Annotated in this window: 53 protein-coding genes, 1 other RNA gene, 1 riboswitch and 1 other annotated feature (1 of these 56 running past the window's edge); of the genes, 15 read left to right on the top strand and 39 right to left on the bottom strand. The window is 45.2% G+C overall.

Annotated features, from left to right (window positions below; genetic code table 11):
- The 8 genes from Q1X33_RS10780 to Q1X33_RS10745 all read right to left on the bottom strand — a co-directional run.
- Positions 1-1,176 carry the 5' portion of an FtsX-like permease family protein gene (locus Q1X33_RS10780; protein ID WP_005227774.1) on the bottom strand. Its footprint begins 366 nt before the window's first position, so 1,176 of the gene's 1,542 nt are visible here — the first part of the coding sequence; it begins with the start codon at positions 1,174-1,176; its stop codon lies beyond the left edge, outside the window.
- A 312-nt stretch (positions 1,177-1,488) separates the two neighbouring features.
- Complete coding sequence (gene dtd / locus Q1X33_RS10775) at positions 1,489-1,935, bottom strand: D-aminoacyl-tRNA deacylase (protein ID WP_005227772.1); 447 nt, start codon at positions 1,933-1,935, stop codon at positions 1,489-1,491.
- A gap of 6 nt (positions 1,936-1,941) precedes the next feature.
- Entirely contained in the window at positions 1,942-4,152 is a 2,211-nt protein-coding gene (locus Q1X33_RS10770) for a bifunctional (p)ppGpp synthetase/guanosine-3',5'-bis(diphosphate) 3'-pyrophosphohydrolase (protein WP_005227770.1), read from the bottom strand.
- Between the two features lie 188 nt (positions 4,153-4,340).
- Positions 4,341-5,006: a hypothetical protein gene (locus Q1X33_RS10765; RefSeq protein ID WP_005227769.1), complete on the bottom strand. Its 666-nt coding sequence runs from the start codon at positions 5,004-5,006 to the stop codon at positions 4,341-4,343.
- A gap of 4 nt (positions 5,007-5,010) precedes the next feature.
- Positions 5,011-5,766: a 16S rRNA (uracil(1498)-N(3))-methyltransferase gene (locus tag Q1X33_RS10760; protein WP_005227767.1), complete on the bottom strand. Its 756-nt coding sequence runs from the start codon at positions 5,764-5,766 to the stop codon at positions 5,011-5,013.
- A gap of 1 nt (position 5,767) precedes the next feature.
- Entirely contained in the window at positions 5,768-6,715 is a 948-nt protein-coding gene (gene prmA, locus Q1X33_RS10755; protein ID WP_301969667.1) for a 50S ribosomal protein L11 methyltransferase, read from the bottom strand.
- A gap of 11 nt (positions 6,716-6,726) precedes the next feature.
- On the bottom strand, positions 6,727-7,215 hold the full coding sequence (locus Q1X33_RS10750; RefSeq protein ID WP_005227763.1) for a DUF3013 family protein: 489 nt from the start codon (positions 7,213-7,215) through the stop codon (positions 6,727-6,729).
- A gap of 16 nt (positions 7,216-7,231) precedes the next feature.
- Positions 7,232-7,852, bottom strand: a complete 621-nt coding sequence (locus Q1X33_RS10745; RefSeq protein WP_010749036.1) for a DNA-3-methyladenine glycosylase — start codon at positions 7,850-7,852, stop codon at positions 7,232-7,234.
- 216 nt (positions 7,853-8,068) lie between these two features.
- Between Q1X33_RS10745 and Q1X33_RS10740 the strand changes: the two genes are divergently transcribed.
- The 4 genes from Q1X33_RS10740 to Q1X33_RS10725 all read left to right on the top strand — a co-directional run bounded on the left by Q1X33_RS10740 (position 8,069) and on the right by Q1X33_RS10725 (position 10,628).
- Positions 8,069-9,346: a replication-associated recombination protein A gene (locus Q1X33_RS10740; protein WP_005227760.1), complete on the top strand. Its 1,278-nt coding sequence runs from the start codon at positions 8,069-8,071 to the stop codon at positions 9,344-9,346.
- A gap of 85 nt (positions 9,347-9,431) precedes the next feature.
- A non-coding RNA gene (ssrS, locus tag Q1X33_RS10735) (6S RNA) lies at positions 9,432-9,626 on the top strand.
- Positions 9,627-9,793: 167 nt separating this feature from the next.
- Positions 9,794-10,084, top strand: coding sequence for a hypothetical protein (locus Q1X33_RS10730; protein WP_005227757.1), 291 nt, complete (start codon positions 9,794-9,796; stop codon positions 10,082-10,084).
- Positions 10,085-10,148: 64 nt separating this feature from the next.
- Positions 10,149-10,628 (top strand): universal stress protein, encoded by a 480-nt coding sequence (locus tag Q1X33_RS10725; protein WP_005227755.1) that lies wholly within the window; start codon positions 10,149-10,151, stop codon positions 10,626-10,628.
- 284 nt (positions 10,629-10,912) lie between these two features.
- On the opposite strand, the gene Q1X33_RS10720 is transcribed toward Q1X33_RS10725, so the two are convergent.
- Together Q1X33_RS10720 and Q1X33_RS10715 are read right to left on the bottom strand one after the other, a co-directional pair.
- Positions 10,913-12,493: a hypothetical protein gene (locus tag Q1X33_RS10720; protein WP_005227752.1), complete on the bottom strand. Its 1,581-nt coding sequence runs from the start codon at positions 12,491-12,493 to the stop codon at positions 10,913-10,915.
- A complete protein-coding gene (locus tag Q1X33_RS10715) occupies positions 12,494-13,249 on the bottom strand; it encodes an ABC transporter ATP-binding protein (protein ID WP_005227750.1) in 756 nt (251 codons plus the stop codon).
- Between the two features lie 270 nt (positions 13,250-13,519).
- Here Q1X33_RS10715 and Q1X33_RS10710 point away from each other — a divergent pair, with 270 nt between their 5' ends.
- Together Q1X33_RS10710 and abc-f are read left to right on the top strand one after the other, a co-directional pair.
- Positions 13,520-15,520 carry a KUP/HAK/KT family potassium transporter gene (locus tag Q1X33_RS10710; RefSeq protein ID WP_005227748.1) on the top strand — a complete coding sequence of 667 codons (2,001 nt, stop codon included), beginning with the start codon at positions 13,520-13,522 and terminating at the stop codon, positions 15,518-15,520.
- Positions 15,521-15,833: 313 nt separating this feature from the next.
- Entirely contained in the window at positions 15,834-17,417 is a 1,584-nt protein-coding gene (gene abc-f / locus Q1X33_RS10705; protein WP_301969666.1) for a ribosomal protection-like ABC-F family protein, read from the top strand.
- Between the two features lie 95 nt (positions 17,418-17,512).
- Here the strand turns inward: abc-f and Q1X33_RS10700 are convergent, their stop codons facing one another.
- The 15 genes from Q1X33_RS10700 to Q1X33_RS10630 form a co-directional block, all read right to left on the bottom strand.
- Positions 17,513-18,973: a peptide MFS transporter gene (locus Q1X33_RS10700; protein ID WP_005227746.1), complete on the bottom strand. Its 1,461-nt coding sequence runs from the start codon at positions 18,971-18,973 to the stop codon at positions 17,513-17,515.
- A gap of 357 nt (positions 18,974-19,330) precedes the next feature.
- Positions 19,331-20,515, bottom strand: a complete 1,185-nt coding sequence (locus Q1X33_RS10695; protein ID WP_005227745.1) for an acetate/propionate family kinase — start codon at positions 20,513-20,515, stop codon at positions 19,331-19,333.
- Positions 20,516-20,539: 24 nt separating this feature from the next.
- The gene (locus Q1X33_RS10690) at positions 20,540-21,544 is read right to left on the bottom strand and encodes a class I SAM-dependent methyltransferase (protein ID WP_005227744.1); all 1,005 of its coding nucleotides are present in this window, start codon (positions 21,542-21,544) and stop codon (positions 20,540-20,542) included.
- 167 nt (positions 21,545-21,711) lie between these two features.
- The gene (gene comGG / locus Q1X33_RS10685; protein ID WP_015510479.1) at positions 21,712-22,083 is read right to left on the bottom strand and encodes a competence type IV pilus minor pilin ComGG; all 372 of its coding nucleotides are present in this window, start codon (positions 22,081-22,083) and stop codon (positions 21,712-21,714) included.
- Positions 22,046-22,471, bottom strand: a complete 426-nt coding sequence (gene comGF, locus Q1X33_RS10680) for a competence type IV pilus minor pilin ComGF (protein ID WP_005227741.1) — start codon at positions 22,469-22,471, stop codon at positions 22,046-22,048. The genes comGG and comGF overlap by 38 nt, the downstream gene beginning before the upstream one ends.
- Positions 22,461-22,775, bottom strand: coding sequence for a hypothetical protein (locus Q1X33_RS10675; RefSeq protein WP_015510481.1), 315 nt, complete (start codon positions 22,773-22,775; stop codon positions 22,461-22,463). Before Q1X33_RS10675 ends, comGF begins: the two co-directional genes overlap by 11 nt.
- Positions 22,756-23,229, bottom strand: a complete 474-nt coding sequence (comGD, locus tag Q1X33_RS10670) for a competence type IV pilus minor pilin ComGD (RefSeq protein ID WP_034869031.1) — start codon at positions 23,227-23,229, stop codon at positions 22,756-22,758. The genes Q1X33_RS10675 and comGD overlap by 20 nt, the downstream gene beginning before the upstream one ends.
- Positions 23,204-23,509, bottom strand: coding sequence for a competence type IV pilus major pilin ComGC (gene comGC / locus Q1X33_RS10665; protein ID WP_005227736.1), 306 nt, complete (start codon positions 23,507-23,509; stop codon positions 23,204-23,206). Before comGC ends, comGD begins: the two co-directional genes overlap by 26 nt.
- Positions 23,506-24,534, bottom strand: coding sequence for a competence type IV pilus assembly protein ComGB (comGB, locus tag Q1X33_RS10660; RefSeq protein WP_034869028.1), 1,029 nt, complete (start codon positions 24,532-24,534; stop codon positions 23,506-23,508). The genes comGC and comGB overlap by 4 nt, the downstream gene beginning before the upstream one ends.
- Positions 24,488-25,450 carry a competence type IV pilus ATPase ComGA gene (gene comGA, locus Q1X33_RS10655; RefSeq protein ID WP_005227732.1) on the bottom strand — a complete coding sequence of 321 codons (963 nt, stop codon included), beginning with the start codon at positions 25,448-25,450 and terminating at the stop codon, positions 24,488-24,490. Before comGA ends, comGB begins: the two co-directional genes overlap by 47 nt.
- Before the next feature lie 88 nt (positions 25,451-25,538).
- On the bottom strand, positions 25,539-26,195 hold the full coding sequence (gene trmB, locus Q1X33_RS10650) for a tRNA (guanosine(46)-N7)-methyltransferase TrmB (RefSeq protein ID WP_005227731.1): 657 nt from the start codon (positions 26,193-26,195) through the stop codon (positions 25,539-25,541).
- Between the two features lie 57 nt (positions 26,196-26,252).
- Positions 26,253-27,032 carry a phosphotransferase family protein gene (locus Q1X33_RS10645; RefSeq protein WP_005227730.1) on the bottom strand — a complete coding sequence of 260 codons (780 nt, stop codon included), beginning with the start codon at positions 27,030-27,032 and terminating at the stop codon, positions 26,253-26,255.
- Positions 27,033-27,136: 104 nt separating this feature from the next.
- A complete protein-coding gene (locus tag Q1X33_RS10640) occupies positions 27,137-28,348 on the bottom strand; it encodes an ABC transporter permease (protein WP_005227729.1) in 1,212 nt (403 codons plus the stop codon).
- Positions 28,345-29,079, bottom strand: a complete 735-nt coding sequence (locus Q1X33_RS10635; RefSeq protein ID WP_005227728.1) for an ABC transporter ATP-binding protein — start codon at positions 29,077-29,079, stop codon at positions 28,345-28,347. The genes Q1X33_RS10640 and Q1X33_RS10635 overlap by 4 nt, the downstream gene beginning before the upstream one ends.
- Before the next feature lie 77 nt (positions 29,080-29,156).
- Positions 29,157-29,636 carry a hypothetical protein gene (locus Q1X33_RS10630; protein WP_005227727.1) on the bottom strand — a complete coding sequence of 160 codons (480 nt, stop codon included), beginning with the start codon at positions 29,634-29,636 and terminating at the stop codon, positions 29,157-29,159.
- A 212-nt stretch (positions 29,637-29,848) separates the two neighbouring features.
- Here Q1X33_RS10630 and Q1X33_RS10625 point away from each other — a divergent pair, with 212 nt between their 5' ends.
- The 3 genes from Q1X33_RS10625 to Q1X33_RS10615 all read left to right on the top strand — a co-directional run bounded on the left by Q1X33_RS10625 (position 29,849) and on the right by Q1X33_RS10615 (position 31,799).
- The gene (locus tag Q1X33_RS10625; protein WP_005227719.1) at positions 29,849-30,274 is read left to right on the top strand and encodes an HIT family protein; all 426 of its coding nucleotides are present in this window, start codon (positions 29,849-29,851) and stop codon (positions 30,272-30,274) included.
- Complete coding sequence (locus Q1X33_RS10620) at positions 30,275-30,649, top strand: YtxH domain-containing protein (protein WP_005227717.1); 375 nt, start codon at positions 30,275-30,277, stop codon at positions 30,647-30,649.
- A gap of 115 nt (positions 30,650-30,764) precedes the next feature.
- The gene (locus Q1X33_RS10615; RefSeq protein WP_005227715.1) at positions 30,765-31,799 is read left to right on the top strand and encodes a peptidylprolyl isomerase; all 1,035 of its coding nucleotides are present in this window, start codon (positions 30,765-30,767) and stop codon (positions 31,797-31,799) included.
- 170 nt (positions 31,800-31,969) lie between these two features.
- Here the strand turns inward: Q1X33_RS10615 and Q1X33_RS10610 are convergent, their stop codons facing one another.
- The 5 genes from Q1X33_RS10610 to Q1X33_RS10590 all read right to left on the bottom strand — a co-directional run bounded on the left by Q1X33_RS10610 (position 31,970) and on the right by Q1X33_RS10590 (position 39,561).
- Positions 31,970-32,914 (bottom strand): 3'-5' exoribonuclease YhaM family protein, encoded by a 945-nt coding sequence (locus Q1X33_RS10610; protein ID WP_005227714.1) that lies wholly within the window; start codon positions 32,912-32,914, stop codon positions 31,970-31,972.
- Positions 32,915-32,930: 16 nt separating this feature from the next.
- Positions 32,931-35,606: an AAA family ATPase gene (locus tag Q1X33_RS10605; protein ID WP_301969665.1), complete on the bottom strand. Its 2,676-nt coding sequence runs from the start codon at positions 35,604-35,606 to the stop codon at positions 32,931-32,933.
- Entirely contained in the window at positions 35,603-36,793 is a 1,191-nt protein-coding gene (locus Q1X33_RS10600) for a DNA repair exonuclease (RefSeq protein WP_010749015.1), read from the bottom strand. The genes Q1X33_RS10605 and Q1X33_RS10600 overlap by 4 nt, the downstream gene beginning before the upstream one ends.
- Positions 36,794-36,986: 193 nt before the next feature.
- Entirely contained in the window at positions 36,987-37,328 is a 342-nt protein-coding gene (locus Q1X33_RS10595) for a YlbF family regulator (RefSeq protein ID WP_005227708.1), read from the bottom strand.
- Positions 37,329-37,398: 70 nt separating this feature from the next.
- On the bottom strand, positions 37,399-39,561 hold the full coding sequence (locus tag Q1X33_RS10590; RefSeq protein WP_005227705.1) for a PBP1A family penicillin-binding protein: 2,163 nt from the start codon (positions 39,559-39,561) through the stop codon (positions 37,399-37,401).
- A gap of 191 nt (positions 39,562-39,752) precedes the next feature.
- Between Q1X33_RS10590 and Q1X33_RS10585 the strand changes: the two genes are divergently transcribed.
- A complete protein-coding gene (locus tag Q1X33_RS10585; protein WP_005227703.1) occupies positions 39,753-40,607 on the top strand; it encodes an RluA family pseudouridine synthase in 855 nt (284 codons plus the stop codon).
- A 94-nt stretch (positions 40,608-40,701) separates the two neighbouring features.
- On the opposite strand, the gene Q1X33_RS10580 is transcribed toward Q1X33_RS10585, so the two are convergent.
- The 3 genes from Q1X33_RS10580 to Q1X33_RS10570 all read right to left on the bottom strand — a co-directional run bounded on the left by Q1X33_RS10580 (position 40,702) and on the right by Q1X33_RS10570 (position 44,355).
- Positions 40,702-41,778 (bottom strand): peptidoglycan DD-metalloendopeptidase family protein, encoded by a 1,077-nt coding sequence (locus tag Q1X33_RS10580; RefSeq protein WP_367652790.1) that lies wholly within the window; start codon positions 41,776-41,778, stop codon positions 40,702-40,704.
- Between the two features lie 141 nt (positions 41,779-41,919).
- On the bottom strand, positions 41,920-42,639 hold the full coding sequence (locus Q1X33_RS10575; RefSeq protein ID WP_301969663.1) for a pseudouridine synthase: 720 nt from the start codon (positions 42,637-42,639) through the stop codon (positions 41,920-41,922).
- A gap of 69 nt (positions 42,640-42,708) precedes the next feature.
- Positions 42,709-44,355, bottom strand: coding sequence for a polysaccharide biosynthesis protein (locus tag Q1X33_RS10570; protein WP_015510492.1), 1,647 nt, complete (start codon positions 44,353-44,355; stop codon positions 42,709-42,711).
- Positions 44,356-44,554: 199 nt separating this feature from the next.
- Between Q1X33_RS10570 and murE the strand changes: the two genes are divergently transcribed.
- Complete coding sequence (gene murE / locus Q1X33_RS10565) at positions 44,555-46,075, top strand: UDP-N-acetylmuramyl-tripeptide synthetase (protein ID WP_005227684.1); 1,521 nt, start codon at positions 44,555-44,557, stop codon at positions 46,073-46,075.
- Between the two features lie 72 nt (positions 46,076-46,147).
- Here murE and Q1X33_RS10560 read toward each other — a convergent pair whose 3' ends face one another.
- Positions 46,148-46,447: a DUF5960 family protein gene (locus Q1X33_RS10560; RefSeq protein ID WP_005227682.1), complete on the bottom strand. Its 300-nt coding sequence runs from the start codon at positions 46,445-46,447 to the stop codon at positions 46,148-46,150.
- Between the two features lie 220 nt (positions 46,448-46,667).
- On the opposite strand from Q1X33_RS10560, the gene Q1X33_RS10555 reads away from it, so the two are divergent.
- Entirely contained in the window at positions 46,668-46,898 is a 231-nt protein-coding gene (locus Q1X33_RS10555) for a hypothetical protein (protein WP_005227680.1), read from the top strand.
- A 105-nt stretch (positions 46,899-47,003) separates the two neighbouring features.
- Here Q1X33_RS10555 and leuS read toward each other — a convergent pair whose 3' ends face one another.
- A complete protein-coding gene (leuS, locus tag Q1X33_RS10550) occupies positions 47,004-49,418 on the bottom strand; it encodes a leucine--tRNA ligase (RefSeq protein WP_010749009.1) in 2,415 nt (804 codons plus the stop codon).
- A gap of 87 nt (positions 49,419-49,505) precedes the next feature.
- Positions 49,506-49,725 (bottom strand) — a binding site (T-box leader).
- A gap of 42 nt (positions 49,726-49,767) precedes the next feature.
- A complete protein-coding gene (locus Q1X33_RS10545) occupies positions 49,768-51,465 on the bottom strand; it encodes a LysM peptidoglycan-binding domain-containing protein (protein ID WP_301969662.1) in 1,698 nt (565 codons plus the stop codon).
- A gap of 300 nt (positions 51,466-51,765) precedes the next feature.
- Here Q1X33_RS10545 and Q1X33_RS10540 point away from each other — a divergent pair, with 300 nt between their 5' ends.
- From Q1X33_RS10540 to Q1X33_RS10530, 3 genes are read left to right on the top strand one after another with little or no spacing between them, the layout of a single operon-like run.
- On the top strand, positions 51,766-52,416 hold the full coding sequence (locus Q1X33_RS10540) for a phosphatase PAP2 family protein (protein ID WP_005227675.1): 651 nt from the start codon (positions 51,766-51,768) through the stop codon (positions 52,414-52,416).
- A gap of 14 nt (positions 52,417-52,430) precedes the next feature.
- Entirely contained in the window at positions 52,431-53,414 is a 984-nt protein-coding gene (locus Q1X33_RS10535) for a TIGR01212 family radical SAM protein (protein WP_005227674.1), read from the top strand.
- Positions 53,389-53,967 carry a class I SAM-dependent methyltransferase gene (locus Q1X33_RS10530; RefSeq protein ID WP_034869022.1) on the top strand — a complete coding sequence of 193 codons (579 nt, stop codon included), beginning with the start codon at positions 53,389-53,391 and terminating at the stop codon, positions 53,965-53,967. Before Q1X33_RS10535 ends, Q1X33_RS10530 begins: the two co-directional genes overlap by 26 nt.
- A 24-nt stretch (positions 53,968-53,991) precedes the next feature.
- On the opposite strand, the gene Q1X33_RS10525 is transcribed toward Q1X33_RS10530, so the two are convergent.
- The 3 genes from Q1X33_RS10525 to metK form a co-directional block, all read right to left on the bottom strand.
- Entirely contained in the window at positions 53,992-54,771 is a 780-nt protein-coding gene (locus Q1X33_RS10525; RefSeq protein ID WP_005227672.1) for an alpha/beta hydrolase family protein, read from the bottom strand.
- 22 nt (positions 54,772-54,793) lie between these two features.
- Positions 54,794-56,251, bottom strand: coding sequence for an MDR family MFS transporter (locus Q1X33_RS10520; RefSeq protein ID WP_005227670.1), 1,458 nt, complete (start codon positions 56,249-56,251; stop codon positions 54,794-54,796).
- Between the two features lie 66 nt (positions 56,252-56,317).
- Positions 56,318-57,502 (bottom strand): methionine adenosyltransferase, encoded by a 1,185-nt coding sequence (metK, locus tag Q1X33_RS10515; protein ID WP_086295768.1) that lies wholly within the window; start codon positions 57,500-57,502, stop codon positions 56,318-56,320.
- Positions 57,500-57,581, bottom strand: a riboswitch (SMK box riboswitch). (Overlaps the previous gene by 3 nt.)
- Between the last annotated feature and the right edge of the window lie 90 nt (positions 57,582-57,671).

The following is a 57,671-nucleotide window of genomic DNA, read 5'->3' as shown; positions in this document are numbered from 1 at the left end:
GCCTAATTCTTGTTTCCGATCTCGTAAGAAAAGCAAGACCACTAAGGAAATGATAAAGATGGTAGCGATCGATGCAATGATCACGATGTAATTTGCGATCACTCCTAAACGAGTAAAACCACCGGCGATCTGCTCGTATTGATCCGTATTGGCAACGACGCGGTAGTATTGGGGCAATAACGCACCAGCTTCTTGTTTAAAGGCTTCGACGTCATCCGTTGAATTTAGGACAAAGATCGGTTGATAAAAGTTATCTGCATCTTCATCGATTGTTTCACCCCAAACCTTCTCTGCTTGAATCTTAGTGTAATCGAGGACTAGATTATTACTAGCATAAAACGTATTGATTTGATCCATCACTTGCCATATCGTATCGGAGTTTTGACTACCACTTTGATCCGATGAATCATTTTGATTGCTCTGATCTTTTTTAACTACCGAAAAAATTCCAGCGATCGTCACAGGATAATCAAAGCTGGCACTGTTGCTGTCATCACTAGTTTCTTCTGTGCCATCGTTTTCTTCGTCATCCACGATCTCGCTTCCACCGCCCATCATGATATCTGTCCGGATATCCCAAACCAACTGATCCCCAACGCTCAAGTTATTCAGTTCAGCAACTTCTTTACTGATCAATACCGCATTCGTCAGTTCATTTAAATCTTTTTCCGTTAGGCCTTCGCCTTCATCGAGACGAATCAACCCTTCTTGCATATCTATTGGCTGTGTCAAATTGCCGCCTTTCAATGTGAAATATTGACCGCCCATCTGTATTGAACCATCTTCTGGTACATACGCTTTCAGTTCTTTCGTTTCTAAACTGCCCATCATTTGATAGTCATAATGTTTGACATAGCTTAACTGACCGATTTGCTTATAAACATCCAGCGCTGGTGGTTTCGGATAAAAATCCTCTTGAGACCGTTCTTCCTCCGAAACATCCGCATGGTCTTTATCAAAACCTTCCCAATCCATTTCCACCGTAGCTACGTTCCCCATTTTGCGTTTCGTCTCTCGCTCCACGTTGGCAGTGGATTGTTGAATTGCTACAGCACCAGCGATCACATTGCCTAGAATAAATAGAACTAAAAATAAAATAAATGATTTCCCTTTTCTTCTGGTGATACTTTTTAATGCACGCTGCCAAAAGTTCATTGTTATTTCCTCCAGTGACATTATTTTTTAACAATTATTCCATACTTCTCCCTTAAGAACAATCGCAATAAAGGGTCGTTTTTCGAATTTGAAATATAAAAAAACGAGCACAAACGATATTTTCATTTAAAAACCCTTATAAAAGAACAAGAAAAAGATGTTAAATAACAAATAAAAGAATGGGATTTTTACTAACAGTTTTGTAAGATTTCCCGATTTCAACTTAAATTTTACTTGGATTCCATCAAAAATGCTTGGCACTTTCGAGAGTATAAAAAAACGAAGGAATTCTCTCACTCTTTCCCAGCGAGAAAATCCTTCGTTTTGTATCCCTTATTTTTCTTTCGTATCGATCACGATCGTCACCGGGCCATCATTGACCAAGGCGACTTGCATATCTGCACCAAATTTTCCAGTAGCAACAGTGATCCCTTCTGCTTTTAAGCCTTCATTAAAAGCTTCGTAAAGCGGGATCGCAATACTTGGCGGTGCCGCTTGAATGAAGCTGGGACGATTGCCTTTCTTGGTCTCCCCATAGAGGGTGAACTGTGAAATACTCAAGACGGCGCCATTTATACTTTCCAGTGACCGATTCATTTTACCTTCTTCGTCTTCAAAAACCCGCAGATTTTTGATTTTTCTTACGAGATAAGCCACATCGTCGCCTGTATCCTCATGGGTGATCCCCAATAAAACCATAAACCCTTGTTGGATCGCACCGACGATATTCTCCTCAATCGACACACTTGCTTGACTGACTCGCTGGATCACTGCCCGCATTCTTTCTCATCCCTTCGTACGTCTGACGCTGTAAACATCTGGAATCTGCTTGATTTTATCAACGATCGATTTCAAATGGGTCAAATTCTGAATCGCCACCGTGATGCGGATCGTTGCCATTTTGTCTTTGTTGGTTTTGGCTTCGACACTCACTAAGCGCTTCGTGACAGTGTTGACTGTCTGTAAGACATCATTGAGCAACCCAGAACGATCATAGCCGTAGATCTCAAGATCGGCATCGTATTCTTTGTTGATGTCGGTGGCATCTTCCCACTCAACATCGATCAAACGGTTCGCGGCGTCTTTGTTTTGAACATTGGGACAATCGCTGCGGTGGATCGAGATTCCTCGGCCTTTGGTAATGTAGCCGACGATCGAATCTCCAGGGACTGGATTGCAGCAGCGGGAGATGCGGATCAACAAGTTATCGACCCCTTCAATGACAATGCCGCCTTCGTGACGAACCTTCATTTTTTCTGGTTCTTTTTTCGTCGGTTGATTGATCATCTCTTGGACTTGCTGCTTTTGCTTCTCGATTTGTTTCTCGCGCCGTTCTTCTTCGGTCAAACGGTTGGCTAAAGTCGTGGGACTAACTTCCCCATAGCCGACAGAGGCAAATAGATCATCTTCTGTTTGGTAGTTGAACCGTTCGCAAGCTTCCGCCATTTTGCTTTTCGTCAAAAATTCTTTCGGCACAAAGCCCATATCTTGTAAGGTACGAACCACTGCCTCATGCCCTTTGATGATGTTTTCATCACGATCTTGGGCTTTAAAAAATCGTTTGATTTTGTTCTTCGCTTTGCTGGTAGCCACTAGTTTGACCCAGTCGCGGCTTGGGCCAAAGGAATTTGGTGAGGTCAAGATCTCGATAATGTCCCCATTTTTTAGCTTGTAGTCCAATTGGACCATCTTGCCGTTGACCTTGGCGCCGGTGGTTTTGTTACCGATGTCGGTATGGATGCTATAGGCAAAATCCAGGGGACTGGAGCCTTGAGGCAACTCCGTCACATCACCTTTTGGCGTAAATACATAGACTTTGTCGCTGAAAATATCGCCTTTGACACCTTCCATAAATTCAGAAGCATCATAGCTTTCATCTTGTAGTTCCAAGATTTCTCGGAACCAGCCAACTTGTTGGGTCATCTTGTCGGCTCTGACTTTTTCGGTCTTGCCTTCTTTATAGGCCCAGTGCGCAGCAACCCCAAATTCAGCGATCTCATGCATTTCATGGGTCCGAATTTGGATCTCGACAGGATTGCCTTTGGGACCAATGACCGTCGTATGCAGCGATTGGTACATGTTGGCTTTTGGCATCGCGATATAATCCTTGAACCGCCCAGGCATTGGTTTCCATTTTGTATGGATCGTTCCCAAAACCGCATAACAATCTTTGATGGAGTCAACGATCACTCGGATCGCCAACAAATCATAGATTTCATTGAACTGTTTCTTTTGGTCTTTCATCTTGCGATAGATTGAGTAAATATGCTTTGGTCGGCCATAGATCTCAGCATAGATATCTAGTTCCTCGGTGGCGATTCGAATCTCTTCTACGGTTTCAGAAACGTAGGATTCCCGTTCTTCTCGCTTTGTCTGCATCAAATGCACGATTCGGTAATATTGCTGTGGATTCAAATAACGCAAAGAAATATCTTCTAATTCCCATTTGATGCGGCTGATCCCTAAACGATGAGCCAATGGGGCATAGATTTCCATCGTTTCTTGGGCGATGCGGCGTTGTTTGTCTTCCCGCAGATGTTTCAACGTACGCATATTATGTAAACGGTCAGCCAGTTTGACCATGATGACCCGTAAATCTTGCGCCATGGCGATCAACATTTTTCGATGATTTTCTGCTAATTGTTCTTCATGAGATTTGTACTTGATCTTACCCAGCTTGGTCACGCCATCCACTAGCATCGCTACATCGGCACCGAATTCTTCTTTCAGATCGGCTAACGTCACATCGGTATCTTCGACGACATCATGCAAAAAACCAGTTGCAACGGTATGAGGATCCATCTGCAATTCTGCCAAGATCCCCGCAACTTGGATTGGATGAATAATGTAAGGCTCGCCGGATTTACGGAATTGTTCTTTGTGGGCTTCTGTCGCGTAATCTAATGCTTTTTGGACAAAGGCAACATGCTCTTCACTCATATAATGAGCGACCAATTTGATGACATTGGGCCCGGTCAATATAACTTCTTTTGCCATTCATTCCGCCTCCTGCTTTTCTTTTTTGTGCTATCAAAAAGGCAGACAGAAGTCGCTGTTAACGTTTCGTCACGCACCCAAAGCCTTGCGGACAAACGTTCTAAGCATGGGACTCCTGTCTAACCTGCAGTTCTTATTTTAGTAGTATTATTATACAAATTTTTCAGCTATTTTTCAATCGCTGTTGTTCAAAGCACATCGGGCGACGGCTGGTCCTTAAGCAATTCTTCAAAAACATGATACGAGAGCCCGATTTTCTCAGCGCCAGCAGCCTGTAGTGATTGCAGCGCTTGTTCATCTACTGTGTCAGGATTGATCTGGATCGACAGTTGACTGCCGCCATCTAAGGAAAACAAGCTCACGTCATGCAATGCTTCTGCTAGTGGTTGTTTTTGCCCTAACACAATCTTTGGCCAAGCTTCTTCTTTCAAGCGTTGTGCTACTTGGATCTTCGTCAATTCATTCATGATCTCGGTTTGCACAGCTAAGCGGATCTCTCCTCCTGTCAAGGTCAAGGAGCGGATCGTTTCAGTCAGCTCCGCAAAGCCACGATCATTTTCCATGAAGGAAGAAGCTGGCAGCCAGACTTCCAAAAAATCGGCGCCTTCCATAAACGCCCGACCAATTTCAAACGCCACCTTTGCCAGTGTTCCTTGGGCAAGGGGGTAATCGATCACTGCGCCGATTTGTAGGGAAGAACCTTGTGCCAAGATTTTCGCTCGCCGAATGGCACTAGGCAAAACGACGACTTCCTTTAAGGTCGTCTTATATTGATTGATAAAATCCTTCAAGACCCAGTCGGTCAGATCGGCCGTCAACAAACGGACACTGATTGCTTCTTGGTTCTTATTCATCAACTCACATCCTCTTTAATTCCGTTAGCACACTGACAGCACTTAAAAAATAAAACGGTGCTGTTTCTGTTCGTAAAATTCGAGGGCCTAACCCGCATAATTTGGCGTTGTTTTGCTGGGCTTCTTCGATTTCGGAGGGGGTCAGACCGCCTTCTGGACCAAAGATCGCTAAAACTTTGCTACCAACAGGCAATGCGGTGATCACTTGCAGCAGCATCGCTGCTTCTCCTTGTTTGGCTGATTCTTCATAAGCCACTAGGACCGCATCATACTGACTGAGGCTTTGCCAAAATGCTTTGGCGTTATCCAGCAGCGTGATGGCTGGTACGATCTGCCGTTGGGATTGCTCCGCCGCTTCTTGGGCGATTTTTTGCAGCCGTTGCTGCTTTTTCTGTAATTTCTTTTGATCCCATTTCACGACCGAAGTTTGCGCTGGAAAACCGATAAAGGCTGCCGCCCCCAGTTCCGTTCCTTTTTGAACGATCAATTCCAGCTTGTCGCCTTTCGGGTAGCCGCTAGCGATCGTGACCTGCAGCGGCAATTCCTTGTCCTGCTGTTCTTTTTCGACTTCCTCTAAGTACACCGTTTCTTCATCGGCTTCTTTGATCTTGGCAATAATCGCCAAATGATCCTCAAAAACTAAACCGACTTTTGCCCCGGGAGTCATGCGCATCACTCGGATCATATGGTGGAAGGGTTCTCCCGAAACGGCAAACACCGCTTTTGCTTCATAAGGCTCCTGTAAAAAATATCGCTGCATCTTACTCTACCTCTGGTTTTTTAAAGGCGATCGCATACCAGTCTTTTTGATTGAACAACTGATCGATCTCAAAGCCTTGTGCGATCATGGCATCGATCACTAATTGTTTTTTCGTCTCAATGATCCCAGAAACGATCAAGGTCCCTTCTTGCTTCAATAGACGCCACGCATCAGGGATCATCAATAAAATGATGTCCGCTAAAATATTAGCAACGATAAGATCAGCAGGGACCGTCACTCCTTGCAAGAGATCATTGGCCTGCACGGTCACATCGTGAGCAATAGGGTTCATCGCCATATTTTCTTGGGCGGACCTCACAGCGACTTCATCTAGATCATATGCGAACACGTCTTTGGCACCTAAATATTTACTGGCGATACTCAACACGCCTGAGCCCATCCCGACATCTAAGACGGTTTCACCGCCTCGCAAGTAGACTTCTAGGGCTTGTAATGTCAAACGTGTCGTAGGATGTGTGCCTGTCCCAAAAGCCATCCCCGGATCAAGGATGATGATCTTTTCATCTTCTTGCAGCGGTTGATAGTTTTCCCAGCTCGGCACGATCGTCAGATAGCGGGAGATACGGACTGGATGGTAATATTTTTTCCAGGCCGTCGCCCATGCTTCTTCCACGACCTCGCTCGTTGTGATGGTGTTTTTGCCGATCGCCAAACCATACTCTGGCAGACGGTCGATGGCTGCTTTGATCGTCGGCAGCACTTCTGGTAAAAAGATCGTCTCTGGGAAATAGGCACTGACTTGGGCGCCTTCTTCTAAGGTCGTATAGGTTTCTTTATCCAAAATTTCGCCATACGCATCGCTTTTAAAATTTTCGATATCTAAAACGTCCTCGATCGCTACCCCACTTGCTCCGTGTTCCATTAAAATATTGGCGACTGCTTCCACTGCTTCGCTAGCTGTCGCTACGGTTACTTCATTCCATTTCATGTTCGTTCTCCTTAGTAACTAGGGTACGGGATCATGGTTTCCCCAGCTCCCGCTTGATAGTTCGTCATTTTCTCCACAAATTCTTCTTCGTTGAATCGCAATTCAAAGATCGCTTCTTCACTGTCATCGTTCAAGAAATCAAGCAGATCGCTTTGGCCTTCTTCTAAAATTTCTTGAATGTAATCAACCAATCCGTCTAACAAGGCTTTTTGGATCCCTTTTTTCCCTGCATAAGGGATCGTCGCTAAATAATCTTCTTCATCAAACGTTGATTTTTGTGGATCATACAGCAAAATCCCATCTTCAAATTCAATGATCGCTTCTTCTGATGCCACACCTTGTGCATCGTCGATCTGCACGTGGTGAGGATTTTCAGCAAACAAGCGCAGCACCAATTCGATCGTATGATTTTTGGCATCCCAATCGATCGCCACATCATAGTCGGTGATTTTTTTCGTTAATCGCTGATCTAAGTAAGTCAATATCGTTTCTTTCGCCATCACTATTCCTTCTTTCTTAACACCATCCATGGTCTTGCTGAACAGCGGTTTTTCGTATATTTGTCAAATACGGATTGCCAGCCACCGCAAAACGAAGCGGCATCTGGGTCCATTCCCCTTTATTTGGGATACCGATCCGAGGCAATGCCAAAATTTCTTTTGGGGTACGTCGGCGCTCAGGAACCAAATGCAGTGGGCTTGTAAAAATCGATTCTCCATAAAGCTCAGCGGGGATCTGCAGTGCCTGTACCAGTTTCCCGGGGCCGTTGGCTACATCCGGTCCTGTTTTTTGTCGTTGTTGTTCCATCAAGGCGATCCCATCCACCGGTTCTAGCCCGCGAATCATGATTCCTTGCGGGATGCCTTTTGGCTGCGTAATAAAGTTGACGATTCGATGCGTATGCATCGTATATAAATAAATCGTACCTGGTTCCTGATACATCGCCCGAACCCTTGGTGTGTTTCGCATGCCCACACTATGAGCCGCCAAATCATCGGGACCTAGATACGCTTCACAATCCACGATATACCCACCTACTGTTCCTTCTGGGGTCTCATGTTCCAAATACATTCCTAATAAGGCACGTGCGATGGTCGTTGTCGGCTGTGTCGCAAAAAGTGCCATTAATTCATCCATTCTCATCACCCTCTTTATTCTACACAATTCTCGGCGAACTTACTATCTTTGACTACAGAGTTACGACGATCTCAACGATTTCTTTTCAACGAACCTGATTTTTGCTGACTGAGTGGAAAATAAGCGCCCTGTTGTTTCTGTAAAGACGCAAATCAGCTTGTTTATGAGAATATACGTTCTTATGTTATACTTACAGGAAAAGGAGAGGATCGTTTTATGCAGCAGCCACTTGCTTATCGAATGCGGCCACGGAACTTAGATGAAGTCGTCGGACAGCAGCATTTGGTTGGCCCGGGGAAAATCATTCGCCGAATGGTCGAAGCCAAAATGCTTTCTTCGATGATCCTATACGGACCGCCGGGAACCGGAAAAACCAGCATTGCCAGTGCGATCGCCGGCTCGACACGCTATGCGTTTCGCATGCTGAACGCCGCCACGGATACAAAAAAAGACCTGCAGATCGTGGCAGAGGAAGCCAAAATGAGCGGTACTGTCATTTTATTGCTTGATGAAGTCCATCGACTAGACAAGACAAAACAAGACTTTTTACTGCCCCATTTAGAAAGCGGCAAGATCATTATGATCGGTGCCACGACGGAAAATCCCTACATTACGATCAATCCAGCGATTCGCAGTCGGACACAGATTTTTGAAGTCAAACCGCTCCAAGAAGAAGATATTTTGACCGCCATTGATCAAGCCTTAGCAGATGAAACTCGCGGACTTGGATCAGAAACCATCGTATTGACCGATGATGCCCGCTTGCATCTCTCGCGAGCGACCAACGGCGATTTACGAAGTGCGCTAAACGGCTTAGAGCTCGCTGCTCGTTCCACCCCAAAAGGACCAGACGGCATTATTCATTTGACCTTAGAAATCATCGAAGAGTGCGTGCAGCGCAAAGCATTGACCCATGATAAAGATGGGGATGCGCACTATGATGTGATCTCTGCTTTTCAAAAATCGATTCGCGGCAGCGATGTGGATGGTGCGCTGCATTACTTAGGTCGTTTAGTAGAGGCAGGCGATCTGGCGATCATTTGTCGGCGCTTGATGGTCATCGGCTATGAAGACATTGGTTTAGCTAACCCAGCAGCCGCTGCTCGAACCGTCAATGCTGTGTTAGCCGCTGAACGTTTGGGCTTGCCAGAAGCTCGGATTCCGCTAGCCGATACAGTGGTCGATCTATGTCTGTCACCAAAATCCAACTCTGCCTACATGGCATTGGATGCAGCGATCGCAGATATTCGCAGCGGTAAAGCTGGCGATGTCCCGGATCATTTACGAGACAGTCATTACAAGGGTGCCCAAAGCTTGAATCGGGGTGTCGGCTATCAATACCCGCATAATTTTGATGATGCCTGGGTCGATCAGCAATACTTACCTGATAAGCTGAAAAATACTCATTATTACCAACCAAAAGCCACCGGGAAATATGAGCAAGCATTAGGTCAACGGTACCAGCAGTTGCAGCAGCGAAAGAAAAAAAACTAGGTGCTTAGAAAAAATAGTGACTTTTTGGTATCGTTTTCAAACAACTTTATTGCACCTTCGTCATTCCTATGCTACTATAAGGGTGGGAATTCTGTGATGTACGAGTTGTCCCTTTTGTGTGTTGACCGAACATTTTTATTGATATCTTGGGATCCGTCTTGTGTCAATGCTGGTAACATGCCTTTTCCTTTGGTAGTTCGAAGCTTAGACCGTGGAACCCACCTGCTAGAATTTGCGGGATCAATACTATGGGAAAAAGAACGGCATCAACGGATATTACCCATTCTTTTTAGAATGTGCCATCTGTTTTTAACAGATGGCTTTTTTGCGTTCTCTAACTGATAGCAACAGTGAAACGTCCTTGCCTGACATCAGAGTAAGGGTGGCTTTTGCTATTCTTTCTAGGGTTCGCTATACTAAACCTATCAACTTAGGACAGGATGGCGTATGTTTATGATTCTTCTATTATTTACGATCGTGGCACTCGTATTATTCGGCACCAGTTATTTGCTTTATGCCAAACAAGCGATTTTTTTCACTTTGATCCCTACCACCGAGGCGAATAAGGTCTTCTTAAAAACCTATAGTCTCATTCATTTCCTTTTAGGCGTGGTGGCATTGGTTGTAGGCTTTGTCGATAAGGAGCTGATTGCCTTGTTTTATTTGGCTTTATTGCTGCTCTCTTCCGCATCTTTCAGCATCTTGCTGGCACAAAAAATGAAAAAAAAGGAAGATTAGGTTTTCTTTTTCCAGAAAAAAGCATTACAATAAAAGTAGAAGATAACAGATGGGAGTGTTTCTTATGTTACAACAATATCAACGAATCATGGTAGCCGTCGATGGGTCTAGCGAGTCAGAATTAGCCTTCAAAAAAGCCGTGAACGTGGCACAGCGGAATGATTCTGAATTGGTTTTAGCACATGTGATCGACACTCGTGCCTTTCAAACCGTTTCTTCTTTTGACGGCATGCTTGCTGAACAAGCAACCGAAATGGCCAAACAAACCTTGAAAGACTATGAGGATTATGCCCGCAAGCATCAAGTAACTGCGGTCAAAACTGTGATCGAATACGGCTCGCCAAAACCGATCATTGCCAAACAATTGCCCGAAGATCACGACATCGATTTGATTATGATCGGTGCCACTGGTTTAAATGCCGTGGAACGAATCTTTATCGGTTCCGTTTCTGAATATGTCATTCGCCATGCCGGCTGTGATGTGTTAGTTGTACGGACAGACCTAGAAAACAAAGTCCCAGAAAAAGACCACACGAAAGCTTAATAGTGAGACGACCTGCCGCTGCTTGGCAGGTTTTTTTGTACAAAAAAAACCGTGACAAAAGCAAAAGAGGCAACGAGCGCTCAGGTCTCATTGGTCTTTTTGACTTTGGTCACAGCTCTTTGACAAGTCGGTTATCCAAACTTGTACAGCAAAAAATGAAAGCAAAGTAATAGGTACTCCTATCTAACCATGTTTCCGCTTGATTGTAAATAGTTTTTCTGAATTTTCTGAATAAATAGTTAATTTACCCATCCTTAAATAAAAAAAGCAAAGCGTCGCTTCCCTTAGGAAAAACGACGCCAAAATCTATGGTGATAATGGGCTATCCAAAGGACGCTGGTCAAGAGGATCACAAAGAAAACCGGACCATTCAATAACCAAAAATCAACCGAAGTCGCAGCAAAGCCGTAAAGGATGATAACAATGATGGAAAGAAACAGCGTTGCGATCGTTCCAATGGCTAACCCAAGACTACCCGCCCCTCTCGTAAACAATTGACTGATGTTGGTCCAATCCAAAAGCAGCAGCCGATAATCACGAGCAAAATATTTCAAGCACAAAAGAAAACTGCTCCAAAGTGCCCCGATTAGAAAAGAGACAGCCAAAATCAGCGGCATTTTGAACAAAAGGACTGCTGCCAGCACGATGACTGCCGTTAAGCTCAGCTGAAAAACGACACCAAAGCGGAATTTTTCCCGCAAGTAGCGCTTCATCGATAGCGGCAAGGAGCGGACAAACAAGAAATTCTCCTGATCCAGTGAGATCAAATTACTGATAAAAGAAGTCGGGTTGACCATCAATGCTGCCAAGGCGATCCCAGCCACAAAAACGACACCGATAAACCGCTCATCCAATTCACTTAACTGAATCGCTCCTGTAAACACAAAGGACACTAAGAAAATGATGGGCATCAGCAACGAAGAAGAAAAGACTTGCATGATCAAATTCGGATCTCGGATCAACTGCGAATTGTAATTAAACAACAGCTGGCCCAAGCCTTGATTGGGTTTATGCTTCCGACGAACACTCCCTTGGTTGGGCGCCGCGGCTGCCACTTGCTCATAAAACTTCGGCAAGATCAACCGATAGAGGGCAAAAAGCAACACGCCTGCTGTGACGATGATCCCTAGCAAACTAAGCAAACCAGTCGTTTGAAACGGTGCCACCATCACATAATAAAAGGGCAATAAAAAGCTGATCGCTCCCCGATCTACCACGTCTGTCTCATAAGTATTCACCTGATTCATCATTAAGACCCCGATCACAACAACCAGCATCGTCACGCCTAGCAATAAACTAGTGACCAATTTTTTATGCTTCAAGAAAAACTTGGTGCGGGTCAGGCTGAAGACGATCAAGCTGCAAATGCTGAAGATCAAGACTAAAAACAAGCCGAACAGCAAGAACGCCCATAAGATCGTCAACAAGAAAAAGACGTTTGCCCGAATCCCTGTCAGGAGAAATAAGACCAACAGAGGAAAAATAAACGGCGCAACGGTGAGAAACACCACCACGATCTTTGCCAGAAAAATTTCACTCTGTCGAAAAGGCAGCGGCAAATACGCTGGCAGATCTTGACTCTCGAAAAAGACATTGTAAATGGACGAAATCCCTTGGGAAAAGCCTAAGATCCCGAACAAAGCGACATAATAGGTAAAAAAGCCTGGCATCTGACTAAAATCCAATGTAATCATCGTCAACCCATAGACTAGCAGAAATACTACCCCAGAAAACGCATATTGAAACAACAAATAACTGGTCAAAGTCGAACCAGCCTTGCCTTTTTTGCGGGCTTTATCTGTCAGTTGGGGATTGGCATACCGCAAATTAACGGAGGTCAGAGTCAGAAATTGTTGTTTTCGCATCTACGCTTCCTCCGCTTCTGCAAGAATCGCTTCTTCTTGACTTCTCCCAGTCATTTGCAGATAGATCGTTTCCAAAGAAAGCGACGGATGCTGTGCCAGCAAATCTGCCACTGAGCCATTGTACAGCAGCTCACCTTTTTTCAAAATCGCCAATTGATCGCACAACTGCTGGGCGGTGTCCAAGACGTGGGTGGAAAAAATCACGGTCTTGCCCTTGGCAGCGTGCTGTTTCATCATTTCTTTTAAATCATACGCCGCTTGGGGATCTAAGCCTTGTAATGGTTCATCCAAGATCCAAATGTCTGGATCGGGGATCAATGCCCCAATCAGCAGCGTTTTTTGCCGCATTCCATGGGAAAAGCTGGCGATGGTCTCTTCTTCATGAGACAGCATATCAAACAAGCGCCCTAATTTTTGCAAACGCTCGGCCTTTTCCGCTGCTGGCACCTCATACGCGGCGGCAATCAAGTCCCAATACTCCCCTGCCGTTAGCTGTAAAAACAAATCTGGCGTGTCCGGCACATAAGCAATTTGTTTTTTTATCGCTTCGCGATGTTCCACGAGGGATTGGCCATCAAAATAGATTTCCCCACTCGTCGGTTGCAAAATACTCACTAAGCTTTTGATCGTGGTCGACTTCCCTGCTCCGTTGTGTCCCAGAAAGCCAAAGATCTCCCCTTGACGGATCGTCAGGGAAAGATCAGACAACGCTTTTTTTGGTCCATACTGTTTCGTCAGATTCTTGATCTCAATCATTTTCCTGCCTCCTTATTCCATACCTATTGTTATCTTACGCTGAAAAGCAGGAAATGAAAAATGTTTATTGCCATTTTTAACAAATCAATTGACAGGAGCTGCAAAAACAAAGATAATAAGAGCACTTTAGGGGAGTAGCACATGGATCGTTCCATGATCTTAGATCAACAGCAAGCGGGAATCCGCTGGTTTAAGATGTTTCTTGCAAGACCTAAGTGGCAAGGGGCCGCTTAGGTCTTTTTGCAGTTTAAAATGGAGGGAAAACAGTCAATGAGTTCAAGTAAAATGAAAAAAGTGACCGCCGGCGGACTTTTAGTCGCCATGGGGGTGGTCTACGGTGATATCGGTACGAGCCCGCTTTACGTAATGAAAGCCCTGGTGGAGGACAATGGCGGACTACGCACCTTAACACCCGATTTTATCTTAGGCAGCGTCTCGCTCGTCTTTTGGACGCTAACGCTGTTAACGACGATCAAGTACGTCTTGATCGCATTAAACGCGGATAATCATGGAGAAGGCGGGATTTTCTCCCTTTATACTCTAGTTCGTAAAAACAGCCGCTATTTGATTATTCCAGCAATCATCGGGGGCGCAGCCCTGCTAGCAGATGGCGTGTTGACGCCAGCCGTGACGGTGACCACTGCCATCGAAGGATTACGGGGGATTCCAGTCTTTTTTGATCGCTTCGGCAATGACCAATCGATCATCGTCGGCATCACCTTAGCAATCTTATTGGTCCTCTTTGCCCTGCAGCGCTTTGGGACTGAGTTTGTCGGCAAAGCCTTCGGACCGATCATGCTAGGCTGGTTCACTTTCTTAGGGATCGTCGGGGTGATGAACTTTGCTGGTGACCTTTCGGTGATTCGCGCCCTTGATCCCCGTTATGCGATCAATTTGCTCTTTAGTCCCGATAACAGTGCCGGTCTCTTTATTCTCGGCAATATCTTTTTGGCAACGACTGGTGCGGAAGCCCTCTACTCAGACTTAGGTCACGTGGGCAAGAAAAACATTTATGCCAGCTGGCCCTATATCAAAATCTGCTTGATGCTAAATTACTTTGGTCAAGCGGCGTGGTTGCTGCAAGTCTATCAAAACCCGACTTATCAAGAAATCGAAAACTTGAATCCATTCTTCCAAGCGTTGCCGCAAGGGTGGACAGTCTTTGGTGTCAGCTTTGCCACCCTCGCTGCCATCATAGCTTCGCAAGCCCTGCTGTCTGGCTCCTTTACCCTGGTTTCTGAAGCCATCAAGTTGAAACTATTGCCGCGGATGCAAATCATCTATCCGGGGGCGTCTATCGGGCAAATGTATATTCCTGCCTTGAACACCTTGCTGTGGATCGCCTGTTCTGGCGTGGTCTTGTTCTTCCAGACCTCTACTCGGATGGAAGCTGCTTATGGATTGGCCATTACGGTAACGATGTTGATGACCACTATTTTGCTGTATTTCTACTTGCACCAAAACAAGAAGACCCGTTTCTTGGCACCGTTCATCACGCTCTTTTTTGCAGCGATCGAGGGGATTTTCTTTATCTCCAGTGCGACCAAATTTTTCCATGGCGGTTACGTTGCCATCTTATTAGCCAGCGTGATCATCGGCGTGATGCTGATTTGGGAATGGGGCAATCGTATTCAAGAAAATGCTGCCGAAGAAGTTGCGCTTTCTACCTACATCCCTCAATTGAAACAGTTGCGGGAAGATGATTCTTTGCCGTTATCTCAGACGAACGTCGTCTTCATGGTTCCTAAACTGCAAGACGATCAGATCGGTCAGCAGTTCATCTATTCCATTTTAGACAAACGGCCAAAACGTGCCAAAGTGTATTGGTTCGTCAATGTGGAAGTCACCGACGAACCCTATACGAAAAAATATGAAGTTTCGATGGCAGATACCGATTTTATCGTTAAACTAAAGCTTTATCTCGGCTTTCGGGTGCCGCAAGAAGTCAATCTCTACATTCGCCAAATCATTCAAGAATTGATGAAAGATGGTCGCTTGCCGCTGCAGCCGCAACGCTACTCCTTAACGCCTGGACGCAATGTGGGCGATTTCCAATTTGTGATGATCGAAGAAGAGCTGTCGAATGCAACTGCATTAAGCAAATGGCAGAAGCAAGTCATGCAGACGAAGCTTTTTATCAAACGCCATACCATTTCACCTGAACGCTGGTTCGGCTTAGAATACAGTGATGTGGTTCATGAGACCGTTCCATTAGTCATCGGTCAGATGAAAGAAAGCTCTCTGACAGAATTACGCATCGAGGAACGCTAAGAAACCGCCAGTACTGGTTGAACTTTCTGATACTTTCAGGTACACTGAAAAGACAAAGACACAAAGGAGGGGAAACTACCATGATGCGCATGACTAAAATAACAAGTAATGAAAATTACCAACGATACCATATCGCATTTAGCCATGCAATTGGTTTTACAGTTGCTGTTGACGGGACGAGTCTGTCCAAAACAGTTACATTTACGTAAAATCAATGGCCATCTCAAGGTATTTTTCTCAAGAAAATCTGAGTTTAAATAACACTGGCCATGGATATCCATGGCCTTTTTGAGTGGTCTCAAGGAGAGAGATCATGATTATACAAGCAATTGCTATTAAAAAAACCATCGGCGGGAATCCGTTATTTGAGGAGTTAGCCTGCCAAATCGAAGCTGGGGAAAAAATTGCCCTAGTCGGCATCAACGGAACGGGCAAATCAACCTTTTTACAAATCTTGACTGGCAGTGAAGGCGTCGATAGCGGCGTTATCAGCCGCCAAAAAGGCTTAAGGATCGGGACGGTCGAGCAAGAGCTGACAGTTTCTGAAGCAACCGTTACCCACTACCTGCTCCATTCTGCTGCTACCATTCAAGAACTCAAACAACAAATGAGCCATTACGAAGCCTTGATGGCAGAACCCGATACTGATTTAGAGAAGTGTCTGATCCGTTATGGCGAGCTGCAGCAGCGCTTTGAAGAGCTGGGCGGTTATGGATTGGAAGACCGAATTTCTACGATCTTACAAGGCTTAGGAATTCCCCATCGGCAGGACGCACGGTTAACAGAGCTTAGCGGCGGTGAACGGGTCAAAGTCGCTTTAGCCAAAGTGCTAGTTGCCGATGCTGACTTGCTGCTACTGGATGAACCAACCAATCACTTGGATCTTTCAAGTATCCGCTGGTTGGAAAATTATTTACAGAATACGAAAAAAGCGGTTCTAGTCGTTTCGCACGATCGGCACTTTCTCGATCAAGTCACCACCAAGACCTGGGAACTGGAAGAAGGCGCCTTGATTGAGTATCCTGGAAACTACAGCCGATTTCGTGTCTTGAAAGAAGCTCGCTTGGCGGAGCTGACCAAAAATTACGAACTGCAGCAAAAAGAAGTCCAGCGGCTGAAAGTCATGATTCGTCGGTTTCGCCAGTGGGCCCATGAAGGAGACAATGAATCCTTCTTCAAAAAAGCCAAAGAATTGGAACGCCGCCTAGCGAAACTAACGCTGGTCAAACCGCCAGCGCCCCCGAAAAATCGGCTGCAAGGCTTGACAAATGGCGGAAAATCAGGCAAAGAGGTGTTCATGGTTCGCGACTTGCACCAGCAATATACCGATCAGCTCCTATTCAAAGACAGCAGTTTTGCAATCTACCGTGGGGAGCATCTAGCCATCATCGGCGACAATGGTACCGGAAAATCAACCTTACTCAAATTACTTCTCGGTGAGGAGCTTCCTAGCGGCGGCACTATCAAGCGCGGCAGCAGCTTACAAATCGGTTATTTGCCCCAACAGCTACAGTTTGACGATCCTGAGAGCCGCTTGTTGGCCTACGTACAGACGTTGACAGGAAACGAAGAGGCTTCTCGTCGGCAATTGGCCAAAAGTGGATTTTATCAAAGTGATGTGGCCAAACGAATCAAAGATTTATCTGGTGGTGAAAAAATCCGTTTGGCGTTACTGAAACTCTTTTTAGAAAAAATCAACGTCCTGATTTTGGATGAACCAACCAATCACCTCGACAGCTATGCCCGAGAAGAAATTGAAGAAATGCTGCAAGATTATCAAGGGACCCTGCTGGCAGTCAGCCATGACCGCTACTTTTTACAGCAGCACTTCCAAGAGGCCCTGGTCATTGCACAGCAGCAAATCACGCGCCAGTCCCTGAGCCCCTTGATTGACTAAGACATTGATTCGCAACAAAAAAACTTGATTTTCCTACGATATGCATGGGTTGTTCAATCCATGCATACGCGGAAAATCAAGTTTTTATTTTTTGATCAATGAATGTTGCCGATCAAGTTGCGGATCGGTTTTCTAGCTAAATACAAGATGATACCGACAACAACGGCTACTCCGCCGACGATGCCATAGTACATCCCTTCTGTTTGCGGTGTGTAGAACCGAGCGATTTGCGCATTGATGGCTTGTGAAGAAGCGTCTGCTAACAACCAAATCGCCAAGGTTTGTGCTTCGAAGGCTTTCGGCGCTAGTTTGGTCGTCACCGACAAGCCCACCGGTGAAAGACACATTTCCCCTGCAATCATGATGAAGAAGCTCAATACCAACCATAATGGGCTGACCCGTTCTTCTACTCCAAACAAGAGGCTTGGCAGCATTAGCAGTAGAAAGGACAAACCGGCTAAAACTAAACCGATGGCAAACTTCACTTCTGTCCGTGGCTGACGAGAGCCTAGTTTGGTCCACAACCAGACAAAGACAGGTGTCAGTAAGACGACAAAAAGTGGATTTAAGGTTTGATACAAACTTGCTGGAATATTGATGCCGAATAACGTTGATTGCGTACGGTCAGCGGCAAACAATGCCAAGATCGATGAGCCTTGTTCTTCCAATGACCAAAATACGATCGCTGACAAAAAAAGCGGAATGTAGGCCAACACTTTTTTCTTTTCATCTGGTGTGACATCTTTCGAACGGAGCATTTTGGTAAAGTAGTAGATTGGTAAGAAAATACCTAGAACACTGATAAAGTTGATGAAGAAATCAACCGTCAGATGGCCAGTTGCAGCTGCTGCACCAAACAACACTGCCAATGCGAGAAGAACCAGAACGACTGCTCGGAAGAAGGTTTTCTTTTCGGCTGCCGATAAGGGATTCGTTGGCGCGATCGCTACGCTTTTCAACGTGGTTTTTCCTTGCACATAATACTGCACCAAACCGATGAACATCCCGATAGCAGCAATCGAAAAGCCTAAGTGGTAGTTGACCTCTTGTCCTAAGATCCCGACGATGATCGGTGCTAACAAGCCGCCAATATTGATCCCCATGTAGAAAATCGAGAAACCAGCATCCCGACGGATATCGTCTTTGCTGTATAAATGCCCCACCATACCCGACACGTTGGATTTCAAGAGTCCGGTTCCGATGACGATCAGCATCATGGACACAAACAACGCTGGAATCCCTAAAGGTGTTGCCAAAACGATGTGTCCTAACATGATCAAGATCCCACCATAAAAGACGGATTTATTTGATCCTAACAGACGGTCCGAGATCCAGCCGCCAACAATACTTGACATATACACTAAGGAACCGTAAATCGACATGATCGCCACAGCCGTTCCTTTTGGCAACCCTAAGCCGCCGTTGGCAACTGCATCGTACATGAAGTACACCAGAATCGCCCGCATACCATAATAACTGAATCGTTCCCACATTTCCGTGAAGAATAAAGTCGACAGCCCTCGCGGCTGACCTAAGAATGTTTTTTCTTTTTCCATATGTAATGGCCCCTTATAAAAATTAATGAAAATAAAATAGCGGAATTTTTCTGAAAATTCACAAATGCCAGTTTATTCCCATTTGGTAACTTTTACAAGGGTATTTCCCTGAGAACATCTTGTAAAAAAGGAGGGAAATTTAAATTCAAATGAAAGCAAAATGAGAAGCCCTCCACCTAGGTGCAGTATGAGCCAATTTTCATATGTATAATTATTAAATTTTCTGTTTAAAAAATTAGAAAATGGTCTTCACCAATTTTTCTCTCTAGCCCCATTTTGCGGACTTTCCTACAAAAAAACACATGCAAGCATCTCTCTTGCATGTGCTTCAGCTTCTATTCTAAGAAATGTTTTCGCTTAGCCGCGTAAACGTTCCACATCGCGAGCGATCATTAATTCTTCATCTGTTGGGATCAAAAGTACTTTGACTTTTGACTCTTCAGTTGAGATCACTAATTCTTCGCCGCGTTTTGCATTTTGATCGACATCTAATTCGCAACCAAACCAAGTCATGCCTTTGATAACTTCGCTGCGGACGTGGGCATCATTTTCACCGATACCGGCAGTAAAGACGATCGCATCAACACCGTTCATGGTCGTTACATAGCCACCAATGTATTTACGGATGCGGTCAGTAAAGACGTCATAAGCAACTTTGACTTCTTCTTTGTCGTAGTTTGCTTCTAGATCGCGCATGTCGCTGGAAATACCAGTTAAGCCTAATAAACCAGATTTTTTGTTTAAAACATCCACCATTTCATCGATATTCAAATCTAATTTTTCCATTAAGTAAGGCAAAACAGCAGGATCGATGTCACCTGAACGTGTGCCCATCGTTACACCAGCTAATGGCGTGAAGCCCATTGATGTATCTACTGATTTTCCGCCGTCAACCGCAGTGATCGACGCACCGTTCCCTAGATGGCAAGTGATGATTTTTAATTCTTCGATTGGTTTACCTAACATTTCTGCTGCACGCTCAGAAACATAACGGTGGCTTGTACCGTGGAAGCCGTATTTACGTACTTTAAATTCGTTATAGTACTCTAATGGCAAGCTGTATAGGTAATTGTGTTTTGGCATCGTTGCATGGAAAGAAGTATCAAAAACAGCGACACTGATGATTTCTGGCAAGATTTTTTTGAAAGCAGTGATCCCCATCAAGTTTGCTGGGTTGTGTAATGGCGCAAATTCAGCCAATGCTTGGATGCGTTCCATCACTTCGTCTGTGATCACAACTGAATCAGGGAAATCTTCTCCGCCGTGAACGACGCGGTGACCGACGCCAGTGATTTCATCATAGGCACCTAAAATGTTTAATTCGATCAGTTGATCCAATAACATTTTTACAGCTACTTCGTGATCGTTGATGTCGATGATTTGTTCGAATTTTTGATCTTCCCCATATTTGATGGTAAAGATAGAATCTTTCAAACCGATTCGTTCAACGATTCCTTTAGCGACAACTGTTTCCTCTGGCATTTGATATAATTGCCATTTTAAACTTGAACTTCCAGCATTGATTGCGATTGTTTTTGACATGATGATCTCCTTATCCGAATTATATTACAGATTTGCTGCTTTCCAAGCCGCAAATTGTTCAAAAAGTTTTGTGATGTTCTTTGGTTCTTTCAGTGAGGCTAGCTTGACCAGCAAGACTTCGTCTGCTTGTTTGCTTGTCCCTCCATGGTTTTGTAAAAGCAAAATACTTTTACGTGAATGTTCATTTTTAAAGAGTTCTTCAGGAAGCTGAATCATTCCTTGCAAATAAACCTTTTCTTTCAGCCATTTTTTCAAAAATTCACTCTGTTCCGTTTCCAAGAAGTTGCTTGGTACTAAGAACAAACCGTAACCGCCAGCTTTGACATAGTTCATCGCTTGTTCCATCAACAAATGATGGGCGTAACTGTGCCCTTCTAGAGCCGCCGTAATGAAGCTGCGGGCTTTGTCATCTTGTGGGTAATAGCCCACCGGTAGATCGCTGATCGCCAGATCCATCGGTTCGATCAAAAGCTCTTGCAAGCCATCTTGATGGAACAAATGCAAGGGCGCTTTGGTCCATTCGCCAGTCGCAGCTGCGATCGCCAACAAGGTTTCGTCAATATCCACACCGGTTCCTTCTACTGGACGCTTCGCTAATTGCAGATTCAGCAAGACTGTCAATAAGAGATTCCCCATGCCTACCGATAAATCAAGAAGTTTCACTGGTTGGTCGGCACTACTCAACTGCTCGATCAAATAGACGAATAAAAACCCAAGACTATCTGGTGTCAGTTGGTGATTGGCCTGCAGGCGCTCCGTTTGGCTGCCTTTCAACAAAACCAACTGCGCAAGCTTGCGTTTTTCTTCTGCCGATAGTTCCATTGCTCGAATTTCTTGATAGATGGTTTCTAAACGAGCAGCAGTTGCTTCATCTGGTACCCCATCGATCACGCGAACTTGGTATTGATCAACAAAATTTTCGATCGTCTCTACGTAAGCATCAAAAAAAGACGTTTCCAATGCGTTTTGAAGCAGTTGGATCGCTTCAACGGTCAAATGAAAAGACGTTTCCATTTTTTCTGCGGACATCTTGCACCTCTTTTCAAAACTATAACAACATATATACCTGTTTAATTTTAGCCGATTCATCCAAAATAATCAATCGCTTTCGTTTAGAATAATTTGTGAAGCTGTAAACATTCTTTTTCTATTTCTGTATGAAAAAGGATGGTCGAAACAACCATCCTTTTCCTGTACTATTCTTCTTGGTCATCTGTGTCTATTTCAGGCTCTTCTTCGGGTAACAAAAAGGTAAATGTAAAGCGGCGGCTTTTGACATGGCACTCGATCTGTAAGAGTTGTCCTTGCCGTTCATAGGTTAACTTTCCTACATTATAAAGTCGTGACCCTTGATCTGCCAATTCGTTTTGCAAGAATTCCGCATGAAACAGTTCGCTCATGATGCGGGCTTCATAGGTTTCAATGGTTTTTGTATAAAAAAGGGCTGTTGTGCGGCTGTTTTCTAACACTAGCAATAACATCAAGCTCAACAGCTGCACAAACAACAATGCTGTGAGTAAAATACCGCCTTTATGCCGCCTCTTGTGTGTGAATTTTCCATTGTCCAATTTTCTGCTCTCCATTCTCAAAGGAAACGGTAAAGCGGATCGCTGCGCCAATTTTCTCAAAAGACACATCCGTTACTTCTGTCAATAGTGGTTGATACCCATTGTTGTCCCGCTTTCGCAGCACGCGATTGATGCGATCGATGGTGACCGAATTGTTTTGACTGCTTCTCAAATACAGTGTGGTCTCACTGACCGATAGATAGGTACAGGTACTTAATTCCCGTTCCAGCTGAAACAAAAACACATGCCATTCTTGATCTTTGCGAGCCATGATCTGCTGATTGACGGGTGCGAGGTGCTTGACGATCCCGCTGATCAGCAATAAGCAGATCGCCAATACCCATAAAGACAACAGACACTCCAACAAAGTAAAGCCTTTACTCTTCATACACGATCTCCCAGAGCTGCTCGCAGCTTTGGATGCGTGCCTGTTGATGCTGCGCTGCTTGCCAAAAGCGAACTTGATAGACTGCCTGACGCTGCGTCGTGTAGGTAATGGTTGACGCATCAAAGGAGTGGTTCTGGACTTCTTCATACAGCACCCGCAGCATTTGGGCTTTTTCTTGCAATGCCGCACTTTGCGTCAGTGAAGCGGTCTGCATTGCTAAAAACAGTAACACACAAGTTGCCAAGACCCCAAAACCAATCAGGCTTTCTGCTAAGATGAACCCACTATTCAACGATTTTTTCATAACGGCCACTCCCAAATAAAAACTTATAGCTGATGGTTTGCTTTTTCTCCTGCCAATAGAAAATGATCCTTCGCAGACTGCTGTTGTTGCCGGATTGACTACTAAAAAGAATATCGGGAAACGCCTGCATCGCTAGTTGAGGAGGAACGTCGATCTTGGTGACTGGCTCAGTTGCAGCGCCGTAAAATGAAACAGTTGGTGTTGGCTCTGCTTGATAGATTGCTCGGGTTTGTGTGTTATCGATGATGGCCGATTGCTGCAAGGTATAGAGTCCTTTTTCTAAGCGAGCACAAAAGCCGAAAACTTCCGCAGATCGTTGATAGTACTCGATAGCCACGACGGGGAAAAAGAGAAAGAGACTACTGATCAAGAGTACCAAGAGACTTTCCATCAAGGTAAACCCAGAAAATCCCCTAGTGCCATTGTTCTCACTTTCCCTGCTCATAAATCGCATATTGTTCCTCAGATACATACCCTTCTGCAATCAATTCTTCTTTCGAAGGCACCCGATCTTCATTTAGACGAAAGAGTTCGATCTGGGTTTCCACTACTTTCACGATCGCCGCATTTCCTTTCTCATCAATGATTCCTCTTTGATTGGCAAGATTTGGGACAAACAACAAAACCAAAATACTGATCACTAATAAAACGACTAGCATTTCAACCAATGTAAATCCTTTTTTGACACGCCAAATCCTCTGCTTGCGAGGAGATGCTACTTTCTTTTCTATCATTCGATCACTCCTTGGATATTTCCATAGATTGGTAAAAACATAGCGGCATAGATCCCAACGATCATTAAAGCAACCAACAAAAAAATCAGAGGCTGAACCCAGTGAATGGCTTTTTCGATTCGTTGAAACAAGCGTTCCATCAATAATTGACTGTATAAAAAAAGCTCTTCTCCTAACTTTCCTCGTACTTCTCCTTGAAAGACGATCAAAGAAAATTCGGGTGTGAGAAACGAGAAATGACGAAGTTTTTCTGGGAGTTCGCCCCCAAGTGTCAAGGTCACTCGCAGTTCTCGTGCTAATTCTTGGATCAAGGTAGCTTTATTGGTGTGCTCCATACACTCAATGATCTGTTGGATATCTAACCCTTGCTGAAACAACTTGCCCCATTCCAATGCGAAAAAACTCGTGTGATAACTCGTGTACAATGCTCCGAACAATGGCAGGTGGCTGAAAAACACAGCTTTTTGCAAGGCAGTGCGGCGGGCAAACACCCAGCGGCTGATCACAAAAAGCAGCACACTTAACAACAAGAAGAGGATAAGTACTGCTGGTGCCCAAGTGATGGCGCGAATGCCCCAATGACCTTCGTCGATCATGCCAGAGGCTAGCAATTGGGGCAATAAAAAGCGGTGCATCCCAAAAAGCGCAGCTATTAAAAAGACCAGTAACAAAAGCGGATAGGCAGCTACTTTGTACAGCAGCTGTTTTTGCTTGTTGACCAATTTATGGTAGTCGACCATCCGCCGCAAGGTCGCCGTGAGATCCCCATGATTTTCTGCTAAATGAAGCTGACTTTTTTCAGTAGCCGATAACGACAACGGCGCTACCGCTGCTGCAAAGCTTTGCCCTTGGGCGAGATGGACAATTAGCTGTTCGATCACAGGTTCAGAAAACTGGCGGCTGCGCAGCAGCACTTGGAGGCTTTCTTGTAGGGAAAAGCCACTCTCCAATAACACCGTGAAGGTGACTAAGAGGGCTTCAGTTGCACGGCGTGGTAGCTGGGGCTTCTTTTTCATAAACTTCATCGCTGATCCACCCACTTTCTTTCACTTGTTTTAATACCTGCTGCCACTGTTTTTCCACTTGCCCCTCATAAAAGTGATATGCCAGCAATCCATGAGGTTCATTCGCTTCATTTGGCAACAATCGCTGATAAATGATCCCTTGCAGCGCATGTGCCAGACGATCGTCTGTCCCGAGCAATTCCAGCAGCCGCGTCTTTGTTTCTGCTACACCTCGGGCATGGATCGTGGCAAATACTCGGTGACCTGTCAGAGCGGCTCGTACAGCGGCTTGCGCCGTTTCTTTGTTACGAATCTCGCCGATCAAAAGCAGGTCTGGACGATGCCGCAAGGACAAGCGAATCAATTCATCATAGTCTTGTTCGATCTTCAAATTGGTTTGCAGCTGTAAAAAGCGCGGCTCCTCGATCTCCACAGGATCTTCGATGGTAATGATTTGCCCCTTGGTTGCCCGAGCTAATTGATACATGAGGGTCGATTTCCCTGAGCCAGTGGGGCCAGAAAACAAATACAGCCCTCTTTGTTTGGTTGCCTGTTGGATCTGTTGGACGTCTTCTGCAAAAAAATAGCGCAGATGCTCCTGAGTCAAAGGATAAAGAAACCGCATCACGAGACTTTCACGCCCTTGGTAATCACCGACTGTGGAGATGCGCAGCCGCTGCAGCTGATCGCCTAACGGATAACTGACTGCTCCTAACTGAGCTTTGCGTCGTTCTCCCACCTCCATTCCTCCTAAAAATTTGAAGCGAGTGATCAGCTGTTGGGCTTCTTCATTGGTCAGTACTTGATAGGTCTTTCTGAGATAGCTTTTACTGAAAATCACCTCCATCTGTGTACCACTCGGCAAAATGGCCAGATCCTGCATGCGTTCTTGTCTGCCATAGTGAATCAACTCATCTGAGAATGCTTGAATATCCACGACTTATCCCTCCTAAAAAGAAATACGCAAGCCTTTTGAGAATAGAAAAAAAAGACGAAGCAAATTTGCTTCGTCTTTCGTCTCTTCTTTATTCCTGCGGGTCTTTTGCCACAAATTGGGCTTCCACCCGATAGATTCGCTGCCCGCGGCTTGAGAATTTTTCTTCATATTCCGTCATGATATTGTTCTCAAAGGTACTGTTATGCAGGTCCAACCAAACTTGTTTGATGATCATGCCATATTGAGAAAAGCTCGCTAAGGAATACTCAAACAATCCTTGGTTGTCCGTTTTGAAATGGATTTCGCCATTAGGTCGTAAAATTTGCTCGTCCACCGCTAAAAAGGCTTTAGAAGTCAAACGGCGCTTCTCATGCTTCTTCTTAGGCCATGGATCAGAAAAATTCAAATAGATCTGGTCTACTTCATTGTCCGCAAAATAGTTGGTCAAAGCCGAACCATCCACATGCAGCAGCTGCAAGTTTGGGATCTCCTGCTCGATCATTTTATCCAATGCGATCGAAACGACACTGATCTGCATCTCTACCCCAATATAATTGATCTCAGGATGAGCTTTCGCCATTTCCGTAATAAATTGACCTTTTCCCATGCCGATCTCGATGTGTAGCGGATGATCATTGCCAAAGCGTTCATGCCAACGCCCTTTCCATTCGGTAGGCTCTGCAACGACGTATTGTGGATGAGCTTCAATCAGCTCTTTTGCACCTGCACGTTTTCTTACTCTCATGTTTCTTCCTTTCCGAAAAAACAAGATGGAACCAAATTGCCTCGCTCCATCTTCTCTTCATTCACTATAAATTCGTTTTAATTGTAAAATCTCTGCATTCATGGCTTTGTAATCGCCCCGCAGATAATATTTTTTGACCTCTTGCAGCATACTCAACAATGCATACCAATAAATTTTTTCGATCACTTCGCTGCTGCTATGGATACCGTAGCGCACCAGCCAATGGGACCAGCTGGATAGCGGCACATAGTGACCTAAAATAGTCCCGATATCGATTGCTGGATCTGCAAACATCACGGAATCCCAATCGACTAAATACAAATAGTTTTGACAAACCAGCCAATTTCGATAATTGACATCGCCATGGACGACCGCGGCTTTTTGCTCGTCAAAAGCTGGAATATTGGCTTTTAAATACTCGGTGACCAAATGAATAAAACGGTTTTGAGCCACCGCAGAAGGCAGCTGATCTTGATAATCCATCAGCATCTGTTCAGGCGATCTGACTTGTCCGCCGATTTTGCTTAGCATCTGTGCCAGCGTTTTTGAATGATGCAAGTGATACAACACATCAATGACGTCATTTCTTTGGCCGATCTCATCGGGATCTAAGACCCGTCCATCCAGCCATTCTTGTGCGGAGAGCGTATCCCCATTTCCCGTCCGTTTCGTCCAGACGAGTTTGGGTGCAATGCCCTCTTTAGAGAGTGCCGCAAGCATCGGGGTCGTATTTCGTTTGATAAAGACTTTGTCGTTGTCCTTGAGCCCGATATAGGCTTTCCCGGTGTCGCCTTTGATCGGCCGCATACGCCAATCTTGATCCAAGCGAATATCCATCCTAGCTTCTCTCCTTATTTCGCAGTACCTCTTATTCTAGCTTCCTAAAGGGTCGCCGTCAAGCGCATATGCGTTCGCTTTTTGTAAGAGAGGTCTCCTGAGGATCAGGCGTGCATTTTCTTTAATCGCCCTGGCAAGTAGATGCCTAAAAAGAGACCCGCAAAGAGGAAGAAGCCCACAAAAGCGATGCCCCCTTGCCAAACAACGGGCAGGCGCCAGCAACAGATCACGCCGAAAAAAACAGTCGTCACAAGCAAAAGTGACCCGATAATTTTTTTGATTGCTGCGGCTTTTTGTTTTTCTGGCACGGGATACAAATGGGTCAAAACCATGTATTGAAATTCATTGATCAAAGGGATCAGTTGGAAACCGATCAGATAAAGAAACAAGCAGCCGATCAGCAGACTGATCCAAAGCTCATCGACAAAGAATAAGACGAAGCCACCAATCAAGGATAAACGAACATAAAGACCACCGTATTGCCCACCACGAATCACTCGGCGCAAGTAAAGATAAAGATACGTATTGCTTTGGGCTGGTTTGATCTTTGCCAGCAACCAGTCGAGGTATTTGCGCCGTTTGGCTTCCGTCGTGATTTGGGGAACATCTGTAAACAAGTTGATAAACCGATAGATCCGTAATAAGCGTGATTGCTCAGCTTGGATCATATAGTCCCAATCCAAGAGCTGACGATTAGATTTCACGCCAAAGAGGAACCAGATTGCTTGGAGGATGCTGATCACCAACCCTAGCCAAGGTGCTACATAAATACTGGCAAGTGTGGCAGCTAACGCACTGGCGAACCAGATTCCTCGCTGCTGTTTGACTTGCTGATGTGTTTCTTGATACAACCGAATCCGCTGCAGTGAAAGATCCCCCAGTTTTAACAGCCACATCATTCCTAAAAAGAAGGGAAAGGAAGCAAATGTACTGTTTGCTGTGACCACGACTAAAGGCATCGTTGCTCCTACGGCTAAAAATAAGACCCCAAAGGGCAGCCAGAGGGAATAACGCAGGGCTTGACTGAGGTAACTTCTCATTTGCCCTTCTTTGGCTAACAGAAAAATCAAATCTGCCGGTTTCGTCAGTGTCGCTAAGCGTCCCAGCGGTAAAACAAAGAGCCAAACAGCGACCACGATGATGCCGCCTAATGGAAACGGCCGCGGCAATGTTTTTAGCAATTCCGAATAATAGAGCCCCAGACCTCCCACTAAGAAGGTGCTGATCAAAGCAAAATGATCATTGAAGACATAGCGCAAATAGCGTGTCATCTGTTTTTGATGCCGCTGTAAGCGTTGCGAGAAAAACTGCTTCATGCTTGACTCTCCTTTGTCAGTGCGAGGTACAGATCATCAAGGGAGGCTTCTGGTGCTTGAAATTGGCTTCTTAGCTGCGCCAATGTGCCTTGTGCGCGGATCTCACCGTTATGCAGTAGGATGAATTTGTCACAATACTTCTCTGCGGTTGCTAAAATATGGGTGGACATCAAAATTGATGCCCCGGTTTGTTTCATCTCATTCATCAGTTCCAATAACGCATTGATAGCTAAAGGATCTAATCCTAGAAAAGGTTCATCAATGATGTAGACGCTTGGCTCAATCAAAAAGGCACACAGCACCATGACTTTTTGTTTCATCCCTTTTGAGAAGTTTGCTGGGAACCAATCGAGTTTGTTTTCTAAGCGAAAGGTTTTTAACAAACGCTCCGCTCGCTTCATGGCTTCTTCTTGCGGAAGGTCATAGGCCATCGCTGTCACTTCAATGTGCTCTCTTAAGGTCAATTCTTCATATAAAGATGGGGTTTCGGGAATATACCCGATTTGTTTGCGGTATTGCTCTGGGTTCTCCTTCAAGGTCAAGCCGTCGATCGTGATCGTCCCGCTGTGAGGTTGCAGTAACCCGATGATTTCTTTGATCGTCGTACTCTTCCCCGCCCCATTCAAGCCAATCAGACCAACGAGCTCACCATCGCCGATCGTAAAATCAATATTTTTTAAGACTGGCAGCTGGTTATAACCGCCTGTCACATTCGCTACTTGTAAAGTCATTCTTTTCCTCCGATTCGCCTAATTACGGCTTTCTGTCAACGTAGGCTTTTTTTTCAATCCGCTAGCAAAACCGTTGCTTATTTTTCTTTATTCGTGACTTGTAAGATAAATTCGTTTTCTCCCACTGTAATGGTTTCTTGCGGCAATTCTTGGCTACCAAAGCGTTCTTGCCACAGTTGTGCATCACTCGCTGGAAAAATGACCATTTGGATCGCACCGGCGGCAAGACGGGTGGTAAAGGCTTGAACAGCAGCTGGTTCAGCATAGGAAACCAGACTGATCCTCAACTCTTCTTTTTGATACCCTTGGTCGATCGCCCAGGTCTCAACGGCTGTCTCCAATTCACTCTGCACCGTAGGGTCCATCGCTGTTTCAGTGACGATGGCGGCATTGACTACTTCTTCTTTTGGACGCGTTAGCGAATAGGTGATCGAACCTGCGAACACCACGAACAGCGTGATCGCAATCAACCATTCTTTATAGGCATAAGCCAAGTAGCGGAGCTTCGCTGAAGTCGTTGTTTTTTTCTGTAAGGTTTCTTTGATGATCGGTTTCATAGGTTCCTTCTTTCCAATTGATTTCTGATATTAAGTCTAGGGTTGTTGGAATCTAAATGCAAGCGTTTCTCGCTCGCTTTTCGCATTTCTTTAAAAAAGCGCCTTTGTTGAAGGAACAGTTGCCTTGTTCCGACTTTTTCAAAGAGGAAACCAGACGAAAAAAAGCAAAATATGGTAAAGTAGAGGTAATAGATCAAGGAGGTTTTTTTACAATGGAAAATTGTATTTTTTGTAAAATCAACAATCGTGAGATCCCTAGCTACAAAGTCTACGAGGATGAGCAAGTTTATGCCTTTTTAGATATTTCCCAAGTCACCCCTGGTCATACATTGGTGATTCCCAAAACCCATGTGACGGATATTTTTGAGTACGATGAAACGTTGGCAGCAGCGGTTTTTGCCCGCATCCCTAAGATTGCTCGGGCGATCGAAAAAGCATTCCCTGAGATCGAAGGCTTAAATATCATCAACAACAATAAAGAATTGGCGTACCAATCGGTCTTCCATTCCCATGTCCATTTGATTCCTCGTTATAGCAAAGACGATGATTTCAAGATCCATTTTGGCAATCACGCAGACAATTACACGGGGGAAGAACTAGCGGCAATCGCCGAAAAAATTGGAAAGCAGGTGGACTAAATGATCGGCAATTTTCTTAAAGGACTATTATTCGGGTCCATCGCCGGCGGCTTAGGCGGTTTGCTTTTTGCACCGAAAAGCGGCAATGAAACCCGTGAAGAATTGATTCGCTATTTAGATGACACAACAGAAGCGACCTTAGAATTCAATGACAGCGTCAAACAGCTAAAAGATGCCGTAATGGTGACCCGCAAAACGATCGACGAAACGATCCCTGTTGTTACGGAGTCTTTCACGAAAGATTTGGAAGCCTTCAAATTCCAAGCACAACCGCGCCTTGCTCGGATCAAGACCCAAATGGAGCAATTGAATCAACACATTACGACGATTCAAGCCCAAAGCGCAGAGGATGACAAACAAATCGAAAATTTGTAGTTTTTATGAATTTTGTTTGAAACATCCACTGTTTTCTTCCCAACCATTTCTAGAAGTGGTATAGTAGGTGCAGTGATTATTATGAATCTTTTTAGAATTAGGAGTGCTTAAACGAATGAAGAAAAAATTACTTTTAGTAGCAGTCAGTGCAATGAGTCTTTTTGCATTAGCGGCTTGTGGAAACTCAAGTGAGGAAATCGCAACAATGAAGGGCGGTAAAATCACTGTTCAAGATTTTTATGACAAAGCAAAAACAAGTTCAGAAAACCAACAAGCGTTGCGTCAAATGATCGTCTTAAAAGTCTTTAATGAAAAATATGGCGATGACGTGACTGAAGAAATGATCGACGAACAATTTAACAACGTGGCTGAACAATACGGCGGTAGTGATTCCTTTGAATCAACCTTGACTGCTTCTGGTTATACGGTAAAATCTTACCGTGCAGAATTGAAAGAACAGCTTGCGTTACGTGAAGGCTTAAAAGCCAACATGGATATTACTGATGAAGAAATGAAAACTGCTTGGGATTCTTTCCACCCAGAAGTAGAAGCACAAATCATCAAAGTAGCAAGTGAAGATGATGCCAAAGATGTCTTAGAAGAAGCGAAAAAAGATGATGCTGACTTTGGCGAAATCGCTAAAGAAAAATCAACGGATGCAGCAACAAAAGAAGATGGCGGAACGATCAAATTCGATTCTACGTCAACTGCTGTGCCAAACGAAGTGAAAACAGCCGCTTTTGATTTAAAAGATGGTGAAATTTCTGAAGTGATTTCTGCAACCAACACGTCGACTTATACGACGGAATACTATATCGTGAAAATGGTGAAAAACCAAGACAAAGGCAACGATATGGATAAATACAAAGATGAACTGACTGAAATTGCTCAAAACACGTTGTTGAATGATTCAACCTTTATGGCAGCAACGATCGGTCAAGAATTGCAAGCAGCCAACGTGAAGATGAAAGACTCTGACTTAGCAGACTTGCTTTCTGATTACATCACAGCTGCCGAAACAGAAGATTCAACTGCTGACTCTTCTGCAACGGATGCAACAGACAGCTCTGCAGCAGATTCTTCTGCTACTGAGGCAACCGATGATTCTACTGCAACAAGTGAAAGTGCTACAGATTCTTCTGCTGAATAAACGAACAAAGAAGTGCCGTCATAGCGGTGCTTCTTTTTTTGTGCCGATTAGATTTCTATCTACGATTCAACTGCTTTTTCCAGCAGCTAAAAAAGCCACGCTAAGCAAGCCTAACGTGGTTTTTGTTCTTTCTATCATTCACTTTGATCGATCAAGCTGCAACATCACTGCTACACTTCTTTCGGTACATAAAAACTCCGATTGTCCATGCCAAAAATTCGGTCTGTGTATTGACCAGGTTCTGTCAGGCGGATCGAGGTCAGCATCATTTGCATGGAAGCATCCAAATTATCGATCTGATGGAGGATCTCCGCTTCCATTATGCGGGGCCGAACAGGTGACCCATATTCTAACAAGCCATGGTGGGCTAAGACTATATGCCGCAAAACAACGATGTCTTCTTGTTTGTCATCAAATTTCAAAGCAATACAGGCTTGCGTGATTTCTTCATCCACTAAGACCAAATGCCCTACTAGATTCCCCGCTAAGGTATACTCTGTCGTCATGGGACCTGTCAACTCGATCACTTTTCCTAAATCATGTAAAATAATGCCCGCATACAGCAGTGACGCATTTAATTCAGGGTATTCTTTGACGATCGCTTTTCCTAAGCGCAGCATAGTTGTCGTATGATACGCCAATCCACTGGCGAAGGCATGGTGATTGCGCTTCGCAGCTGGAAAATCAAAGAATTCCTTTTTATACTTGTTCAACAAGAAACGGACGATGCGATTCCAGTGAGGATTTGTGATCTCAAACAAGATTTGACTAATTTCTTCTTCCATCTCTTCTTTTCGCAAGGGCGCTTTTTCCATGTATTGGCTTGGTTCGTGGGGTTCTTCCGGCTTCGCTAAACGCAAATGCATGATTTTGACTTGCGGATTGCCTTGGTAAACTTCTCGTTTCCCATCTAGTAGTACCACTTTCCCGGGTTCAAAACGGGCGATTTCTTCATCTGATGCATCCCAAAACTTTCCATCGATCGTGCCAGATGTATCCTGAAACGTGAAGGCAATAAACTTTTTGCCGTTTTTCGCGATCCGTACATCGGCATTTTTGATCAGTAAGAAAAGTTGAAACGTTTCATCAACAGTTAATTCACGAATTTTTTTCATGGGCTTATTTGGCCGATCAGCCAAATCTTTCACTTCCTTTACTCAGATCCTGGATAGGCTGCTGGTACTTCTGATAATAGCTTACCATTTCTTGGTCAGAAGACAAACAAATTACTTGATAACTTTGTCCAAACTCTTTTAATAGTGCTGCGAAGCGTTCCTTACGAACACTGTCATAATGCAACCAACCATCATCAATAATGATCGGGCACAACGGATGATTTTTTTGTAGCGCTAGATAACCGAAACGTAACGCCATGATCAACTGATCCTTCGTTCCTGTGGACAAGTCAATGATCGAAAAGGGCTCGCTGGCATTTGCCGCTACTAACAGACCATTTTCCAGAAGAATCTTTTGATAACGTCCGTTTGAAAGCTGTTCAAAATAAGTCGAAGCGGCTGACAATAGCTGCGGCAATTGCTGTTCTGACAATTCAGTCGTGACATCCGTCAAAATTGAAGCCGCCAACTGACGACTGCCCCATGCCACAGCGAGTTCTTCAATGACCGCCTTCAGCTCACTTTCTTCTTGATAAAGCTGATTCAAGGTACCGTTTTTTTGACTGGCTGCTGCTTCTAATTCCAAGCGTTGTTTGTGCTCCGTCAACTGCTGCATTTGTGCCTGAAGCTGTGTTTGCTGCTGCTTGATCTGGTCTTTTTGCTGCAGCAATTCTGCTTGTGTCACTGGTTTGGGATAGATCGGTGTTAACATCCCCGCCAATTCTTCTGCTCGCTGCTGCGTGCGTTGCGCTGCTTCCCATTGCTTCAACCAGAGGCTGATTTCTGCAGGGTGATCTAAGCCTTGTTGCTGCAAGAGCGCACTGGCTTGGGCAAGCAGCTGGTCGCGTTCGTTGCGAGTACGGGTCAACTGTTGCGCCAGTAACGTGCTAGGTTGTTGCAACCGCGAAAGCTTGATCGTTTGCATCTCTTCATGAAACTTCTGCAACATCGCCGCTTTTTCTAACAAGGTTTTGTTTTGCAGCGGCAGCCACTCCGCATACGGGCGGAATTGCTCCTCAAAGGGGGCCAATTCTTCCGTGACCGCTTGCCGTTCTTGATAGGCTTGCTTGCGCTGCTGCGAGTAGGCTTGATAGCTAGCAACATCTTCATCATAGGCGAATAGATACGACTGCCAGTTTTCCACCGGCAAATCACCAAAAAAGGGTGTCAACGCTTGGTGGGCACGGCTGATCTGCTGTTGCTTTTGCTGCTGTTCATTTTCCAGCTGTGCCAACTCTTCGCCCAGCAGATCCAACTGCATGAGGACCGTCTGCCATTCTTGCTTGATGCCTTGCTGCTTGTTTGGTGCTGCTTTCATCAGCGGCAAAATACTGCCGATGATCGCTGCGATCCCCGCACTTAATGCAAGCCAGCGCCACGGACTTGGCAAAAAGATACCGATCACTGCGACTAGCCCACCGACGATCCCTAGCGGCCATAGTGGGCGAGAAACGGGCTTGCGGCCAATCAATTGAGGATGCTGCTGTTCTAAGCGGGCCGCGGTGTCTTGCAAAGGTTGCGCTTTTTCTTCTAAATGCCTCATGCGCTTTTCGAGCTCTTCTAACTGCACACGTTCTTGCAGTAAACGTGTGGTTTGTTCATGGATCGAAGCCGTTACTAGCGGCGGCGATTCTCTGCTCCACTGGCGCTTTTCAATCAAGCGATTCAACTCTGTGATGGCGACAGTTTCTTGTTGATTGGCTGCTGCTTCACGATCTGCCAAACGCGCCATCGTCACTTGCTGCTGCAGTAAGTGATTGATCTGATGCTCGTGATCAAGGTAAAAGAAATACTTGTCTGATTCTTTTCCTTGCTCCAACTGATCTAATTCGGCTTCTTTTTTGCGAATTTCTTCCGTCAGCTGCTGATACTGCTGATAAAACTGTTTGATGGCTTGGACTTGCTGAGGATCGGCTAGCGTATCTGCTGGTGCCATTTGCTGCCACTCTTCATAAAGGCCCCAGTGACTCAGCTGTTGCTGATTTTCCTGATAAGCGTCATTCAATGCTTGATACTGGTGCCGCAAGTCTTGGATCTGTTCTTGCAGCTGGGCGATCTGTTGATACTGCTGTTGGATGCGGCTTTCTTCGCTTTCTTTTTCCACAATCGTTTTTTGCAGTTTTTCTAATTGTTTTAATGCTTGGTTCAAAGGCAGCTTTTGCCCTCGTGGCTTGTATTGCTGCTGATTGGTGGTTTCATATTGCGCCACTTGCTGCAGCATTTTTTGACTGCCGCTGATCCCTAGAGAAATCAACGCTTGGTGCAGCTCATTTTCTTCTAGCTTATCGATCTGGGTCAATTGCTCTTGCTGAAAAGTAAAGACATCGAAGAACAATGCTCGATTGAGGGGCTGCAGGTGTTGTGCCAGCCATTGCTCATCGACCGTCTGGCCAGCGACATGGACTTTGGCACGACCACGGTCCACTTGCCGATAGCGTTCCACGATCACTTCGCCGAAGGGTTCCAGCGCCAACCATAACTTGCCACCGTAAGCAGCACCGTTTTTGGGGGTATAGTCTTTTTTCTTGGCTGTCTTTTTCGGAAAGCCAAACAAAATGGCGGCAATAAATTGATACAACGTCGATTTTCCGATCTCGTTGTGCCCAAAGAGCAGCTGATTTTGCGGATGAAAGGCAAAGCTTTGTTCATGGTATTTCCCAAAACCGGTAATCTCTGCTTTTAAAATTCTCATGACTGCTCCTCCCATTGAAAGTCGTCTTTCAACAATTGCTTGGCTTGCTGCAAGACTTCTTCTTGAAATGATTCATGGGTGATCCCCCGCTGGATCAGTGGATGCTGCAATAGATCCGACAATCGATCCGCAAACATCTCTGGCGACTCATACATCGCTAAAAACTGCAGCATATAATCTTCTGATACCGCCAATGCGATCTTGTCTTCATTGGCTTGCTCGACTTCAAGGGCATAGATCACTTGCAGCGGCTCTGTTTGTGCCAACCGTTCATTGAGGTAGGTCAGCCATTCATTTTTTTCCGCAGCTGGAAACCAATCTGGCGGCAGCTGCTGCACATCGGTCAACACCAGATGCAGCAAGCGCGAACGAGGACTTTTTAAGCGCTCGATGATCGCTGGCAATACGGCATTCGAGGCAGTCACATCCGCTAAGGAGACCACTTGCTTTTGCCAAGCGATCTCTGCGATCTCCAAGCGCTCGATCGTTGGTCCCTGCGGCGTTAAGTCTGCCAAAATCACCCCAGTCGCCTGTTCTTTCTTGGTCTTTCCTTGAGGTGTACCTGGATAGAGAATCGGTGGCTGCTCTGAGAGCGTCTTAGGTACATGGATGTGCCCCAAGCCCCAATAATCATAGCCTTTTTGTTTCATTTCACTGATTGAAAAGGGGGCATACCGTTCACCAGCTTGGTCCCCGTGGTAAAGCCCGATATGGTAATCCACCGCTGCTCTTGCAGGAAATTCTGTTACTTTATTTTCAGTGATCCAAGGATGTTGGTAGCTAAATCCACTGATTGCATAGGTTTCACCGTTTTTCGTTGTTCCTTGAACCGTTTGAACTTCTTCTGATGAAAAGAGAATGACATTTTCTGGAAAAGCAAACCAATACCGTTGCGGATCATAATAATCATGGTTGCCGAAAATCATATAGACAGGGATCTGTGCTTCCCCTAGTCGTTGCAGTTGGGCAAAAAAGTCATGCTGCACTTTTAGACTCGGCCGTGCTTGATGGAATGTATCCCCAGCCAGTAAAACAAAATCGACCGCTTTTTCTAAGGCAACATCCACCAAATTACGGATGATTTTTTGATTGATGGCAGGGAGTTGGGTCTTCACTTTTTCAGATAACAAATGAACCCCTTCAAATGATCGGTCGATATGCAGGTCTGCACTATGTAAAAATCGCATTTCTTTCTCCCTCCTTAATGCTTCTATCATAACATTTCTCAGGCATTTCGTCAGCAAAATACGAAAATTTGTTCGCCTTTTTCATAAAAAAAACCAAAGAAGCGATTTTGAAACTTCTTTGGAAAAGGCTCTTGCAGTTGCAGCCGATTGCTCTGAAGATTCACTTGCTTCTTTGGTCTTTGTTGGTTGGCGATTACGCTTCGTATAGATCTCTTACAGGACCCATGATGATGCGGTTCAAGTCATTGGCTACTAAGCTGAAGGCTTGCTCTTTTTGCATCAAGTCAGAAACAATGCCGTCTTGCTGAATTTTTTGCGATAATTCTTGGGCTTTTTGCGCTTCTTCTTCTGTCATTTCTTCGCCAGCCATCATTTTTTGTTGCAGGCTTTGTTGCAACTCTTGAAACTCTTTGAATAACGCATACGCTTCTTCATTTGCTTTCAAGCGGTCGAAAGAACCTTTCAAATCTTGAAACTGTTCTGACTCGCGTAATTCACGTTCTAATTGGTTTGCTGTATCATAAATATTTGCCATTTTGACGCCTCCTCTTTTTTTCTAGTATACCATTCTTCTCAGGTTCTAGACTAGCAGTTGCCTAATTCCTTTAATTTCCGCTTATGGAATTCCATAAGCCGCCAAACAGTTCTTTCGTTCCTTCTTTGATCTTGCTGCCGAATTCCTTCATGCCTTCTTTGGCGCTTTCGGCAAAGTCATCGATGGTTTTCTGCCAATCATTGCCATTTTGTGACGTACTGCTCTCAGGATCTGGTACTTCATCGGCTGCCATCAATTTTCCACCTGTCCAATAAGCGTCTGCAACTTGGAATTGGGTGCCTTGACTATAAGGCAGTAAGCTTTCGGCCTCTGCTTTGAATATTTTCCCAACGACTTGCCCACTGGTTCCTGTTAAGTAATGATCTTCACTCACATGCTCAAATCCTAACCAAGTTGAAAGAACCATATCAGGAGTATAGCCGACGATCCATTGGTCATTGACCTTAGAAGCATCAAAGTTGGTCTCTGTCGTACCCGTCTTACCGGCGATCGTAAAGCCGTACGGACTGGCACTAACACCCGTCCCGTTAGAGAAGGTGCCGAGCATCATGCTCGTCATTTTATCAGCGGTCTCTTTAGAAATCACCCGTTTGCCTTGCACAGACGTATTGTCAACGATCACGGCACCAGTTGAATCAACGATTTTGGTGATCAAATGCGGTTTGTAGTAATACCCGCCATTTGCGAAAACGCCATACGCTGCTGCCATCGTCATGGGTGATTCCCCTTTTTCCAAACCACCTAAGGCTAAGCCATAATATTTGTCGGATTCGGTCAAGGAAAGTCCAAACTCTTGTGCTTTGCTGTACCCACGATCTAAGCCGATCTCATGCAACAGCCAAACTGCTGGCAGATTCAGGCTTTGGGCGAGGGCTTGATACATGACTGCTTCGCCAGCATAGGTCCCATCAAAGTTTTGAGCATCATAAAAATCGAGGGGCTCGTCTTTCAGGATACTGTCGGGTTCAAACCCAGCTTCTAGGGCAGGGGCGAAGACGCTGATCGGTTTGATCGTGGAGCCTGGTGAACGTTTCATTTGCGTGGCAAAATTAAAGCCTCTAAAGACGTGCTCGCCACGACGACCCACCACCGCTTGCACCCCACCGGTATTCGGATCAAGTGCGACAGAGCCTGATTGCACCATCGTGCCATCAGCGGCATTTTCAGGGAACAAGGCATCGTTTTTATAGGCAGCTTCCATTTGCGCTTGGTAGTTTTGATCCAGTGCTGTATAGATCTTGTAGCCGCGATTCATGACATCATCGGCGTCCAACCCATAGGATTCGGCTTCATCGATGACCGCATCGAAATAATAAGGATACTTATAGCCAGATTCTGAATTGCCAAATCCATCATACAGTAAATTAGCTAAGGCAACTTGTGATTCTTGGTCAGCAACGGACTGGTCCAACTTGCCGTTATCCACCATCAAACTCAAGACGGTATCGCGACGGTTCGTGGCGTTTTCCAGATTGTCGATCGGGTTATAGATCGAAGGACCTTTGAGCATCCCCACCAATGTCGCAGCTTCTCCCACGCTTAGTTCAGAAGCATTGACACCGAAATATTTTAGCGAGGCATCTTGAATGCCCCAAACCCCGTTACCAAAATAGGAACTGTTCAAATACATTTCCAAAATCTCATCTTTAGAATATTTCTTCTCGATCTCGATCGCTAAGAAAAGCTCCTTGGCTTTTCGACTAAAGGTTTGATCCAAGGACAGATAGGCATTTTTGGCAAGCTGCTGGGTGATGGTACTTCCCCCACCGCCTTCGGCACTGCGGTTGACCAGCATGCGCAGGGCTGCTCGAGCGATCCCCTTGATATCAAACCCGTGGTGATTATAGAAGTTGCGGTCTTCGGTTGAGATCAAGGCGTTGACCACATCACTGGAAATGGCATCAAGAGAAACGTACGTGCCTTTTTGCGAGTACAACTGCCCTGCTTCATCGCCATTGGCATCAAAAATCACCGTCGATTCTTTCAGACCTGACTCTAATTCACTGACTTTCGTATTTTTGGCGATATAAAACAAATACCCGCTCATGATTAAGATAGCAACTAAACTAAGTAAAATAAAAATTTTATTTACGTGGTATTTTTTCCAAACCCGCTTGCGCCATTGATGAAATTGCTGCAAATACGGTTTTAACCAGCGCCAAAAGGTCAGCCAACCGGTCTTTATTTTGTGAAGGATGTGTTTCCAATCCATTACTTCACGCTCCTTTGGTTAAGTGTAGCATAAATGACATTCTTTGTTATACGGCTCTAGACGTAATTTCATTCGAAAAGAATGCTTTATTATTCTAGCATTGAATGCTCTGTTTTTTATTGTTTTTTTTATAAGAAAAGCTTAAAGATGCTATAATAGTCGATAGCGAACAGCAAAGAAAGGACGTTTTTATGGAATACACCATGACTTTACCCGAAAATCACCCGCCCATGCCGCTTCGCGATTTGTTGGAACGGGAGTGGCTCGTCCCACGAAAAGTGCGCCATTTTCTGCGCACACGGAAAAATGTTACCGTCAATCAGCAGCCCGCGATGTTTCATCAAGAAGTTCGTGGCGGCGATCAAATCACTTTGATCATTGAAGACAGTGATTACAGCTATCAGCCGATCCAGTTAGGCCAAGCAGACAAAGTCGACGTACTTTTTGAAGATGAGCACTTATTGGTGCTGAACAAGCCTGCGGGGGTCAAGACGCACCCCAATCAGCCATTAGAAGCAGATACCCTATTGAATGATGCAGCTGCTTACCTTGCGCCGAAACAGCAGCAGCCTTATGTGGTCCATCGTCTAGACAAAGAAACCAGCGGTGTCGTTTTATTCGCAAAAAATCCTTTGGTGTTGCCGATCTTGGGTCGAATGTTGGAAAACAAACAGATTTTCCGCCGCTATCAAGCCACAGTTTGGGGCAAACTTACGCAAGATCAAACGATCGCCAAAAAAATCGGTCGTGACCGTCACGATCGTCGCAAGCGGATCATTGACCCCCGCAACGGTCAGTCAGCCGTCACCCATGTAACCATCGCCCACACCCAACAAAAGACGACCGATGTGTATTGTGTGTTAGATACGGGGAGGACCCACCAAATTCGCGTCCACCTTGCCAGTATCGGTCATCCAGTCGTCGGTGACCCGCTTTACCAAAACAAACCAGCGCCGCGTTTGCTGCTGCATGGCTATGAATTGCATCTGGAGCATCCCTTTACCAAAGAACAGTTAGTGATCATCGCTCAACCGGGCTTGTGGTAAACAAAAAAAGCATGACGACCTGAGGAACCCCTCTTGTCAGTCATGCTTTTTGGTTTCAGATGTTTTTTTCAATGTTTCTACTCGGTGCTTCGGCTTATAGCGGTAAGTAAGCTGCTGGATCAACGAAATCTGACCACAACGTCTTACTCAATCCAAAGTGCAGATGGACGCCAGTCGAGTTTCCAGTCGTCCCCATCGTACCGACTTGCTCGCCGACTGCAACGGTTGCCCCCTTCGAGACACTGACAGCTGTTAAGTGAAAATAATACGAGTAAAAGCCGTTATCATGAGCCAAAATCACGTAATTCCCCGTACTTGGACCATAACCAGCATCTTCTACCTGACCATCACGAGCGGCGACGATCTTCTCCCCCGCTTGACCTGTAAAGTCGATCCCGTCATGCTGCGTCCCAGAAAAACCAGTTGGGTCAGCTCGAGTACCAAACCCGCTGGAGATCGACACGGCGCCCGTGATTGGCAGTGAAAATTCACTGGCTGCTGCTTTCTCTGCTACTTCTTTGGCTTTTTGTTTTGCTTCTTCAGCGGCTTTTGCTTCTTTGTCCACTTTTTCTTGCAAGTCTTGTACTTGCGCTTGCGTTTGCTGCAGCTGCTCTTGTTGGCTCTGCAATTCTTCTTTTGCTGTTGCTAGTTGCTCTTTACTATGTACTAATTGGGCTTGCATCAAGGTTTGGTACGAAGTGATTCGTTGCTGTTGGGCTTCTTTTTCCGCCAATTGTTGGTTCACTTCCCGTAAAGCCGCTTGTTGTTCACTAAACTTGCGTAGTTGTTGGATCGTGGCTTGTGGTCCGTCGACTACCAGGCTGCTTGGCGCTTGGCTTTCTTGATGCTGGGCTTTTTGGTCATTCAGAGCAGCGATCTGCGTTTGAACTTCCTGGCTTTCTTGTGCTAATTGGCTTAATTCTTCCTGATAATCCGCTAATTGACTTTCCAGCGCTGTGACTTTCTGTTGGCTAGTGGTGACTTCCTCTTCATACGTTGCAAGTTCTGCAGTCAAAACCGTCAGTTCCTCGGTGCTCTTCGTTTCAGCAGCATAACTGACAGCTGGCTGGAAAAGCGGCAACGTAAGGGCGAGCAATAAAAAAATCTTTTTCTTCAATGAGGTAACTCCTTCTTTTTTTAGTAGCTTGGCTACTTTAACATGCTTATTCATGAAAAAAAAGAGGGTTTTTCCAACAGTTTAAAGTCTATTGTTGCAAATTTTCATGTAAATTACCTATAAAACGGGCTTTTTTTACAAATATTGCAGCCGAATAACAACTTTTATAAGAATTTCTTTAGCTCGCCAATCGTCTTATCCTCGCTCTTGCAGCTTCGCCATTTCCTCAGACGTTAATTCCCGATACTCGCCTAATGCCAAATCATCAGGCAAGGACAGGCCTCCCATGCGAATCCGTTTCAAATAAACGACTTCTTTTCCTACTGCATGGACCATCCGTTTGACTTGATGAAACTTGCCTTCATGGAGGATCAGTTTGATCTCGCTGCGCATTTCTTCTTCATCGACGTTGAGGATCTGCAACTCAGCCGGCAAAGTCCACTCGCCGTCTAATTTGATGCCTTTGGCAAAGATTTTTTGATCCTCCGCTGTCATGATTCCCTCGACTTGAGCATAATATTCTTTTTCCACATGCTTTTTAGGCGACAATAATTGATGCGCCAATCCGCCATCGTTCGTAATCAGCAAAAAGCCTTCGGTGTCTTTATCCAACCGTCCTACTGGAAACAAATCTTCGCGAAACGCTTCTTCAGAAAACAAATCTAAGACCGTCTCTTCATAGGAATCGACGGTTGCCGATATCACGCCGGCGGTTTTATTCAGCAAATAATAAAACTGGCTTTGATAGGCGATGGGTTCCCCCTCAAAACAAACGGTATCTTGTGTTTCTTGTACTTGTGCTTTGTCACTTTTGATGACTTGTCCATTGACGGTCACGAGCCCTTTTTTGATCAACTGTTTCACTTCTTTGCGGGAGCCATAGCCCATATCCGCTAAAAATTTGTCTAAACGCATCGGTTTCTTCCTTTCATATAAAACAGCCGCCAAGGTCTCACAAAGGAGGCTCAGCGGCTGCTTCTAGTTTTATTTGATGTGTAATTTCTGGCGTAAACGAACCATTGATGAGCCGAGTAATTTTTCAGCTAAACGCAATTTCAGCGCAATGTAGATGTATACACTGCCGCCGACTCCTGCTACTAGCAAGCTCAAGATAAAGGCTTGGACTTTTCTTTCAGAGCTCAAGACAAGCCCAAAGAGTTGGCGAGCGATCAACGCTGCGATCACCATAATGATCGTCATCGCGCCAATCAATAATGTCCGTCGCAACGTTAAGTTTACATTGAAATGGCCTTTGCGAATCATTTTGCGAATATTTAACCAGCAGACGATCCCTAAGGCAATCGTGGTAGAAACCAATGGACCGTAGACTTGGAACAAACGAATCGCTGGATACTGCAAGATCACTTTCACCAGTAATCCTACAAAGAAGAAAACAACCGCTTCTTTGTTGTGGTACATCCCTTGCAGCATACTCGAACTAAGCATAAACAAGCCCAAGACCAGACCAGACAGACAGGCAGCGACTAAGACGCTCGCCCCTAACGCATCTGGACGATAAAACAAGGTGTATAGAGGATAAGACAGTACGATCATCCCAAAAGTCGCTGGAAACATTACAAAGGAATACAATTGCAAGTTGTTGCTGATCAATTTGGCTAAGTTCTTTTTGTCTTTTTTGGCGACTGCTTCACTGATCAAAGGCAGTCCCGTTGAAGCCATGGAAGTAGCTAATCCGATAACCACCATCGTCAGCTTATCAGGGTTGCTGCCGAAAATCGCCATTAGTTCTAAGAGCTGATCATTTGAAAATTCGGTAAAACTGCTCATCATTCGCACAAAGGTGTACTGATCCACCAATTTTAAAATCGTGATCCCTGAGCCTACGATAATAAAAGGGATCGCTTCTTTGATGGTCGCTAAAACCAACTCTTTGGTTTGCAGCACCGTTTCTTCTTTGCTCATATCGACTAAAACATCCATCCGCACCCGCTGCTTTTGGAAGTAATAGCCTAATACCAAAATGCTGGCTAAGACACCGATAAAGGCGGCAAAGGTCGATTGCGTCACGGCTGCCGTGTATTCGCCTTCGATGACCCGCATAATGATAAAGGTCGCTAAAAGCATATAACAGACACGAGCGATTTGTTCAACGACTTGCGAGATCGCAAAAGGTTTCATGTCTTGGTTTCCTTGGAAATACCCTCGCATGACACTCATACAAGGAAAAACCAATAAAGCAATACTCAATGAGCGCATCGCAGGAATCAATTCTGCGCCTCCGCCTGAAGCCGTTGCCAACCATGGGGCTGCCAAATACATGATTCCAGCGGTCACCACGCCAAAACCTGCCATCAATTGAAACGCTCTTAAAAAGAGCTTCTGGCTCGTGCGGTATTCTTGGCGAGAATTGTAAAAAGAAATCTGTTTGGCAATTGCTGAAGGGATCCCCGCAGTGGAGATCATTAAAAATAAGGCGTAAACATTATAGCCCATTCCAAACAACGCATTTGCTTTATCCGCATTTGCGCCCATCCAATAATACCAGGGTAAAATGTAAATGGCGCCAAGCAAACGTGAGCCGATATTTCCCATCGTCATCCAAGCAGATCCTTGAGCCATTTTTTCTTGTGTAGTTAATTCTTTTGACACTGAACGCATGTGTTTATCCATCGCCATTATCTCCAACTTTCTACAAACATATCCCTTCCATTTTAATTCGAAAAAGGGTTGGTCGCAATCTATTTTTGCAACATCTTAAAGTTTCTTCAAAATAAGGAGAAAAAAAAGAAAACTTTTCCCTCCCAAACGGCGGTTTTTAGGAGTTATGCTATAATAAGAGAAATCTTTAGAGGAATGAAGGAGAACAACGATGCAAAAGGAACTCATTACCGTGCCACAGATCCGCAAACTCTTATTGCAGGAAAACCTATTGAAAGAAATCATCACCCCCACTGATTGGGTTTATACCGTGCCGCAAGAAATGACTGATCTTGCCTTTACCTCATTAAGCTACGACTCGCGAACAGCCGATGCGGCGACGCTTTTTTTCTGTAAAGGGGCTTCTTTTAAAGAAAGCTACCTGGCTGCCGCCATTGACCAAGGGATTCAGTGCTACATTTCAGAAACGCCCTATGACAACTTTGCAACTTATGGAATCATCGTCACCGACATTCGAGAAACGATGGCAGTGATCGCTCAAGCGTTTTATGGCCATCCTCAAGAACAGCTGGTGACCATCGGCATCACGGGAACAAAAGGCAAAACCAGCTGCGCCTATTTTGCTCGGGCGATTTTAGCAGAATCGACGGGTCAAAAAGTAGCATTCTTTTCATCTGAGGAAAACTCAGTCGACGGAAAAACCTTTAATGAAGCAGTGTTGACGACCCCCGAAACACTGGATCTTTATAAGATGATGGCCGAGGCTGTCGCAAACGGCATGACCCATCTTGTGATGGAGGTTTCTTCCCAAGCCTATAAAACCAAACGGGTCGCCGGTATTACCTTTGATATTGGCGCGTTCTTGAATATTTCGCCTGATCACATTGGACCAGTGGAACATCCAACTTATGATGATTACCTTTACTGCAAACGGGAACTGATCCGCAACAGCAAACAGATGATTTTAAATCGCCAAAGCGATCACTACCACTTGCTGCGAGAAACTTGTGAAGTCCATCAAGTTCCTTATATCACCTACGGACGTTCAGACGCCGATTATGTCGTCCAAGAAGGGGCAGATCTAAAAGGCTTTGCGCTGTCAGCTGCTTCTGATGTCTTGCAAGTCTCTGGTGAATATCAACTGGGGATCTTAGGTTCTTTCAACCATGAGAACGCCGCAGCGGCGATTTTAGCTGCCTGCTTAGCGGGTGCCTCTCGTGAAGACGCTCAGAAAGTCCTGCCGACAGTGATCATCCCTGGACGAATGATCGTTTTAGAAAAAGAAAATGGCGCAGTCATGATCGTTGACTATGCCCACAATTACCTTAGCTTCCAATCATTAAGTGAACTTGCCCGCCAATTGCGCCCAGAAGGCCGCCTGCTTTTTGTCACTGGCAGTGCTGGCGGCAAAGCCCAATCTCGCCGAGCAGATATGGGACGAGCGCTAGGAGAATATGCGGACAAAGTCTACCTGACCAGCGATGATCCTGATTTTGAAGAAGCATCCGCAATCGCAAAAGAAATCGCAGCTGCGATCACCAATCCTGAAGTTGCCATCATTCATGAGATGGATCGGGCTCAAGCCGTCAAATCAGCGATTGCTGATGCAGACAGTAAGGATATCGTGATTATTGCGGGCAAAGGCGCCGAACAATACTTGAAAGTCGCTGGAAAAAAAGTCCCTTACATCGGTGACTTGACCTTAGCGCAGCAGCAAGCCAAACACCAATAGCAACAAGTTGCCTCAACAAAAAAACTTTCAGATGATTTAACAGATCATCTGAAAGTTTTTTTTTCTGCGTGACTAAGGTTGTTCGTCTTCGTAAGTCTCATAGACATAGGGTGCGCCATCATAACGGAATTCTGTTGAAATGGCGGCGTCAAGGTCTTCGGTAAACATTCGTTTGCTGAAAGGAAACAAAAAGACTTGCCCTTCTTTGGCATCTTCGGCTGCTAAACGGTAAAACAGCTCTTCTTCTGTTAATTGTTGATTCAACTGTTCCAAGACATCGGCAGTGACTGCCTCTTCCTCATAGCCAGGTTTGGCAATCCGTGCATAATCTTCAAAAAAAGCCGACTGGCCTTCAAATGATTGATACTCCATGTAAGTCCCCTCTTTCTTTTCTCTTACTTTATTATACGAGAGTCCGTGAGGATCAGCGAATAATATGATCGGTCTTCAGGGGAATTTTTACTCTTCTGGTGCTTAAATATGTCAGAAACATTTCAAGTGTATTACGAATCAATTATTTGACAAAATCAGATTGAACACGCATCCAAATTTTGTATAATGATACATAGAGACTATAAAAGGGGCAAATGTAATGAACAACGCAAAGAAAAAAATTTTCGTCGGTACTGGTGCTGCAATTGGTTTTGTCGCAATCGTTGCTATGATGGCTCAGTTCATGATTTCCAATCATCTATTTGGCGGAAGTGATGCTTCATCAGAAATTTTCACTCGCGCTACGTATCCAAACGGCTTTCTACTAGTGATCTTGATTCCATTGGTCGCAACAGCCGCTTTGTTCTATGGGATCATTCGCAAAAAATAACAAAAAAGTGTTGCTGAGAACCACTCAGTAACACTTTTTTTCTTTGTCGTCACCAAAAAGCTGCCTAACAGACCCTCGATCTGCTAGGCAGCTATTTTTTAGCGTTTAGTTTGCAACGATATTGACCAATTTGTTCGGTACGACGATCACTTTACGGATCGTTTTTCCTTGGAGCTGTTCTTGGACAAGTTCGTTTTCTTGCGCCAATTGTTCAAGCACTGCTTTTTCGGCATCCGCTGGCACCATTGCTTTGGCGCGAACTTTGCCGTTGACTTGAAAGACGACTTCGATCTCGTCTTCCACTAGGGCACTTTCGTCATAGGTTGGCCATGGCACATAAGAGATCCCATGGTCATTCCCGAGGATCGACCATAGCTCTTCCCCGATATGCGGTGCGATCGGAGCCAATAGCTGCACAAATCCTTCGACATATTCGTAAGGCAAAGCATCGGCTTTGTACGCTTCATTGACAAAGACCATCAATTGGGAAATCGCCGTATTGAAGTGCAGCTGCTCAAAATCTTCCGTCACTTTCTTAACGGTTTGATGGTAAACTTTCGACAATTTGCCATCGTTGAATGTCGTGATGCGGTCACGCATTTTGCCATTTTCATCGACGATCAAGCGCCACACACGATCCAAGAATTTACGACTGCCTTCAAGACCATTCTCATTCCAAGCGATCGATGCATCCAATGGTCCCATAAACATTTCATATAGACGCAAAGTATCCGCACCGTATTGATTGATGACATCATCTGGATTAACGACGTTGCCGCGGGATTTTGACATTTTTTCATTGTTTTCCCCAAGGATCATCCCTTGGTTGAACAATTTTTCAAATGGTTCTTTCGTTGGCACGACACCGATATCATACAAGAATTTATGCCAGAAGCGAGCATAAAGCAAGTGCAAGACAGCGTGCTCTGCGCCACCGATATAAATATCGACTGGCATCCAGCGTTTCAATTTGTCGTAGTCTGCCAAAACAGACTTATTATGAGGATCGATAAAGCGCAAGAAATACCATGAGCTTCCAGCCCATTGCGGCATCGTATTGGTTTCACGACGTCCTTTTTTCCCGGTTTCAGGGTCGGTGACATTGACCCAATCTGTGACATTGGCTAATGGCGATTCACCAGTACCGCTTGGTTTGATATTGTCGGTTTTTGGCAAACGCAACGGCAGCTGATCTTCAGGAAGCGTCGTAGTCGTACCATCTTCCCAATGGATGATTGGGATTGGCTCTCCCCAATACCGTTGGCGAGAGAACAACCAATCGCGAAGACGATAGCTGACTTCTTTTTTCCCAACGTGGTTTTCTTCCAACCATGCGACCATTTTTTCGATGGCTGTCTCTTTGTCTAGCCCATCCAAAAAGTCTGAATTGATATGCAGTCCATCTTCGGTATAGGCAGATTCTTCCACGTTGCCCCCTGCCAATACAGGAATGATCTCTAAGCCAAATGTTTTGGCAAATTCGTGGTCACGTTCGTCATGGGCAGGAACCGCCATGATCGCACCTGTTCCATAAGAAGCCAAAACATAATCGGCGATCCAAATCGGGATCTCTTTACCATTCACGGGATTGATGGCATAGGCACCTGTGAAGACACCAGTTTTTTCTTTGGCCAAATCTGTTCGGTTCAAATCAGATTTTTTCGACGCTTCTTCTACATAGGCATCAATGGCTGCTTTTTGTTCTGGTGTAGTGATTTGGGCCACTAGCTCATGTTCTGGCGCCAATACGGCGTAGGTCGCACCAAACAAGGTATCTGGGCGAGTCGTAAAGACGGTAAAGTCTTTTTCCATCCCTGCCACTTTAAACGTAACGTTGGCTCCGACCGAACGTCCGATCCAATTGCGCTGCATTTCTTTGATGCTTTCTGGCCAATCAACTTCTTCTAAATCGTCCAACAAACGATCAGCATACGCTGTGATTTTCAGCATCCATTGGCGCATCGGTTTGCGGATCACATCGTAGCCGCCCCGTTCGCTTTTGCCGTCAATGACTTCTTCATTGGCGATCACGGTCCCAAGCTCTGGTACCCAGTTTACTGGAACTTCGGCTTCATAAGCTAACCCTTTTTCATAAAGCTTGGTAAAGATCCATTGCGTCCACTTGTAGTACTCGGGATCTGTCGTATTGATTTCACGATTCCAGTCATAGCTGAATCCTAGCGCATTGATTTGACGGCGGAAGGTCTCAATATTTTTCTTCGTGAATTCCGCTGGATCATTTCCAGTGTCTAATGCATATTGTTCGGCAGGCAGACCAAAGGCATCCCAGCCCATTGGGTGCAGTACATTGTACCCTTGGCTGCGTTTGAAGCGGCTCAAGATATCCGTAGCTGTATAGCCTTCTGGATGTCCGACATGTAATCCTTGTCCAGATGGATATGGGAACATATCTAGCGCATAAAATTTTGGTTTGTCCGGCTCATCATGGGTGTTGAATTCATTTTTCTTTGCCCAATATTTTTGCCATTTTTTTTCGATTTCTTTGTGATTGTAATTCACGATGGACTCCTCCTAAAAAATTGGTGTTTTGCTCGTCAAATCAACCAGCAAAACTTAAAAAAAGTCCTATAAAAATCGCTATGATTTTTATAGGACGTTATCAACGTGGTACCACCTAAGTTTATCTGCTCCTCAAAAAAGCAGACCTCGATGTTTTAACGGCCATCGCCGTATCTGCCTAGCCAAATCAGGTTCAGTCAGATATCACTCGAAGACGAGTTCGAAAGGTGTGCTGTGCATTTCCACCAACCATGCACTCTCTAAAAGTCCCACCGTACTTCTACTATTCCTTCTCAAACGTGAAAGTTTCTTTGCACTTATCCTAACAAAAATCATTAGGAATAGCAATCTATTTTACCCTAACTGTTTGTCCTGGGTAAATAAAGTTATTTTGAATATTGTTCCATTGGATAAATTGATCCGTCGTGATGCCGAACTTATCTGCGATCCCCCAAACAGAATCCCCCGATGCGACCTTGTAGGTACCATTTGTCGCTGAAGTGCTGGTAGTAGCTGCCGTGCCGCCTTGCTTGACGACCACCTTTTGTCCTGGATAGATAAAATCATTTTTGATGTTGTTCCAGCTGCGGAATTGGTCCATCGAAATCCCGTGTTTATTGGCAACTGACCAGACTGAATCACCAGAAGCCACCGTATAGGTGTTGCCTGCAGCACTGCTGCTGGTTTGGCTGCTGACGGTCGTGCTCGTCGTTGTACTTGTACGGGTAGAACTACCGCTGACAACCACCTTTTGACCTGGATAAACATAGTCATTTTTAATATTGTTCAAGCTGCGGAACTGATCCATCGAGATGCCATGCTTGTTAGCGATCGACCAGACTGAATCGCCAGCTGCCACCGTGTAGGTGCCGCCACTGCTTTGGCTAGCCGTTGATGCCGTGCTGACGGTCGTAGTACTGCTGGTATTCGTAGACGAACCACCGCTAACGACAACTTTTTGCCCTGGATAGACAAAATCATTTTTGATGTTGTTCAAACTGCGAAATTGATCCATCGAAATGCCATGCTTATTGGCGATCGACCAAACGGAATCACCAGAAACTACGGTGTAGGTATTGCCTGATGTAGTTGCTGAAGCATTGCGATTGACGATCGATACCGTTGAAGTTGCCGAAGTACTTTGGGCGCTGCCGTTGACTTTCAAGGTTTGTCCTGGATAAACAAAATCGTTTTTGATATTGTTCAAACTGCGCAACTGATCCATGGAGATGCCATGTTTGTTGGCGATCGACCAGACTGAGTCCCCCGAAGTGACTGTATAGGTTTGACTGCCGCTCGTGCTGACAGCTGATGTCGTGGTCGTCGTACTCGTTGAAGCACTGGCTGTGGCGCCTCCACCGGCATTGCCAGAAGCTGGCGTGTCATATTTCGTTAACCCAAATTGCTGGATCACGGCATTCAGTGAAGAGGCATAGTTTGGTGCAGTCGCATAACGGCCTGCTAGCCATGCGGTTGCATCAAGATATGAAGTCGTATTGCTTTTCCAAGCGCCAGAATAATACGCGACACCGCTTTGTAAAGAAGTTGAGCGTAAAGTACGTGCGTTATCTTCAAATGATTGCGTGTAAGATGGGTAACGCTTAAAGGGTTCATTCATAGTCAACCATTGGTTGTTCAAATATTCTAAGGTACTCATATAAACGGTTTGACCGTTATAGCTGCCTTTGATTCCGAATAGATTGTAATTCGGTGCTTTTGATAAGCTGCTTCGGCCCCAACCACTTTCTAAAATGGCTTGCGCGATCATCACAGAAGCATATAGATCGTTGGCGTTTGCCACAGGTTGGGCGTACGTAGCGATTTCAGCAATAAACGCGGAAGTATTCGGCGCGGCAAAATTGCTAGTAGAAACTTGGGCGATCGAGGTCTCTACGGCTTCTGCTTGAACCGATGACACCAATGGAGCTACAACAGAGCAAGCAGTCAGTGTTGTTCCTAAAACAACTGCACTTTTTTTGATCGCTCGATACTTATCGCCCGATTGGTCTGCTTGACGATGTACTTTTCTTGATTGACTCGTGTTCATGTCCGTTATTCCTCCGTTTTTTCCTTATAGTGAACGTAGGTTTAGTATACAATTTCTTAAGAATTTATAAAAGGTATTTGAGCCGATTTCAGAAACTGTAAACTCTTTGTAATCAAACGAACATTTATTGCAATGAAGCAATTGGCCTGCTCCCGATAAACGTATCGCTTGCTCAGACGAGTAACACCTTGCTCGTTCCGCGCTTTTTCCGACTTGTGATAAATGCTATAATACCTTCTAGATGTCTCTTTGACTTAATGACAATAATTGACAGAAATTCTCTAGAAACGAGGCTTATCCATGCATAAAAAACTTTATTTTCAATTTGCGGGCAGTTGCTTTTTACTGCTGTTCGTTTTTCTCGGCTATGTCGTGAAATTTTACCCTACTTGGTTGGTCTCCTTTGACGAAACCTTGACTCGCATCATCCGCAGCGGCTACCCGTTTTGGACACCGTTTTTTCTATGGGTCACAAAATTTGCGAATCCTACCACGATCATCTTGCTCTTTCTCGCTGTTTTAGCTGTCTTAGTGATCAACAAGTATTATGCTGAAGCTATATGGCTCAGTATTGGTACCATCGGGATTGCTGGGCTCTTTAATCCATTGATCAAACTGGTCTTTTTACGGGAGCGCCCAACTCTTGAACACTTAGTCACGGAATCAAGTTTCAGTTTCCCCAGTGGACACTCGACGGGCAGTATGATTTTTTATGGAACCTTGCTCTTCTTGGTCCCAGTTTTCTTCAAGCAGCCTTTTTGGCAATGGGGCATCCGCCTTTTGCTGGGCCTTTTGATTGGCTGCATCGGCATCAGCCGTATTTATGTTGGTGTGCATTTTCCCAGTGATGTGTTAGGCGGTTTTTGTGTTGGCCTGTCTTGGCTGCTGTTGACCTATCCGTACTACTTGCAAAAACGCTTTGTCTGGCGCTTCACGCGTAAACAATTATAAAAGAAGGTAAAAAAATGAATCCATTTCCTTATGCAGAAGATAAAAACAAACGATACCATTCGTGGAACTTTGCTTTGCGGCAAGAATTTGGCGAAAAAATCTTTAAAGTCCCCATCGATGCGGGCTTCGACTGCCCCAATCGTGACGGCACCGTTGCCAAAGGCGGCTGTACATTTTGCAGTGTGTCCGGTTCTGGCGATATGATCGTAGCTCCTGAAGCCCCACTGCCAGAGCAGTTTGAAAAAGAGATCGCCATGATGCACAAAAAGTGGCCGCAAGTGGACAAATACATTGTCTATTTTCAAAACTTTACGAACACCCACGCACCGGTGGCAGTGATCCGTGAACGCTTCGAGCAAGTGCTGACACTACCTGGTGTTGTCGGGATCTCCGTTGGGACCCGACCAGACTGCTTACCAGAAGATGTCGTTGACTATCTAGCAGAGCTCAATCAACGCTTTTATTTATGGGTCGAATTAGGACTGCAAACGACGTTTGAAACCACGAGCAATGCCATCAACCGCGCCCATGATTATCAAACTTACTTAGACGGCGTCGCCAGCCTGCGCAAACACAATATTCGTGTCTGTACCCATTTGATCAATGGCCTGCCAGGCGAGACGATCGAGATGATGCAAGAAAATGTCCGCCGCACCATTCAAGATTCTGATATCCAAGGCATCAAACTGCACCTGCTGCATTTGATGCGCAATACTCGGATGCTGCGGGATTATCATGAAGGACGTTTGCAATTGATGCGGCGCGATACCTATGTGTCATTGATCTGCGATCAGTTAGAAATGATCCCCCCAGAGATCATCATTCATCGCCTGACAGGCGATGCACCATGGGATTCTCTGGTAGGTCCAATGTGGAGTTTGAAAAAATGGGAAGTCTTGAATGAGATCGATCAAGAAATGCTGCGCCGCAACTCCTATCAAGGAAAATTCAACGTGCGAAAGGAGCCTGTCAATGCTGCCGACCGCCATGCGCTATAGCCACACCCTTTTAAAAGAAGTTCTGCAGCCGGGACAAACCGCTGTTGATGCCACGATGGGCAACGGCTTCGACACGGAATTATTGGCTTCCTTAGTTGGCCCGACTGGTCAGGTGTTTGCTTTTGATATTCAAGAACAAGCCCTGCAAGCTACCAAAAAGCGTTTGGCTGAAAAAGAGCTGTTGGCACAAGTCCAGCTGATCCATCAAGGCCATGAGACGTTGGCAGAGGTTGTGAGTGGTCCGGTTCACGCCGCCATTTTCAATTTAGGCTACTTGCCGCAAGGGGACAAAGCGATCATCACGCTGCCTGATACAACGAAAACGGCTTTAGAAGCTTTACTGACACGTTTAGCCCCGAAAGGTAGAATCATCCTCGTCTGCTATTATGGACACGCTGGCGGCGAAGCAGAGCTGAAAGAAGTACACTCCTTTTGTCAGCAGCTGCCGCAAGAGAAGTTCAATGTCCTTTCCTATCAATTTATCAATCAGCGGAACCAACCGCCGATCTTATTTTGTATCGAACGAAAAAACCATCAGTCCTCGGCACGTTAAGGTGTCGATCGACTGATGGTTTTTTTATTCACTAAAAAGCCATTGCAGGACTCGTTGGATCCATTGATCCCAGAAATTCCAATCATGATCCCCAGTTCCCGATTCAAACGTTACGGCTAGTTTGCGCTTTTGCAGCTTATCCACCGCATATTCACTTGCCGGATACAGCTGATCCTCGGTTCCGCAGCTAATAAAAAAGCGCGGCGCTGTGCTTGGATCGATGGTCTCAATCAGATGGATCAAATCATTTTCTGACCCTTTGAATTGCTCTAATGGTCCAAAAATTCCTTCCCAATAAGCTTGGCTTCGCAGCTGCAGCAAGGAATCCATGCTTTCAGCCAGCGCTAATGCCCCAGACAAAGACGCTACCGCCGCAAACTGGTCAGGCTTTCTCAGCCCGAGTTTTACTGCCCCATAGCCCCCCATCGAAAGCCCAGCCGCAAAAGTTTTTTCTCGTTTTTGCGTCAGCTGAGGAAACAGCTCATGGCAAATCTGTGGTAATTCTTCGGCGATAAACGTCCAATACTTCATCTCATAGGTCGTATCGGTATACCAACCCAGATCAGTAGACGGCATGATGACCGCTAGTTGATACTCTGCGGCATACCGCTCGATCGACGTCCGTCGCTGCCAGACACTATGATTTCCGTTCATCCCATGCAACAAATAAAGCACCGGGAGATCTGTGCCCGTTGATTGGCTTTGCGTGCCGATTTTTTTCTTGGTACTTTGAGGCAAGATCACATCGATCATTACCTCCATTTCAAGAACATTTGAATAGATATTTGCTTGTAAAAAAGCCATACAATCACCTGCGATCCTTTTTTTATATTGTACCAGATTCTCGCGAAATCGTGCGGGTCAAACCAATCGCTAGCACAATAAGTAGAACACCGATCCCAAAAACCCAGTGTAGACCGCTATAAAGAATCTCCCGTAATTGCCCTAATAATGCGGTTGGCAGCTGGCGCGCAGCGGCTGGATCTACTAGCTGATTCATGACACTGCTATCATTGACTTGTGCCTGTGCTAAGCCTACGCTATTACTGGTGTTTAAAACGATACCGAAGACCGCTACCATGATGGTTTGCCCGATCGTTCGCAACAGGGTATTGAAAGAAGTCGCCACGCCGACTTGTGTGGGGCCAACGCTGGTTTGGGCAGTAACCGTACAAACCACCATCGTTGCCCCTAACCCGACGCCAGTAATAGAAGAAATGACCAAGAACAACCAGAATGAGGTCTGTGCCGGTGTCAAAAACAGCCACAAAGCACCGGTAGCCGTGATCAACAAGCTAACCGTCAAGACCCAGCTGACACTGTGCTGTGTCAACCAACGGCTGGCTAAGAAGGAACCAATCATCCATAAAATCGACAACGGTGCCAACACAAGCCCGCCAATCCCCGCACTCATGCCTAAGACCCCTTGCATCCACATTGGGATATAAACATCGATCCCCATCAAGAAGCCGCTAGCCAAAGCTGCTACGATATTGACCACCACAAATAATTTTGAGTGAAACAGCTTCAGATCAATAATCGGATCTGCTGCTTTTTTCTCCACCCGAATGAAGCCGATAAACGTAAGGACAGAAAAAACGAATAGCCCGATGACAGGCAGACTCACACCATAATCTCCCAGCAACTGGAAGCCTAGCAAGAGGCCTACTAGCGTCAACATCAACAAGAGACTGCCTGCATAATCAATGTTGACTGCAGCAAAGGCCTTTTTTTCTTCATGAAAATAAAACCAAATCAAAGCAATCAGCCCTAATCCGATGGGCACGTTGATAAAAAAGATCCAATGCCACCCAATCGTATCTACGATCAATCCACCAGCTAAAGGACCAACAACACTGGCGATCCCCCAAGCCGTACTATTGAGCCCTAAGACTTTCGCCCGCTTTTCAACGGGATACAGGTCCGCAATGATCGTTAGGGCAACGGGCATCATGGCCCCTGCGCCTAATCCTTGCAACGCTCTGGCAATGATCAACGTCAACATCGTGTTGGCCATCCCACAAAACGCCGACCCGATAATAAACAGCAACGTCCCAAATAAAAAGACTGGTTTGCGGCCGATATTATCGGCAAACTTGCCGTAGATCGGGGTCAACATCGCACTGGTCAAAAGATAGATCGAGAAGACCCAGTTCATGATCTCGATCCCTTTCAATGAACTAACGATGGTAGGCATCGCTGTCGTAATGATCGTTCCTTCGATTGCGGTCATAAACGTTGCGACAAAGACCGCAATGGTGACTAATTTTACATTGGTTCGCATATAACTCCTCCTTTTACTCCAAAAAAAAGAACCTCTATTGATAGTCATCAATAGAGGTCGCCTCTTTTAATCCTTCACACTTGCCAAAAGTGCCGCCACCTTGTCGGTGCGTTCCCATGGCAAATCGATATCTGTACGACCGAAATGTCCGTAAGCGGCAGTCTGACGATAAATCGGACGGCGCAAATCTAACATTTCAATAATTCCTGCTGGTCGCAAATCAAAGTTTTCCCGTACCGCTTGGATCAAGCGCTCGTTGCTGACGGTTCCGGTACCAAAAGTGTTGATGCTGATCGAAACGGGCTGTGCCACACCGATCGCATAGGCTAATTGTACTTCCACTTTTTTGGCTAGCTTTGCTGCTACGATGTTTTTGGCAATGTAGCGAGCCGCATAGCTGGCTGAACGGTCAACTTTGGTTGCGTCTTTTCCAGAAAACGCACCGCCGCCATGACGTGCATAGCCGCCATAAGTATCAACGATGATTTTTCTGCCAGTCAAACCGGCATCCCCTTGAGGACCGCCGATCACAAAACGACCAGTAGGATTGATATAATATTTTGTCTGCTCGTCTAAAAGATCGGCAGGGATCACTTCTTTGATCACTTTTTCGATGACATCACGGTGGATCGTTTCATTATCAGCCGCATCATCATGCTGGGTACTAATAACGACGGTGTCCACTCTTTGTGGTTGATCGTTATCATCATATTCAACGGTTACTTGTGATTTTGCATCGGGACGCAAGTAGCTTAGTTCATTGTTTTTCCGCAACTCTGCTAAGCGACGTACCAGCCGATGGCTCAACGCGATCGGTAAAGGCATCAATTCAGGTGTTTCATCAACGGCAAAACCAAACATCAAGCCTTGGTCACCAGCACCGATATCATCTTTATCCGTTTCTCCACGACTTTCTAAAGCATCGTCGACCCCTTGAGCGATATCTGGTGATTGCTCATCGATCGCTACCAAAACAGCAACCGTATCGCCGTCAAAGCCGAATTTTGCTCGTGTATAGCCGATTTCTTTGATGGTTTCTCGGACGACTTTTTGAATATCTACATAAGCAGAAGTAGAAATTTCTCCAAAGACTAAAACCAATCCGGTAGTAACTGACGTTTCGCAAGCGACCCGTGCCATTGGATCTTCGGCAAGCAACGCATCTAAGATGGCATCACTGATTTGGTCGGCTACTTTGTCTGGGTGTCCTTCTGAAACGGACTCTGATGTAAATAAGTGTTTCTCTGTCATTTTTGTATTCCCCCTAATATATGTTTCGGTTACAAGGCATCTTCGCAGCTGCGAATCCTTTCGGGAACTTGCAACGGACTGATTATAACAAATTTTGACTGCTCATGCTTGAAAAAATGATAAAAAGATCGTTTTTGGGCAATAAAAAAACACTCTCAAGAGTGTTTGC

The organism is Enterococcus sp. B2E4 (assembly GCF_030499455.1).
In the GTDB taxonomy this organism is placed as follows: Bacteria; Bacillota; Bacilli; order Lactobacillales; family Enterococcaceae; genus Enterococcus_D; species Enterococcus_D casseliflavus.
The sequence above is the reverse complement of the archived record's forward strand: the minus strand, read 5'-3'. Positions and strand labels throughout refer to the sequence as shown.

What these genes read in the sequence shown, in the direction of transcription:
- abc-f (WP_301969666.1), top strand. Translation starts at nt 15,834, where the DNA reads ATGATTATACAAGCAATTGCTATTAAAAAAACCATCGGCGGGAATCCG.
- Q1X33_RS10675 (WP_015510481.1), bottom strand. Translation starts at nt 22,775, where the DNA reads ATGAAAAAATCGTTGAATAGTGGGTTCATCTTAGCAGAAAGCCTGATT.
- Q1X33_RS10760 (WP_005227767.1), bottom strand. Translation starts at nt 5,766, where the DNA reads ATGCAGCGATATTTTTTACAGGAGCCTTATGAAGCAAAAGCGGTGTTT.
- Q1X33_RS10720 (WP_005227752.1), bottom strand. Translation starts at nt 12,493, where the DNA reads ATGCGAAAACAACAATTTCTGACTCTGACCTCCGTTAATTTGCGGTAT.
- Q1X33_RS10740 (WP_005227760.1), top strand. Translation starts at nt 8,069, where the DNA reads ATGCAGCAGCCACTTGCTTATCGAATGCGGCCACGGAACTTAGATGAA.
- Q1X33_RS10635 (WP_005227728.1), bottom strand. Translation starts at nt 29,079, where the DNA reads ATGACTTTACAAGTAGCGAATGTGACAGGCGGTTATAACCAGCTGCCA.
- Q1X33_RS10595 (WP_005227708.1), bottom strand. Translation starts at nt 37,328, where the DNA reads ATGGCAAATATTTATGATACAGCAAACCAATTAGAACGTGAATTACGC.
- Q1X33_RS10610 (WP_005227714.1), bottom strand. Translation starts at nt 32,914, where the DNA reads ATGAAAAAAATTCGTGAATTAACTGTTGATGAAACGTTTCAACTTTTC.
- Q1X33_RS10605 (WP_301969665.1), bottom strand. Translation starts at nt 35,606, where the DNA reads ATGAGAATTTTAAAAGCAGAGATTACCGGTTTTGGGAAATACCATGAA.
- Q1X33_RS10640 (WP_005227729.1), bottom strand. Translation starts at nt 28,348, where the DNA reads ATGAAGCAGTTTTTCTCGCAACGCTTACAGCGGCATCAAAAACAGATG.
- comGF (WP_005227741.1), bottom strand. Translation starts at nt 22,471, where the DNA reads ATGAAGAGTAAAGGCTTTACTTTGTTGGAGTGTCTGTTGTCTTTATGG.
- Q1X33_RS10710 (WP_005227748.1), top strand. Translation starts at nt 13,520, where the DNA reads ATGAGTTCAAGTAAAATGAAAAAAGTGACCGCCGGCGGACTTTTAGTC.
- Q1X33_RS10525 (WP_005227672.1), bottom strand. Translation starts at nt 54,771, where the DNA reads ATGGCTTTTTTACAAGCAAATATCTATTCAAATGTTCTTGAAATGGAG.
- metK (WP_086295768.1), bottom strand. Translation starts at nt 57,502, where the DNA reads ATGACAGAGAAACACTTATTTACATCAGAGTCCGTTTCAGAAGGACAC.
- Q1X33_RS10585 (WP_005227703.1), top strand. Translation starts at nt 39,753, where the DNA reads ATGGAATACACCATGACTTTACCCGAAAATCACCCGCCCATGCCGCTT.
- Q1X33_RS10530 (WP_034869022.1), top strand. Translation starts at nt 53,389, where the DNA reads ATGCTGCCGACCGCCATGCGCTATAGCCACACCCTTTTAAAAGAAGTT.
- Q1X33_RS10580 (WP_367652790.1), bottom strand. Translation starts at nt 41,778, where the DNA reads ATGAATAAGCATGTTAAAGTAGCCAAGCTACTAAAAAAAGAAGGAGTT.
- comGB (WP_034869028.1), bottom strand. Translation starts at nt 24,534, where the DNA reads ATGAAGTTTATGAAAAAGAAGCCCCAGCTACCACGCCGTGCAACTGAA.
- Q1X33_RS10620 (WP_005227717.1), top strand. Translation starts at nt 30,275, where the DNA reads ATGATCGGCAATTTTCTTAAAGGACTATTATTCGGGTCCATCGCCGGC.
- Q1X33_RS10725 (WP_005227755.1), top strand. Translation starts at nt 10,149, where the DNA reads ATGTTACAACAATATCAACGAATCATGGTAGCCGTCGATGGGTCTAGC.
- prmA (WP_301969667.1), bottom strand. Translation starts at nt 6,715, where the DNA reads ATGAAATGGAATGAAGTAACCGTAGCGACAGCTAGCGAAGCAGTGGAA.
- Q1X33_RS10745 (WP_010749036.1), bottom strand. Translation starts at nt 7,852, where the DNA reads ATGGATGAATTAATGGCACTTTTTGCGACACAGCCGACAACGACCATC.
- Q1X33_RS10615 (WP_005227715.1), top strand. Translation starts at nt 30,765, where the DNA reads ATGAAGAAAAAATTACTTTTAGTAGCAGTCAGTGCAATGAGTCTTTTT.
- Q1X33_RS10570 (WP_015510492.1), bottom strand. Translation starts at nt 44,355, where the DNA reads ATGGATAAACACATGCGTTCAGTGTCAAAAGAATTAACTACACAAGAA.
- dtd (WP_005227772.1), bottom strand. Translation starts at nt 1,935, where the DNA reads ATGCGGGCAGTGATCCAGCGAGTCAGTCAAGCAAGTGTGTCGATTGAG.
- Q1X33_RS10715 (WP_005227750.1), bottom strand. Translation starts at nt 13,249, where the DNA reads ATGATTGAGATCAAGAATCTGACGAAACAGTATGGACCAAAAAAAGCG.
- Q1X33_RS10690 (WP_005227744.1), bottom strand. Translation starts at nt 21,544, where the DNA reads ATGTCCGCAGAAAAAATGGAAACGTCTTTTCATTTGACCGTTGAAGCG.
- Q1X33_RS10545 (WP_301969662.1), bottom strand. Translation starts at nt 51,465, where the DNA reads ATGAACACGAGTCAATCAAGAAAAGTACATCGTCAAGCAGACCAATCG.
- Q1X33_RS10520 (WP_005227670.1), bottom strand. Translation starts at nt 56,251, where the DNA reads ATGCGAACCAATGTAAAATTAGTCACCATTGCGGTCTTTGTCGCAACG.
- Q1X33_RS10555 (WP_005227680.1), top strand. Translation starts at nt 46,668, where the DNA reads ATGAACAACGCAAAGAAAAAAATTTTCGTCGGTACTGGTGCTGCAATT.
- Q1X33_RS10695 (WP_005227745.1), bottom strand. Translation starts at nt 20,515, where the DNA reads ATGTCAAAAACAATCGCAATCAATGCTGGAAGTTCAAGTTTAAAATGG.
- comGD (WP_034869031.1), bottom strand. Translation starts at nt 23,229, where the DNA reads ATGCGATTTATGAGCAGGGAAAGTGAGAACAATGGCACTAGGGGATTT.
- trmB (WP_005227731.1), bottom strand. Translation starts at nt 26,195, where the DNA reads ATGAGAGTAAGAAAACGTGCAGGTGCAAAAGAGCTGATTGAAGCTCAT.
- Q1X33_RS10630 (WP_005227727.1), bottom strand. Translation starts at nt 29,636, where the DNA reads ATGAAACCGATCATCAAAGAAACCTTACAGAAAAAAACAACGACTTCA.
- Q1X33_RS10590 (WP_005227705.1), bottom strand. Translation starts at nt 39,561, where the DNA reads ATGGATTGGAAACACATCCTTCACAAAATAAAGACCGGTTGGCTGACC.
- Q1X33_RS10770 (WP_005227770.1), bottom strand. Translation starts at nt 4,152, where the DNA reads ATGGCAAAAGAAGTTATATTGACCGGGCCCAATGTCATCAAATTGGTC.
- Q1X33_RS10575 (WP_301969663.1), bottom strand. Translation starts at nt 42,639, where the DNA reads ATGCGTTTAGACAAATTTTTAGCGGATATGGGCTATGGCTCCCGCAAA.
- Q1X33_RS10535 (WP_005227674.1), top strand. Translation starts at nt 52,431, where the DNA reads ATGAATCCATTTCCTTATGCAGAAGATAAAAACAAACGATACCATTCG.
- Q1X33_RS10625 (WP_005227719.1), top strand. Translation starts at nt 29,849, where the DNA reads ATGGAAAATTGTATTTTTTGTAAAATCAACAATCGTGAGATCCCTAGC.
- comGC (WP_005227736.1), bottom strand. Translation starts at nt 23,509, where the DNA reads ATGATAGAAAAGAAAGTAGCATCTCCTCGCAAGCAGAGGATTTGGCGT.
- Q1X33_RS10700 (WP_005227746.1), bottom strand. Translation starts at nt 18,973, where the DNA reads ATGGAAAAAGAAAAAACATTCTTAGGTCAGCCGCGAGGGCTGTCGACT.
- Q1X33_RS10560 (WP_005227682.1), bottom strand. Translation starts at nt 46,447, where the DNA reads ATGGAGTATCAATCATTTGAAGGCCAGTCGGCTTTTTTTGAAGATTAT.
- Q1X33_RS10600 (WP_010749015.1), bottom strand. Translation starts at nt 36,793, where the DNA reads ATGCGATTTTTACATAGTGCAGACCTGCATATCGACCGATCATTTGAA.
- Q1X33_RS10765 (WP_005227769.1), bottom strand. Translation starts at nt 5,006, where the DNA reads ATGAATAAGAACCAAGAAGCAATCAGTGTCCGTTTGTTGACGGCCGAT.
- murE (WP_005227684.1), top strand. Translation starts at nt 44,555, where the DNA reads ATGCAAAAGGAACTCATTACCGTGCCACAGATCCGCAAACTCTTATTG.
- Q1X33_RS10750 (WP_005227763.1), bottom strand. Translation starts at nt 7,215, where the DNA reads ATGGCGAAAGAAACGATATTGACTTACTTAGATCAGCGATTAACGAAA.
- Q1X33_RS10645 (WP_005227730.1), bottom strand. Translation starts at nt 27,032, where the DNA reads ATGGATATTCGCTTGGATCAAGATTGGCGTATGCGGCCGATCAAAGGC.
- Q1X33_RS10540 (WP_005227675.1), top strand. Translation starts at nt 51,766, where the DNA reads ATGCATAAAAAACTTTATTTTCAATTTGCGGGCAGTTGCTTTTTACTG.
- Q1X33_RS10730 (WP_005227757.1), top strand. Translation starts at nt 9,794, where the DNA reads ATGTTTATGATTCTTCTATTATTTACGATCGTGGCACTCGTATTATTC.